This window comes from Lachnoanaerobaculum sp. (assembly GCF_057250505.1).
The window spans coordinates 1-57,671 of sequence record NZ_DBHIEQ010000011.1 but is presented as its reverse complement, the minus strand read 5'-3'; the positions used below and the strand labels follow the sequence as shown (position 1 = coordinate 57,671).

Sequence of the window (57,671 nt, the reverse complement as noted above, 5' to 3'; positions counted from 1 at the left end):
TTGATCCGCCTTCGGAAGATGTTCCTGCGTACTGCGGTTCAGACAGCTTTGCCTGATCATCAGGATGATCTTTATTCCACTTTTCTACTCCGGTTTTGTAACCTTCCCATCTGCCGAGCCATGTCGCATCTCCTTGCTCCCATCCTATAAGTCCGATATCTCTATCTCCTTTATCGAGCAATATATTAACCAACTTCTCTCCGTTTTCAGGTTCATTTTCATGAACCGCTCCGATATAATAAGGTGAATCCGTTGCCAACTTATAAATATCGGCACTCTTATCCTTATCTATAATTCTAAAAAACTGTGAAAGGTACACTTTGTTATCATTTGCGGTCTTTATTGCCGATGTCATCTCCGTGTCGGAAGAATTGCATATTATGATTCCCTGACATCCCGCCGCAACAAGTTGTTCTACAGAAGATGTAACCTTTTCTGAAACATGTCCCTGATCTACATACTGTATCTGCACTCCTAAAGCATCTGCGGCCTCATCAAGTATCCTCTTACACTGAGATCCGAGTACATCAGTTGATGACCATATTGATACTCCGATTTTTATATCTTTGTTATCAACAGTCTTTCCGGCATTTGCAGCCTCACCTGCACTGCTGCTTGTATTTCCTCCGTCACCGTTTCCACATGCTGCCAGTGGGAATGCCATGGCCGCTACCATACCTAACGCAACAATCTTTTTAATCGCTTTTTTCATTTTTCCTCCTAAAATTGTACGAATTATTATGTTTTTATATTAGTACAAGCAATACCCGTTAGCAATATAATACATCTTTTTTATCTTTATAAGTTGTATTTAAAAAGTATTTTATTATACTGATATTTATATTTAAGATAAAATCTTAACAATTAATCCGTGATTTATATTCTACTATTTATCTTTATTTATATATCTATTATTAGTTTTGCACTTATATCATCCGTTATTTTTATATTTATACCTTTTATATAATACAACTTACATTTCTTTAAAAGATATATTATAATACTCCTTTATTTACTTTACCTCCATCTATCATAACTATAATTAACTCTTCAACAATCTTCCCTCCCTTTTATTTATTTTGCCCAATTTCCCGCTTTTTCTTTTGGTATTCTGCCAATTGTTATTGCTTAAGAAATATGTTAGAATTTCTGCATAAGATTTTATATTTAGGATTGTTACTGAGACGCAGGCAAGACCGAATGACCGTATTTATATGGTTTATTTGGTCTTTTTATTATTTTATGTTTATGGTGGTGCGATGATCATTGAAAAAATTATAAACAACAATATTGTCTTGACCCATGACCATAAGAACAGAGAAGTCATTGCCATGGGTAAGGGTATAGGTTTCGGCAGGCGAAAGGGCGATACGGTATCACAATCGGAGATTGAAAAGGTATTTCGCATAAAGGAAAATGAAACGCTTTTAAAGTTTCAGGATATGATTGCCGATATACCTATGGAAAGGTTGATACTGACTGATGATGTTATATCCTATGCTATAAATGTTGAAAATTTGAAGCTGAGCCAAAACATCTATCTTACATTAGTCGACCATATCAACTTTGCCATTGAGAGATTCAAAGAAGGTATGACTCCCGAAAACGCTCTGATGTGGGAGATTAAGAGATTTTATCCGCAGGAATATGCGCTGGGGCTCTATACTATAAGACTTATACATGACAGAATGGGACTTTTGATTCCCGACTCGGAGGCCGGATTTATTGCACTTCACTTTGTCAATGCACAGTACAGCACACATATGAAGGAGACCCTAAGCCTTCCGCATCTTATGCGAGATATAATGGACATTGTGATGAGTGAATTGAATGTAAACTTAAATGAAAATTCCATTCACTATGAAAGATTTGTAACCCATATAAAGTTTCTTATTCAAAGGCTGTATCACAATGAGATGCTTTTAGATGAGGACACAATATTTGAAGATATGATGAAAGAAAAGTACCCTCGAGAGTTTGAATGCGGAAAGAGAATTGCAAAATATATAGAACATGAGACCAAATCGGGAATAACCCGAATGGAAATGACCTATCTTGCAATTCATATTAAAAGGGTAACTATGTCGGAGGAATAAATATGTTCGGATTTTTTAAGAAGAAAAAAGACACACTTTTAAGCCCTATGGCCGGAAAAAGTATATCTATAAAAGAAGTCCCTGATGAGACGTTTTCATCGGAGATGCTTGGAAAGGGAGTTGCGATAATACCAAGTGACGGTCTTGTCACCTCTCCTTCAAACGGTACCGTAAGTATGATCTTTGATACCTTGCATGCCGTCAGCATAATAGCGGATACCGGAGAGGAAGTACTTATACATGTCGGACTTGATACCGTAAAGATGAGAGGTGAAGGATTTGAAGCCCTTGTAGCGGTAGGTGATATAGTGAAGGCAAAGGATCCTCTTTTAAAAGTCGATTTGAATAAAATAAAAGAAGCGGGATTTGACCCTGTCACAGTTATGATTATTTGCAACAGTGACAACTACAAATCCGTTGAGAGTGTCACCGATATAACTGTGACAAATGACAGTGAAATCTTGGTAGTAATACCATAATAAACTTTTCTCTTTGAACGGCCGACAAAGAGAACACAAAATAAGGAGAAATTTATGAAGTATTTACAACGACTTGGGAAGTCTTTGATGCTTCCTGTAGCCTGCCTTCCTGTGGCGGCGATTTTGATGGGTATCGGTTATTGGATTGACCCTACAGGCTGGGGAAGCAATAATATAGCTGCGGCTTTCCTGTTAAAAGCAGGCAGCTCCATCATTGACAACATGGCAATCCTCTTTGCTATAGGCGTTGCAGTAGGTATGAGTGATGACGGTGACGGTGCCGCCGCTCTTGCAGGACTTGTTTCATGGCTGGTTGTTACAACTCTTTTATCAAAGGATTCCGTAGCAATGTTTACGGGTGTTGATGCCGATGCCGTGCCTGCAGCTTTTAGTAAAACTCAGACTCAGTTTATCGGAATTATCTGCGGTCTTATAGGTGCTCTTTGCTACAATAAGTTTAAAACTACAAAGCTTCCCGACGCTCTGTCATTCTTTAGCGGTAAAAGATGTGTAGCTATTGTTACGGCAGGATTTTCACTTATTGCATCTCTTATACTTTTCTTTGTTTGGCCTGTTGTTTACGGTGCTTTGGTAAGCTTCGGTGAAGCTATTATGAGCACAGGTGCTCTAGGTGCCGGAATCTACGGATTCTTTAACAGACTTTTGATTCCTTTCGGTCTTCACCACGCACTCAACTCCGTATTCTGGTTTGATGTGGCAGGTATCAATGATATAGGCAAATTCTGGGGAAGTGCTGAAGGCGGTGTACTCGGACAGACAGGTATGTATATGTCGGGATTTTTCCCTGTAATGATGTTCGGACTTCCGGGTGCCGCACTTGCTATGTATCATACAGCTAAGGATTCCAAGAAAAAGGCTGCTTACGGTCTTTTACTTGCTGCCGCTCTGTCTTCATTCTTTACAGGTGTTACAGAGCCGCTTGAGTTTGCATTTATGTTCCTTGCGCCGGTACTCTATGTTATTCATGCACTGCTCACAGGTATTTCACTTGCGATTGTAGCATTACTTCCTATCAGAGCTGGATTTAACTTCAGTGCAGGTCTTGTAGACTGGGTACTCAGCTTTAAAGCTCCGTTTGCACAAAATCCGATACTCTTAATACCTATAGGCATTGTTTACGGCGTAATATACTACTCGATATTCCGTTTTGTTATCACCAAGTTTAACTTAAAGACTCCAGGTAGAGAAGAGGACGAGGAAGAGGAAAAGAAAGCGGTGCTTTCAAATGATGACTATACCACTGTTGCAGGTATCATACTTGAAGGTGTAGGCGGTCCCGAGAATCTGACATCTATTGACAACTGTATCACAAGACTTCGCCTTGAAATCAAGGACTACACAAAGGTGGATGAAAAGAAGATAAAATCCGCAGGTGTTGCAGGTGTTATCAGACCTTCAAAGACTTCAGTACAGGTTATTATCGGTACAAAGGTTCAATTCGTAGCCGACGAGTTTAAAAAGCTTGCAAAAAATAAATAATACATAACAAACGGCTGTCGCTTTAATATAGAATCATAGCGACAGCCGTTTTAATTTATATTTATTTTATTTTGCAGATAATGCAGCCATTGTGATGTAGTTGTACGGCTGATTGAAATGTGGAAGGAAGAAAATATCAAGCAGCTTAAGCTTGTCTATAGTCACCTTCTCCTGTATTGCAAGTGAGAACATATGTATACCCATTGACATATCATATGTTGATGCCATCTGCGCACCTACTATCACTCTTGTCTTTGCATCATATACTATCTTAAGCTTTACCTTCGGATTGGTTGTTTCAATGAATGTTGCCTTTTGCAAATCTTCATATGAAGTTGAAAGCACATCCATACCGATCTGCTTTGCCTTCTGCTCGCTAAGACCTGTGGATACAAGCTTCAAGTCATAGATTGAGATGGCGTTTGACCCCTGAACACCTATTGTCTCAAGCTTTTTGCCGCAGGCATTGTATGCCGCTATAAGGCCTGAACGTACGGCGTTGGTTGCAAGTGCGATATATGACTTCTCTCCTGTAGCATTGAACTGTACGGTTGCACAGTCACCTATTGCGTATACATCCTTTATACTTGTCTGCTGAGTAGCGTCAACTATATATGCACCGTTTGGCATTGTTTCAAGGCGACCCTTTCCAAGTTCGGTATTCGGTCTGAATCCGATAGCAAGTATTACCATATCACACTGATATTCATTCTTATCTGTGACAATTGCTTCTACTTTGCCGTTACCCTTGATTTCCTTTACGGTCTCACCGAAAGCAAGCTCTATGCCGTGCTCACTAAGGTTCTTATCCATCATTGCACTGAACTCGGTATCATAGTAGCTTGAAAGTGAAGTCTTTGCTATATCCACTAAAATTACTTTCTTATGATGTCTTTCAAACGCCTCTGCAAGCTCCACTCCGATATAACCGGCACCTACAACGGCTATTGTCTTTATATCAGGGTTTTCAAGCTTCTTTATTACCTCTTCAGCATTTTGGAAAAGCTTCACAAGCTGAACATTCTCCAAATCCCTGCCGGGTATTGGAGGTACTATAGGAAGTGAACCTGTAGCAAGTATCAACTTGTCATAGCTTTCTTCCACCTCTTTACCGTCTTCCAATGTCGCAATAACAACCTTTTTATCAAAGTCGATATTTTCAACCTTGCTGTTCATATTTACCTTTGCGCCCTGTGACTCAAGCTTTTCTTTGTTTGAATAGAAAAGTCCGTCAGGTTTTGATATCTGTCCGCCTATCCAAAGTGCCATACCGCAGCCCAAGAAGCTGATATTTGAGTTCTGATCAAATACTACTACCTCATCTCCCTCGTTAAAACCTGTAATCGTATTGATTGCACAAGTACCGGCGTGGTTTGCTCCAACTACTACTATTTTGCTCATATTTCCTCCAAAATATATTTAATAATTATTTTTGACTCAGTTATACAGCTTTTTTAAAATCTGATTGTGTTCTATTGGATTGTACTATGTTTTATCTTTTAAAACAAGTCTTTTGGAGTGTATACATTTAAATTTTTTAAAATGCAATAAAAAAAGCCGTCACAAAAGAATTTAATCTTTGTAACAGCTTCTCATTCTATAAGCTACCGAATAGTACAGGAAGTCCCAAGCTTATCATCGGTATAAATGTTATAAGTAAAAGTGTGATTATCATGCAAAGATAGAAAGGTAATGTCGCCTTTACCACCTTTTCCATCGGAAGTTTTGCTACTGCAGAACCTATAAAGAGTACTCCGCCTACAGGAGGTGTAAGAAGTCCGATACCGCAGTTTAAAACTACCATTATACCGAACTGTATCGGTCCTATTCCTATAGAATTTGCTATCGGAAGAAGTATAGGTGTGGCAATAAGTATAATCGGTGCCATATCCATTATACATCCAAGTATAAGTAAAATAAGGTTAAGTAAAAGTGCCAAAATTATAGGATTACTTGTAAATCCTGTGATTGCGCTTGCAGCCATATCAGGCACATGAAGTGTTGTAAGGCAATATCCGAATATACTTGATGTCGATATAAGTATAAGCACTATTGACAATGTATTTATGCACTCTTCAAGTGTCTTCCATACGCCCTTCCAGTCAAGTCCCTTGTATATGAATACACTGACAATAAGGCTGTAGATAACCGCAATGGCTGCCGACTCCGTAGCTGTGAACACACCGCCTACTACACCTACTACTACTATAAGCACTGCCGCCAATGCCCAGAATGATACGCTAAGCTGCTTTAGAAGCACCTTCATCGAGAACTTGTCACCCTTAGGGTAATTCCTTCTGACAGATATAATATATGATCCGATCATAAGTGATACCGCAAGCAATGCACCCGGTATATATCCTGCAAGGAATAAGCTTCCTACAGATACTCCACCTGCTGTAGTCGCATAGATTACCATGTTATGTGACGGCGGTACCAAAAGTCCCTCACATGATGATGTGATTGTTACAGCTGTTGAAAAATCCGCATCATATCCCTGGTCCACCATCATAGGTATAAGTATTGAACCCAGAGAAGCCGTATCGGCCGAAGCCGAACCTGAAATACCTCCGAAAAAATATGAAGCTACGATATTTACCATTGCCATACCGCCACGCATCCAGCCTACACAGGCATTTGCCAGTGCAATAAGTTTTTCCGAAATTCCGCCGCTGCCCATCAAGCAACCCATTGTGATAAAGAAAGGTACCGCCATAAGTGAAAATGATGATATACCCTTAACCATCTGCTGACATATGGTAGATAAAGGCTGGCCTTGGGACAAAAGGCAAAGCAGTGATGAAAGTGCCACCGCGTAAGCAATCGGGAAGCGTAAAAATATCATTACAAAAAAGCTGATAAGCAATATGGCTATTGCAACTCCTGTACTCATGCCTTCACCTCCTGTGCATCTTCGTTCAAACAAAGAGCCTTGAAATGATTATAAAGTGCCTCAAGCTCAAATATAACCATAGCAACTCCCGCTAAAGGTATCGGAAAATACTGCCAAAACTTTGAAAGTCCCGGCATACTTACATATGTACCCTTTGCACCTATCTTTGTTGCGTAGCTCCATCCTACAACTATCATAACTATTGCAAGTATAAGTACCGCCACATCTGATAATATATCCAAGAATCTTACGACCTTCTTCGGCAAGTATGTGTCAAATGCGGTCATTCTGATATGTGCGCCTCTTCTTATAGCAAGTGCTGCAGAAAGCACCGCCATATATGCCATGAATGTAAGCACTATCTCCTCACTCCAGGCAGGATCCGGTATAAATGAGATATACCTTCCCGCAACCGACATGGTCGTGATAGCTATATCTCCGATCAATAAAATTTTACATAGGAACAGAACAAACTTATATACCGCATCATATGCAGGTTTCATTCTGTCCACAGCCTTAAAAAAATCCGACATTTCTACCTCTATTCTGTCAACAAGCCTCAAGGGAAAGTCCCAAGAGGCGGTTTATTATTTATCCAAATCAAGTATCTTCTGATAAAGTTCTTTTTGATCTGCGGTATATTTTTCTACAACTCCCTTTGTTGCCTCTCTCCAAGGTGTTTTGTCGTCTACCTCTACAACATTTACCTTATTTGCCTTAAGGTCTTCCAATACCTTGTCCTCAGCCTTTTGTGCGATATCTCTGTTTACCTCTCCTACATACTTTCCGGCTTCAACCAAGATATCCTGCTGCTCCTTTGTAAGCTTATCCCAAGCCTTATCTGTGATAACTACCTGGAACGCTCCGAGAGTATGTCCGTCAAGTATGATATTAGGTGCAACCTCAGGGAAGGCGTTTGACTTATAGTTTGTTATAGGCTGCTCCGCACCGTCTACAACACCTGTCTGAAGTGCAGAGTAAAGCTCGTTGAATGCAACTACTGTAGGTGATGCTCCGAGGCCCTCAACCATACCGTTCATAATAGGATCGTTTGACACTCTAAGTTTCATTCCCTTAAGATCTTCCACCTTTGTCACAGGATTCTTTGTGAAGAAATGTCTGAATCCCTCTTCTCCGTAGTACAGACTCCTAATACCGAGGTTAAGATCCGATGTTTCCTGTAAAAACTCCTTTGAAAGGTCACTGTCTACAAACTTCCAAAAATGCTCTCTTGAGTTGAAAGTATAAGGCATTGAAAGAAGTGAAGCCTTCTTTGCGCCGTAACTTGTAAGAGCAAATGCTGATATTCTTGACATATCTACAGTACCTGTTCCTCCAAGCATTCCGTCAAGTACATCGTTTTCCGAACCGAGCACACCGCTTGCCTGTATATCGATGTGAATCTTTCCTCCTGAAAGCTCTTCAACCTTTTCTTTGAATGCGGTTCCGCTCTGTCCTACGATTGTATCAAGCGGGTTTACCTCCGCATACACCAAAGTTACCTCAGCTCCGTCAGACTTACTGTCTGCCTTGCCGTCAGCCTTTGCATCTGTGCTCTCACCTGCAGCCGCAGCCGTTGTGGAAGTCATCTCAGGACTCTTCATAGAACATCCTGCAAGTGCCGATACCGTTAATGTAGCCAATGCCATTGCTAAAAATTTCTTTTTCATATTTCCTCCGAAAATAAATACTAAGGCCAACTCTCATAGCCTCAAAACCTTATGTGTCCATTCTATATTTAAGGAAATATTCTTTAAATAGTAATATTTTAATAAAACAAGTAAATTTTTAACCTAACCGTTATGCTTGCTTCTGTATTCCGACGGACTCATACCTATAGACCTTTTAAACACCTTTGTGAAATAATTTGAATCAGCATAACCTACACTTTTTCCGACCTCTTTTATGTTAAAACTTACATCCTTTAGCAGTAACTTTGCTCTGTCCATCCTAATCTTAGTCAGGTAATTGATAAAGTTGTCATCAAATAGTTGCTTAAATACCTTGGAAAAATATACATCCGAATAACCCAGTATACCTGCAACATCTTTTGCACTTATATCCTTTTTATAGTTCCTGTCAATATAATCTTTTATTACATCCTTTTGTGAATGTACAATACTGTCCGTTTTTTGCATACTTCTTACATTTTCTATTGCAGTATTTATAAGTTCACAGAGTTTTTCCTCCTTCCATGGCTTTAAGAGGTAGTCAAACGCCTTGATATGCATTGCTTCAATTGCGTAGTCAAACCTGTCATATGCCGTTATAAATATGATAATACACTCCTTATTTTTTTCTTTTATATATTTTGCAAGTTCAATACCGTTCATTCCCGGCATTTCAATATCTAAAAGCGCTATATCAGGTTTCACTTCGTCACATATCTGTGATGCCTTCCTGCCGTTACCGGCAGTAAAAATCTCAAGTTCATCTACAAAATGTTTTTTTACAGTCTTTTCAAGGACTTTAAGTTCCAAATTTTCATCATCCGCTATCAATAAATTCATATCCCCTCCACGATCAAATATTTACACCTGAGGTATCAAAAAATAAACTACAGTCATCTTGCCTTCTTTAGAATAAATCCTCAAATCTCCGGTCTTGTAAATATTTTTGATACGCTTGTATATGTTTCCAAATCCTATACCTATCTTGGCAGTGGATCTTTTTTTCATAAAATCTCGAAGTTCAGACAGCCTCTCGCCGCTCATACCTACTCCCGTATCTGCAACTATTATATGCAGCATTTCATCCTTTTCCCACACTCTTATTACAACCTTGCCGCCTTCTTCCTTCTTTGAAATACCGTGTACTATAGCATTCTCAACTATAGGTTGCAAAGAAAACGAAGGAATATAAACCTTATCATCCTCCACCCTTGAAACTATCTCATATGATACTCTGTCACCGAAACGCATCTTTTGTATATACATATAGTCCTTTACTATACTGAGTTCCCTCTCAAGACTCACCTGTTTTTCATCGGTCTTTAAGCTGTAACGAAATATATTTCCTAAGGCTCTTATCATATCCTCGGTATCCTTGGCATCTTCAAGGTTTGCCGACGCCGCTATTATATTCAGTGTATTGAATAAAAAATGCGGATTTATCTGACTTTTTAATAAATCAAACCTTGCTTCATTCAATCTCTTTTCCATCTTCATCTTTTCCATGGCTTCCTTATGGAGAAGCTCTGAAAGCTCGTATCTTTCCTCAAGACTTGTGATATATCCTGCCGTGGCATGCTTCATCTTATTGAAAGCATTGACCAAATCTCCCATTTCATCCTTATTTTTAACATCAATATCCTTGTCACAAAACCTGTTCTTTGCTATATTCTTCGATACTTCCACCATTTTGTTTATAGGCGAGAGTATCAACGCCTGCAATCTGATTGCCATATATATTATCCACACTATGATGGGAAGCAGGACAATACCTATTATAAACGGCAGTCTTTTAAAGAATTTTTCCTGCTTTTGATAGATTTCATTGTTCTCACTCAATGTAATATCCATCAACCTTTCGCCGTATCCTATCAGATAGTCCTGCATCTCATATATATCATAGACCTTTTCTATAAAATCATTTGCATCATAGTCGGAGTCTATAATCTCCTGCCTTTTATCGGCATACACCGGGTAGCTGTTTTTTATACTCCAAACTCTTGCATATCTCTCGGTATCCATATATCTTAGGTCAAGCGGAAGCTTATCCACTATCTCATCCGTTCTCTCAAAGCTCTTTAAAAGCTCTTCTTTTTTGTCTCTGTTCTTTACATAGTAAGCAAACTGCGCTTTTTCGTTGGTCAAAGCATCCTGAAGCTCATAGCAAACAGAGATCTCTCTAAGTATCTCTCCGAAACCTGAAGATGTATATTCAACCACAAAAAAGTCAAAGCATATATCCACAATAAGTGCCGATATTACAGCAACTATGAAAATACCTATTTTATATTTTATAGATTGATTAAAAAATTTACTTTTCATATCCTACCGTCCTAAAGGTTGTATAAGAAAAGGATACTACAGAAAAATAAATTCTTCTACAGTATCCTAAAATATGGCTATATCTCCAATATATTTGAAAGCAAAAATCCGAACAGAGTACTTCTTTGGTATCTGCAAAAATCTCTGTAAGAAACCTTATATCTTCTTCCCCACGATGAAATATAGAAAAATACATCTCCTACATCATCTTTGCAGTCATATATAGTCACATAGTGTGAGTACAACTTTACGGTATTGCCGGTATCTATATCAACGGCATCAACTCCGTCGGATTTCTTTAACAGACTTGGACCTATTCCAAGTATTACAGGTCTGTTGTTTTGCAGACTGAGCTTTACCTTGTGCAGTATATTAAGGCTGTGTCCCCATCTTGCTTTCATCTTTATATGGTTGTCTACAAAATACCTGTTTATACCTTTCGCCAGTGCAAAGCCCGTCAGACCTTTTATAAAGATATTATTCAGTATACAAAAATATTTCCTATACATACTCAGTACAAATGAGATAAATGTATCCTTGCTTATCTCAGATTCGCTTTTATATTCCGTTCTGAAAAAGCAAAGCAAAAAATTGCATACTGCCACTATACCGCAGCCGTACTCCGATATATCCTTATACCTGAGAGGCAAAAACCATGCTTGATTTCCACCTGTATAAGAGGTGTTTTTATCTTTTATAATAAGGTCTTCTTCCATATGCTTACATACTGTGGGAGGCAAATGAGGCGTCTCCCTCCCAAAGTACCACTTTGTTGTCTTTCATGCTCTGTTTCACATCTATAAGTCTTTGATTGGAGCTTCCTCTGAATCTGAGCGTGATATCATGAAGTTCCTCCACAAACTTTCCGTCAACTATCACATCGGTAGCGTTTAAAATCTCGGGAGTTGCCTCACAATATGCTCTACCTCCCGGTATCAAATCCACATCGAATGTATAACCCGAGTATATCCAAAGGCTCTTATTCGGAAATCTCTTTTTAAACTCTCTTATCAACGGCAAAATACCTCTTTGATTGACCTTTTCCATAGGTTCGCCGCCCAATATGGTCATTCCCGATATATAATCAGGCTCTATTGAAGCCATTATCTGCTCGATAGTTTCATCACTGAATTCTTCACCGTATTTAAAATCCCATGCCACCTCGTTAAAGCAACCTTTGCAGGCATGTGTACAGCCTGATACAAAGAGCGATGTTCTCACTCCCGGACCGTTGGCTATATCATCGTATTTTATATTTGCGTAATTCATTATAAAATCTCTGCCATATCCAGAAGAAGCTTCTTTGAGTCCTCAAAGCTAAGGCAAGGGTCTGTGATGGACTTTCCGTATATATGCTCTTCTATCTTTTGATTTCCTTCTTCAATATAGCTTTCAATCATTACACCCTTTACAAAGTTTCCGATCTCATCCGAATATCTCATTGAGTGTAACACTTCTTTTACAATACGAACCTGCTCTTTGTACTTCTTATTTGAGTTTGAGTGATTTGCATCCACTATAACCGCCGGATTTACAATATCTCTCTCCAAGTACAAATCATGTAACAGTTTCAAATCCTCATAGTGATAGTTCGGAAGGCACTGTCCGTGCTTGTTTACTGCACCTCTAAGTATCGCGTGAGCAAGCGGATTGCCGTCAGTCTTTATCTCATAGTTTCTGTAGATAAACTCATGTGACTGCTGTGCCGCATATATTGCATTGAGCATTACCGACATATCACCGCTTGTAGGATTCTTCATACCTACAGGAACCTCCGCACCTGAAGATGTAAGTCTGTGCTGCTGATTCTCCACAGATCTTGCACCTACGGCAATGTAGCTTAATACATCGTCAAGGTATCCGAGGTTATCGGGATAAAGCATCTCATCCGCTGTAAACATTCCTGTCTCTTCCACTACTCTAAGGTGCATCTTTCTTATAGCCACAAGTCCCTCGTGTACATTAGGCTTTTTCTCAGGATCCGGCTGGTGCAAAAGTCCCTTATATCCGTCACCGTTTGTTCTCGGCTTATTTGTATACACTCTCGGTATAACTATTATCTTATCCTTTATCTCATCCGCTACCTTTGCCAGTCTTGTAACATAGTCAAGTACCGAATCTTCATTATCTGCAGAGCAAGGTCCTATAACCGCCAGGAACTTGTCACTCTTTCCTGTGAAAACATCTGCAATAGCCTTGTCAAAATCTTTCTTTTTTTCCTTCAAATCCTCTCTTAAAGGATATTTTGCTATTATTTCCTCAGGACTTGGCAGATTGCTGATATATTTTATTCCCATAACTTCCTCTTTCTATTAAATAGGTATTTTTAACCGATGCTTGATACACTCTACCAAGCACGGTAGAATATCTGTAAGTTTAAGCCATACCAAAGTTAGTGACATGGCTGCAACATCTAAACAGTATATAGTAATAAGAAGAAATTATCAAGTCTTTATTACTTTAAAGCGTTGAACTTTAAACTTGCAAAGTATAAGCTTGACCCTTTCTCATTACTTTGTTATACTTTTATGCAATTTATTAGATTAAAATATATACCAAGGATGGATAATATGAATTGTTATGAAGAACTTAAGGCCAGAGGGCTTATCGCTCAGGTCACAAATGAAGAAGAAATAAGCAAAATGATAAATAACGGTGAGGCTACTTTCTATATAGGATTTGACCCTACAGCAGACAGCCTTCATGTAGGCCACTTTATGGCGCTTTGCCTGATGAAGAGACTTCAGATGGCAGGTAACAAGCCTATAGCTTTGGTCGGCGGCGGTACAGGTATGATCGGTGACCCTTCAGGAAGAACCGACCTTAGAAAGGTACTTACTATAGAAGATATAGACCACAACTGTGAATGCTTCAAAAGGCAGATGAGCAGATTTATAGAATTCGGCGAAAACAAAGCCAGAATGGTAAATAATGCCGATTGGCTCAGAGATCTCAACTACATGGACTTTATCCGTGATATCGGACCTCATTTTTCGGTCAATAATATGCTTAGAGCAAAGTGCTATGAAAATCGTATGGCAAACGGTCTTTCATTCCTTGAGTTTAACTATATGATACTTCAAAGCTATGACTTCTACAGACTTTTCCTTGACTATGGCTGCAATATGCAGTTCGGCGGTGACGACCAGTGGTCAAATATGCTCGGCGGTACCGAGCTTATCAGAAGAAAACTTGGTAAAGATGCTCATGCCATGACTATCACACTTTTACTGAACTCAGAGGGTAAGAAAATGGGTAAGACTGTAGGCGGTGCCGTTTGGCTTGACCCGAATAAGACATCTCCGTTTGACTTTTACCAGTACTGGAGAAATCTTCCTGATGCAGATGTACTTACCTGCCTTAGAATGCTTACATTCCTTCCGCTTGAGCAGATAGAGGAAATGTCAAGCTGGGAAGGCGCAAAGCTTAATGAGGCTAAGGAAATTCTTGCAATGCATCTTACAGAGCTTGTACACGGCAAGGAAGAGGCCGAAAAAGCAAATGCCGCAAGCAAGTCTCTTTTTGTAGGCGGCGGAGATATGAGCAACGTTCCTACTTATGTTTTGCAGGATGAGGATTACAGAGACGGCACTATCGACCTTTCAGGTGTACTTGTAGTAAGCGGACTTTCAAAGACCAGATCCGAAGCCAGAAGAAATATCGAACAGGGCGGCGTATCTGTAGAAGGCGAAGTGATAAAAGACGTAAAGAAGACATTTACAAAAGATGATTTTGCATGTGAGGGACTTCTTGTTAAGAGAGGCAAGAAAAACTTCTGCAAGGTAAAATCTGAATAAATTGTATTCATAAAGGGCCGAAAAAATAAAAACTTGGCCCCTACAAAATAAAAGGCTGCCGCACCTTAAGTGCAACAGCTTTTTTGATTTTATTACAGATGCAGTACTCTGTCCGCTATCTCCTGAGTTCTACCCTGATTCCAGAACTGTGTTCCTATATATCCGCAGGTTCTTCTTGCTACATTGAGCTTACTTTGATCGGTATTTCCGCATTTCGGGCATTTCCATACAAGCTTACCCGCATCTTTAACGATCTTAATCTCACCGTCATATCCGCATTCCTGACAGTAATCGGACTTTGTATTAAGCTCCGCGTACATGATATTGTCATAGATAAATCCAAGCAGACTCATTACAGCCTCAAGGTTGTCCTGCATATTCGGTACCTCAACATAACTGATAGCTCCGCCAGGTGAAAGCTTCTGGAATTCACTTTCAAACTTAAGCTTTGTAAACGCATCTATATCCTCAGCCACATGAACATGGTAGCTGTTTGTAATATAGTTCTTATCTGTGATACCTTCTATTATACCGAATCTCTTTTGAAGCGCCTTGGCAAACTTATAAGTTGTAGACTCAAGCGGTGTACCGTATGGAGAATAGTCGATATTCTCAGCCTTCTTCCACTCGTTACACTTGTCGTTCATCCTTTGCATAACGCTGAGTGCAAAAGGCTTTGCCGCATCATCAGTATGGCTCTTTCCTGTCATATACTTTACACACTCATAAAGTCCGGCATATCCGAGACTTATTGTAGAGTATCCGCCGTATAAGAGCTTGTCTATAGTCTCACCCTTTTTTAATCTTCCAAGTGCTCCGTACTGCCAAAGTATCGGTGCCACATCTGAAGGTGTACCCTTTAATCTCTCATGTCTTGCTCTGAGCGCTCTGTGGCAAAGCTCAAGTCTCTCGTCAAAGATATTCCAGAACTTGGTAGTATCTCCGCCTGATGAAAGTGCCACATCTACAAGGTTGATTGTAACAACACCCTGATTGAATCTTCCGTAGTATTTCGGCTTGCCGTTCTCATCTACATATGGTGTCAAAAAGCTTCTGCATCCCATAGGTGTATAGCAGTTTCCGTTGCCGTTTTTATCAACCTTGTACTCAAACATCTTCTTCTCTGAAACATAGTCAGGTACAAGTCTCTTTGCGGTACATTTTGCGGCAAGTTTTGTAAGATGATAATATCTGCTTCCCGGACGAACATTGTCCTCCTCAAGTACATATATAAGCTTAGGGAACGCAGGTGTTACCCATACACCGCTCTCATTTTTTACACCCTGATATCTCTGTCTTATCATCTCTTCTATAACAAGTGCAAGGTCTTCTTTTTCCTGCTCATTCTTAGCCTCATTCAAGTACATAAATACTGTAATGAAAGGAGCCTGACCGTTGGTAGTCATAAGTGTAACCACCTGATACTGTATAGTCTGTACACCCTTTGTGATTTCCTTGCGAAGTCTGTTCTCTACAATCTCTTCTTTTCTCTCATTTGATACATTAAGTCCGTACATCTCGGCTTCAACTTCATCACGGATTTTCTTTCTGCTCACATCTACAAAAGGTGCAAGGTGAGTAAGTGAAATACTCTGTCCGCCGTACTGGCTTGATGCCACCTGTGCAATAATCTGTGTAGCTATATTGCAGGCTGTCGAGAAGCTGTGCGGTTTCTCAATAAATGTACCTGATATAACAGTACCGTTTTGAAGCATATCTTCAAGATTTACAAGGTCACAGTTGTGCATATGCTGTGCAAAGTAATCTGCATCGTGGAAGTGAAGTATTCCGGCCTTATGAGCTTCAACCACTTCACTGTCAAGCAATAATCTCTCTGTAAGGTCCTTTGAAACCTCTCCTGCCATATAATCTCTTTGCACTGATGCAACTGTAGGATTTTTGTTGGAATTCTCCTGCTTTACTTCCTCATTGTCACATTCAATAAGTGATAAAATCTTATCGTCTGTTGTATTGTTCTTTCTCTTAATGCTCTGAACATATCTATATGTAATATACCTTCTGGCAACCTCATAAGCATTCTCTCTCATGATGCCGTCCTCTACCATATCCTGTATCTCTTCCACGCTCATAGCACGGTTCATGCTCATGCACTGGTTCTCCACAGTATTGGCAATACGGTCTACCTGTGATTTCTTCAACTTGTCATCTTCGCCCACTACAGCATTTGCTTTGTAAATAGCCGCTATAATTTTTGAAATATCAAAATCTACTTCAGCACCGCTTCTTTTTATGATTCTCATATCTGAATCCTTCCTAAAAAATAGTATATTTATATATGTTATCTGCGACAGTCTCGCAGTTGATTTAAATATCAAGCTTTTATTTCTTGCCTTACGTTTTCCTAGTATACACAATATGTAGTGGTTGGTCAATGAGCAATTTACAATATACTGTGGTAAAACTTTCTATGTCAATACAACAAAAATTTATTAAATATTTTCAAGGCAGGATAGAAAAGCAATTTCCTTATAATTTTTGACCATAAAAACCTTAACAAAGTATCTTTCAATATTGTTTTTACCTTATTTGAAACCATTATACCTTGTACACAAAATACAGATAAATACAATATAAAAGCTCTATCTTAAACAAATCCATTCTGATTGATATCAGCTTCATATATACAGAATTTATACTTGTAATATGATTTACAAAGTGTTATAAGATACTAAGTTTCACTTTTCAAAAATACTTATCAAATGACAGACAGTATTTAGAAATTATAAACTTATTGAGGTGATTTATGAATATATATTTGTTGGTCGGAATCAAGTTTTTCCTTGGCATCCTTGTAATGATATTGCAGATACATATACTCGGTAAATATGAATTCTCTATAAATACCCCTTTGAACCAGATACAAAACTATGTTCTCGGCGGTATTATCGGTGGTGTTATTTATAATACTTCCATATCTATTTTAACTTTTCTGATATTTATACTTGTTTGGTCGCTTGTAGTCATCATCGTAAAACTGATGGTCAACCTGAAATTTATAAAATCTTTGGTCGTAGGAAATCCTGTTGTACTTATTAGAAACGGAGTCGTGAATGTTGCCAACTGTGCCAAAGTCGGACTCTCCGCCGAACAGCTTATGCTGCACATAAGAATGGAAGGACTTACCTCCACCAAGGAAGTAAAGTCAGCCATTATGGAAACCAACGGTAAACTGACCATTATAGATATGCAGTCCGCCACACCTAAGTTCCCTATTATTTCAAACGGTAAGTTAAATCAGGATATCTTGGAACTTATAGGGCATAACGAAGAGTGGCTGCTTGCCTATATAAAGGAACAGGGCGTAGAGAGCATACAGGATGTCTTTCTCGGTGAATATGTAAACGGTGAGCTATATATCACGGCATATCCGAAAATCAAGTAACTTTGCTTTGAGGTTAAGGCCTTAAAGTTTTATATTCAGAAAGGAAATATTATTATGAATTTTTACACACTGGACTACATAACCAGAACCCAGTCAACAGGCCTTATTGTACGTTCCGCAATTATTATCGTACTTTTGGCTATAGTTATAATTACAAGCTTTAAGTTTATGAAAGACAGAATGAAAACAAGACTTAGAGATATCTCAATAGGTATCGTGGTTTTGACCTTTATACTTTTAGGCATTCAGGTGGAACATTACACACAGAACAACCGCGATTTTTCACAGTCTCATGTACTTCTAAAATTTATTGAAAGTGTAGCCACAGACTACAATGTTTCACCTTACAATGTTTTGGTAAACTCCACTACATTAAAGGACGGAATAATAGTAAGATACAATGACGAAGACTATACGGTTCATTTGAATGCCGACAACAACTCATACACATTGGAGCGTACACATATAATCAACCACAATGTATATGTAGACGGGGAGAAATAGTATGAATATATATTTATTGGTCGGAATTAAATTCATCTTAGGTACTTTAATAATGATTTTACAGATACATATTCTCTGAAAATATGAGTTTTCTGTAAATACTCCTTTAAACCAGATCCAAAACTATGTACTCGGCGGTATCATAGGAGGTGTTATATATAACACTTCCATATCCATCTTGACTTTTTTGATATTCATACTTGTATGGTCACTGGTTGTTATCATAGTTAAGCTTATGGTAAATATCGACTTTGTAAAGTCGCTTGTCGTAGGCACTCCCACCACATTGGTTAAAAACGGCAAGGTAAATGTTGCCAACTGTGCAAAGGTCGGAATATCGGCCGAACAGCTTATGTTGACTATCAGAACGGAGGGGCTTGATTCAACCGAGGATGTAAAATCCGCCATTATGGAGACCAACGGCAAACTTACCATCATAGATATGAAATCCGCCGCTCCGAAGTTTCCTCTTATATCAAACGGCAGACTCAATGAAGATGTTCTTGAAATTATAGGACATGACAAAGATTGGGTTAAATCAAAGCTGAAAGAGCGCGACATAGAGAGTATAAATGATGTGTTCTTGGGAGAATATGTAAACGGCAAATTGATTGTGACCGCTTATCCTAAGATGTAACCGGATTGTTATATAAAAAATGCATAACAATAAGTAATAAAATGTATTTCCTAATATTTTTTCACAGTGCTATATTTAAGACAACAAATTAGTCTCAGTTCGTTTCAGACTAAAATAAATTTATTAGGAGATAAAAAATGGCCGGTTTTAAGATTACAAAAAAAGATGGTTACTATGCATATGAGGCTCCGGGACATAAGGAGTGCAAGCTTACAAGACTTCACGACCCTGCCGATATAGACGGCGGAAAGCTTGTATGCGGACTTTCACATTTCCTTCCTGCAGGCGGCGGCACAGAGTACGGCGCAAATCCTCTCGAATCTATCTACTACATCATCAAAGGCAAGATGCTCTTTAAAGGTGATGACGGCAGTGAGACCGTACTTGAAGAAGGTGACAGTGTACATATCGCACCGGGAAGCAAAAAGAGCGTGACCAATATCGGAACGGAGACTGCACAGATGCTTGTAGTGCTGCTCCCTCCGGCACAAAACTGAGCATAAAAAGAACCCCTTGGGGTTCTTTTTATATTAAGAATAACTCTTTCAGGTATCTGATACCCGTCTCTGTCTTAAATACATTCTTCATCATCTCTTCTATTGCGTTCTTTTTTATACCCATCTCCTGTGCATTCACCAAAAAATCCGCTTCAAGCAGTATCTGCAAATCAATACCGTCCACATCGGTGTAGGTATGGTGATGTGCTATCATATAATCTATTCTGTCTGCTACACTTTTCTCTACATCCGTGTCTGCAAAAAACTCCTTTATCATAGGAGATGACACTTCCTCCTGCTTTTTGCCGTCTGCATTTCCATACTTTGCTCTAAGTGACGGACATGAGATATCATGAACTATAGCGGCCATCTCCAATGTCCTTTGAGTCTCATCATCCAACTTCTCACCCATACCTATATTCCTTGCGTAAGCCCAGACCTTCAAAAAGTGGTTTATATCATGAAAACTGCCGTTACTTGCTACAATCATCTTTTCCATTACTTCATTAACTGTCATATGCCACCGCCGAAATTTTATTTAGTTTGTCTTTCCACCCTCTATTACAAGAGTATCCGCATACTGCGCACCATATGTATCTGTAAGTGTTGCTTCATAGTCTTCGTGGAAGAAGTTTTCTTTTCCGAGAGTCTCAATCTCAGTGTTTACCCAGTCAAGCAATGTTGTATTGCCCTTTGTTACTGCAGGTGCAATGGTGTCCTTTACTCCAAGGTCATCAATACCTACAACATATCCCGGATTGCTCTTTGCAAATGCAAGTACCTCGGTATTGTCGTTTACCCATGCCTTACCGCTTCCGTTTAAAAGTGCATTCTTGGCATTTGCATATGTATCATACTTTTGAAGCTTGATATTAGGGTAATTCTTGATCATGTAAGGCTCCGCCGTTGTTCCTGATATAATAATCATCTCGTCATTAGGATTCCAGTTGTCAAGGCTGTCTATCTTATTGTTCTCAGGTGAGATAACTCCAAGACCTACATTCATATATGGAAGTGCAAAATCCACAGCCTCCGCTCTCTCAGGTGTAACTGTAAAGTTTGCAAGTATAAGGTCAACTTTTCCTGTCTCAAGGTATTCAACTCTGTTTGCAGCCTCTGTGCTGACATAGTTTATCTTTACGCCGAGGTCCTTACCGAGTCTGTTTCCGAAGTAAATATCATATCCCTGATACTCACCGTTCTCATCTACATATCCGAACGGATTCTTGTCTGAGAACACACCTATATTTATAGTACCCGACTTCTTTATCTCATCAAGTGTTCTGAAGTTGTTTTTGCTGCCTTTTCCGCCGGCATCTGCAGTCTTTGCTGATGAACCGCATGCGCTGAGTGCCAACACACCTGCAGCCAAAACACCTAATAAACCTATCAACTTAATTTTCTTCATATTTAATCCTCCGATAAATCTTTCTTATATATATGTTATGGGTAATACCCGAATTTTTATTATATGTTATATTCTTCCTTTTCGTCCTTTACAGACTCAAATTCAAATATATTCAAAAACTGTCTTGCTCTCTCCGTCTTAGGAGCACTAAAAAAGCTCTTCGGCCTTCCAGTCTCCACTATATTTCCCTTATCGAGGAAATATACTCTGTCCGCAACCGCCTCGGCAAATTGCATCTCATGAGTAACGATAATCATAGTGGAACCCTGCTTTGCAAGGTCAAGCATCACATCAAGTACTTCTCTGACCATCTCAGGGTCAAGGGCCGCCGTAACTTCGTCAAACAGCAAAATCTCAGGGTGCATTGCAAGCGCTCTTACTATTGCCACTCTTTGCTTTTGACCGCCTGAAAGTTCTCTCGGATAAGTCTTTGCCTTATGTGCAAGTCCTACCTTATTTAAAAGCTCCATAGCTTCTTTCTTTGCACTCTCCTTATTCACTCCGGCAACCTTTGTAGGAGCCAAAATGATATTGTCAAGTATTGTCATATGTGGAAAAAGCTCATAGCTTTGGAAAACCATACCTATCTTTTGTCTAAGTCCTGTCAAATCCTTTTTATTGTAGTCTATAGCCTTGCCTTCAAGACAAATCTCTCCGCCCTGTATAGCCTCAAGACCGTTGATACATCTAAGCAATGTGGACTTGCCGCAACCGCTCGGTCCAATCAAAACTATTACTTCGCCTCTATTCAGTTCAAGGCTTACACCGTCCAGTACAGGTGTCTTGCCGTCATAGTTTTTTACAACATTTTTTATTTCCAATAATGCCGGCATAATCTCTCCTTCCATCACTTTATCTTCGTTTTTCCAAATATCTTGCAAGCATACTTATAGGAGTACATGCGATAAAGTACATCAAAAATACCGCCAGATACACTCCGAAAGCCGCATTCGGACTTGCTGTTCTGTTTGCCTCTATTATCTGCTGTGCCACCTTTATTACCTCTACCACACCGATCATAAGTACAAGTGATGTGGTCTTTATCATTCTGGTAATCAAGTTTATTGAAAGCGGAACAAGTCTCTTTATTGTCTGAGGTATTATAATGTATACAAATATCTGTCTCTTACTAAGTCCCAACGCCTCACCGCTTTCGTACTGATGCTTAGGAATACTGATAATCGCTCCTCTGACCAAGTCTCCCATCTCCGCAATTCCCCAGAGACTGAATACTATAACAGCTGCCAAATCTCCCGATATATCCACTCCGATCACTCTTGTACTTCCGAAAAATACTATAAACAAAAGTACAAGTTGCGGCATTATTCTTATAAACTCAAGATATACTCTAAGCACCGCCTTCAGTATAGGATTTTTAAATGTCATAAGTATTCCTAACAGTATGCCTAAAGGGATGCTGATAATCACCGCTATCAAGCTTATCCTTAGGGCTACTCCCATTCCTCCCAAAAGTCTTATGGCGTTTTTGCCTTTGAATATGACATTAAGACCCAAATCCGGCATAACGCACCTTCCTTTCTACATAGGATCCCAGTATGGAAACCGGCAGTAATATAATCAGATAGAAAAATACCAAAAGTGCCAGGCTCTCTACTGTCTTGTAATAAATTCCAATCAAATCCTTTGCCGTGAACATCAAGTCCATCAAGCTTATAGCCGAGAATACTGATGTCTCTTTCAATAAGAATATGATGTTTGCTACAAATGCGGGTGTACTTATTGAAATTGCCTGTGGAAGAAGTATATAGAAAAGCACCTGATTGTGACTGAGTCCGAGACTAAGTGCACTCTCCTCCTGTATCTTATCTATAGTTTCTATTCCGCTTCTGAAAGCCTCGCACATATAGCTTCCTCCAAGGAAAGCCAGTCCGATTACTCCACAGATAAAGGCATCTATCTTTATACCCAGCTTCGGTAAACCGTAATATATAAAAAACAGCTGTATAAGTAAGGGGGTATTTCTGCTAAGTTCTATATATATGCTTACCAATTGCCTAAGCACCGGTATTTTCTTATGTAAAATCAGTGTGCATAAAAGCCCCACCGCTATTGCAAGTATTATTCCGAGTATACCGATCTTAAGTGTCAGTATGGCTGCATGTACATACAAAGGCAATACCTGCTTTATAAATCCAAAATCCATAATCATTCTCCAAGATACTGTCCGTATCCGTTTTTGTTTTACGCAATACATAATAGCACTATAAACCCTTTTTGTCTATAGGTTTATAGTAATTTATTTTTAAAATTTTGATTAAAAAAGTAAAGTATATAAAAATTAAAAACCTATACCCGGGCATAGGGTATAGGTAAGGAATCACTGTTTACATTCTGGTACCGAAGTCCGCTACCCAGTATATAGTACCGTCTTTTATGTAGCATCCGACACCGAATGAATCATAATCTTTGCCAAGTATTTGAGCTCTGTTCACTTCCGAATCCATCCAGTATTTCACCGCCTCTTCAGGTGTGCTCTGACCCACCGCTATAACTTCACCATAATATCCAAGTCCCGGCGGCAGTGCATACAGGTAACTGTCTCCGTCAGGTCTTGTATGTGAATAACTCTGCGCCAGCTCCTTAGCTCTTACATGCACGCTGTCTGCAAACATACTGTCATCAAATAAGGACGGAACACCATACTTTGCTCTCTCATTGTTTATAAGCTCGATAGCCTTTTTCTCAAAAGCCTGTGTAGATATCTTTCTTGCGTCCACCTTTGCACCGGACTTTCCTTCAGGATTATATACGCCGTTTGAGTCCACATAATAGTCTTTATGCTCTTCATTCATTAAATCAACATATCTGTTTACAGCCATTCTGCCGCCATATATAGGGTCAAAATAATACCATTTATCATTGATCTTTGACCAACCTTCCTGCATCTGACCGTTATCGGTATCCAGATAGTACCAATCATCACCGTCCTTTAGCCAGCCTTTTTGCATATATCCCTGACTGTCAATATGATACCACTTATTATCAAGACTTAACCATGACGAATGTGCAAAAGTACCGTCGGAAAACTGATACTTATATCCCTTACTATCCTCTTTCCAACTGCCGTTTGCCGCAAATGTAGGTATTGTCATTGCCAATGTACCTATCGTCAACGCTGCTCCAAGAAATAAACCTTTTTTCATACGGTCTCCTTTCTTATGAAAATCAGTTATGCTTAAGTTTCAAAGTATGCCATATACTTTATTTTCAAAAACTTAGCTGTTAATTACATTTTACATTATTTTCATGAAAAAAGTAATCTTTTTTTATGGTAAATTTAGATGGTACATACATATATATTTTGTGATATAATAACGTACCCCCTAAATAAAACAAATTCCTGATTACAAGCCTCAATATATATTTCAACCTCTCCACAACAAAAGCCACAAGGTTTCCCTCATGGCTCTTCATATATCTTAACTTATGCATTTGTACAAAAAATCTTTTAAGTCTTCATAGCGAAGAAATTTATTATATTTTGCCGTTTCCTTTATATCCTCTATACTTGCAAGTCTGTAGTCGGACACTTCTCCTTCCTGTCCTTTTATATTTTCTATATCATCTTGTGAAATCTCAAAGCAGTAGATATCTGCAAAATATTTATTGCCCTCAACGGTTCTTCTCTTTTGAGTTTGAAGGATTTTATAGTCTCTGCCAAAAAGATTTATATTGGTCTCTTCCAAGATTTCTCTGTATATAGCTTCTAAGGAAGACTCTCCTGATTTTACTCCGCCGCCCGGTATCTCCCAAATACCCGGCGACCACAGCTTTTGCATAGCACGCTTTGTTATAAGTATCTTTTTATCTGCACTTACCAAAACCGCAGACACTATCAAAAAGTACTCGTCATCATTAAGAGCTATGGCGGCTCTGTCTACAGTTTTTCCTGTAGGTTTTTTATTCACATCATATATATCACAAAATTCTCTTTCCGCACTCATTGTAATCGCTCCATAGTTTCGAGAGTTTTGTTGAATTTATTCCACATCTCCCATATCGCTTAAAATCTTATTGAGCATTGTTCGAAGCTGTACCATCTCTTCATCACTTAATTTAAGGCAGCCTCTCATTCCGACCGGAATATCAACAGCCATTTCTCTAAGCTCTTTTCCGCTCTCTGTCAAAGTTACTATCAGAGTTCTCTCATCTATCTTTGAACGCTCTCTTGTTACATAGCCTTTGGCTTCAAGCTTTTTTAATACCGGAGTCAAAGTACCTGAATCAAGGAAAAGCTTGTCACCGAGTTCCTTAACATTGAGTTCTTTTTCTTCCCACATGACCATCATTACAATGTACTGTGTATATGTCAAATCCAATTTATCTAAGTATGTTTTATATCTCCTTACGATTTCCTTTGAGCAAGCATATAGCGGAAAACAAAGTTGATTTTCAAGTTTTAATGAGTCATACTTACCTGCCATTTTTTACATTCCCTCTTTCCTTTTAAAAGACTTTAAGGAGCCTTTATTTTCATAAACGCTCCTTATGTCTTCGTCATTAAAATTAAACTAACTCTTTAACAGCCTCTTCAACTACCGCAACGCCTTCAGTAGGCTCAAATCTTCTTATAACATTTCCGTTCTTATCTATAAGGAATTTTGTAAAGTTCCACTTGATGTCAGGCTTGCTTGCGTAATCAGGATCAGCCTCACTAAGCATCTTTGTAAGAAGCTTTGACATATCGTTGTCGGCTCCCCAACCTGCAAATCCCTTTTCGCTCTTAAGGTACTTAAATACCTCGCTTGCACCGTCACCGTTTACCTCAATCTTTGAGAAAAGCGGGAAAGTTACACCGAATCTTGAGCTGCAGAACTTTGCAATCTCTTCATCACTTCCCGGTGCCTGATGTCCGAACTGGTTACATGGGAAATCAAGTATAACAAAATCCTTGTCCTTATAATCCTCATATAACTTCTGTAACTGCTCATACTGTGGTGTAAATCCGCACTCTGTTGCTGAATTTATTATCAAAACAACCTTATTCTTGTAATCGCTAAGGCTTACTTCCTTACCTTCATTGTTCTTTACTTTAAAATCATATATGCTCATTTTATTTCCTCTTTCCTCTATATTTATAATTAAAATGCCTCACAGTACTTTGCCGCCGCAATTCCCGCTACAGCACCGTCTCCTGCCGCCGTTACCAGCTGACGCACTTCCTTGGTTCTGCCGTCTCCTGCCGCAAATATACCTTCAGTCATTGTCTTACAATCTTCTCCGGCTACTATATAGCCTGCCTTATCAAGCTCTACAACCTGTGCAAAAGCGGTATTGTCAGGTACCTGACCTATTGCTACAAACAGACCGTCTATAGCAATCTCCCTTTTTTCATGTGTATTCTTATCTTCCACTACCACACCGCTTACCGCAAAAGACTCTTCCTTGATCTCTATAATATTTGAATTGAGAACAAACTCTACATTATCCTTTTTCTTTAATGCCGCTACTACGGCTTCCTCGGCTCGAAACTCGTCTCTGCGGTGTATTACATATACTTTGCTTGCCACATTTGCAAGGAATGTCGCGTCTTCTATTGCGGTATTACCGCCTCCGTTTACAGCTACCACCTTGCCTCTGTAAAACATTCCGTCACAGGTGGCACAGTAAGAAACACCTGAACCTACAAGCTTTTTCTCATTAGGAAGTCCCAGCGGTCTGTTCTTTGCCCCTGTTGCAAGTATTACCGCCTTGGCATCATACTCTCCCTTATCGGTTTTTACCTTTTTTATATTTCCTTCAAGGCTTATTCCTGTTACCTTTTCATATTTTACTTCGGCGCCCAAATCCTTTGCCTGATTGAAAAGATCTGTGGCAAACTCAAATCCCGAAGTCTTCTTGATAGCAGGATAATTTTCTATCTCGGGAGTATTGATTATCTGTCCTCCGTAAGAAGCACCTTCAAGTACAAGTACCGACTTGCCCGCTCTCACTCCGTATATTGCAGCGGAGAGTCCTGCCGTACCGGCACCTACCACTACTATATCATACATAATATCACTTCTTTCTATATATCGAATCTCTTTAATCATCGACCCGACAATCTTTAATTATCCTAATAAAGCTTTTACTTCATCCTTTGATATAAGACCTACTGACTTGTTTACCAACTCACCGTTCTTAAATACAAGAAGTGTAGGTATTGACATAATGTGGAATCTGTTTACAAGCTCCTGGTTCTCATCTGCATTTACCTTTCCTACAGAGAAGCCTACCGCTTCCTCAGCCACCTCGTCAACTATAGGTGAAAGCATCTTACAAGGTCCGCACCAGGGTGCCCAAACATCCACCAATACCGGTTCCTTTGCATTCAAAACTTCAGCTTCAAAATTTGCACTTGTTATTGTCTTTACTGCCATAACTTTTTCTCCTCCGAATCTTTCTTAAATAGTTTATGATTATATTTTACACAATTTTATTTTATTGTCAAGCACTTTTTACTTTTCTTTACCTTCTCCCTCAAAGTACTCATTCTTTAACTTTATCACCACATTTGCAAGTAAGAACAGTGCTATAAGGTTCGGGATTGCCATAAGTCCGTTGAAAGTATCCGATATATCCCAAAGCAATCCGAGGTCCATAGTCGCTCCCACTATCGCCATCAGTGAATATACCACCATAAAAGGCTTTATTACCTTTTCACTGAATAAAAATTCTATACATCTGGCGCCGTAAAGTCCCCATCCTATGATGGTCGAGAAGGCAAACGAGCACATGGCCACAGCCGTAAATACCGATACGCCATGTCCGTAGGCCTTTATAAAACCGCTTATAGTAAGTTCGGCACCTGCCGGAGAACCGAAAGGAATATTCACACCTGAACAAAGTATTACAAGCGCTGTAAGTGTACATATAACTATGGTATCGGCAAATACTTCAAATACTCCGAAAAATCCCTGCTTTACAGGCTTACCTGTATCTGCCGAAGCGTGTGCTATAGGACCGGTACCAAGTCCGGCCTCGTTTGAGAATATACCTCTTGATACTCCCTTTTTCATACTTAAAAAGAAGCTTCCTATTACTCCGCCTGTCACGGCTCTCGGATTGAACGCTCCGTATATAATGCTTCCAAATACCTCAGGCACTCTGTTTATATTTAAAAATACCACTCCGAGTGCAAGCACCACATATAAAAGTGCCATAAAAGGAACCAGCTTTTCTGTAACCGTACCTATTCTTTTGATACCTCCAAGTAATACCAGTCCCACCAGTATTGTTACAATTATTCCGATAATTAAGTTTATTGTCTGACTTCCACCTGATCTTACTATTCCGTATCCTTCAAGTGCCACATTGATAGCTGCGGTTATGGTATTTACCTGTGTAGCATTTCCGGTTCCGAACACTGTAAGTACACCGAAGGTGGCAAAGGCATATGCTAAAAATATCCACCTTTTCGGCAGTCCGTTACTTATGTAATACATAGGTCCGCCTACCAATTCTCCGTTCTTGTTTTTCTTTCTGAAGTATACTGCAAGTGTAACCTCTGTGAACTTGGTACACATACCTAAGATTGCCGAAATCCACATCCAAAATACACTTCCCGGTCCGCCTATGGATATTGCGCCTGCAACACCTGCTATATTTCCTGTACCTACTGTCGCCGCAAGTGCGGTGGTTGCCGCCTGAAAAGGTGAAAGTGCCCCGTCGGCCACATTTCTTTTTTTGAAAATTCTGCCGACCGTAGTCTTCATTATATATGCAAATTTTGTTACCTGCATAAATTTCAATCTGATGCTCAAATATATACCTACACCCATCAGTGCAATCATTGCGGGTACACCCCAAATAAACCCGTTTACGGCTGAGTTTATCCTTGAAATTGTTTCAATCATACTTACCTCACAATATCCTTAGTCAAATCTTTTATCACTTCACCTGCTATTATAAGCCCTACCACAGACGGTACAAAGGCAACCGATCCCGGAATAGCCCTTCTGTCAGTACACTTTCTCTCAGCACCCGGAGGGCATACACAGTGTGACCTGCAACTGATACTCTCATCCTCCATCGGAACTAAAGGCTGCTCCTTTGAATAAACCACCTTAAGCTTTTTTATATTTCTTTTTTTAAGTTCTCTTCTCATTACCTTTGCAAGCGGACAGACACTTGTCTTATATATGTCGCTCACCATAAAAGCTGTAGGATCCAGCTTATTTCCTGCGCCCATACTGCTGATAACAGGCACATTACATTCGTTTGCCTGCATCACCAGATTTATCTTTGCCGTAACCGTATCTACGGCATCTATTACATAGTCATATTCACTAAAATCAAAATCTCCTGCATTCTCAGGCAGATAAAAGCACTGATGAGTAGTCACCTTACACCTCGGATTGATGCTAAGTATCCTGTCTTTTGCCACATCCACCTTATACTTTCCTATAGTCTTTACATCAGCTATTATCTGACGATTTATATTGGTCAGACACACTTTATCATCATCTATCAGGTCTATGGCTCCCACTCCGGATCTTGCCAAAGCTTCCACGCTGTAGCCGCCTACTCCACCTACTCCAAATACCGCCACTCTTGACTTTTTCAATCTTTCCATGGCATCCACACCCAACAAAAGCTGAGTTCTTGCAAATTGATCCATATATAATCCTCTCATTATTTTACACTATCAAGCAAGTTTATATTTTTACACTTAAGTTGTCAACAATATAAAAAGCCGACATCGCTGCCGGCTTGATTTTGGGAGGAGAGCCGATATGTATCGGCTCGAGTATTATGAAAAAAATCTTTTATTTATAGACTAGCTATCTCTTGTCTATGTAAGAGATTATAGGAAATAAAAGTGGCTAAAGTTTGTTTTTTATGTAAAAGGTTTTTGAATTAGTTATGAACAATATATGAACCTCAGCGGGCGTTTATCCACAACTATCCCTTTCTTAGGCACAAAAAAGGCTGTCACATAATCTGAATTTTACTTTTAAATATGTGACAGCCTCTAATTATCTATATTTATTTAAAAATTATTTCCAAGCAGGTATATAAGCACCCTTGTATGTATCCTCTATAACTTTCTTTACATCATCACTTTGGAATGCCTTTACAATCTTTTTGTAAGTCTCGTTGTCCTTATCCTCGCTTCTTGCAACAATAACATTTACATACGGGTTGTCTACTCCGTCCTCTACCTTCTCAAGATAGATGGAATCTGTCTTAGGATTAAGACCGTTGTCTACAGCGTGACCGCCGTTGATTACGGCAGCAGCCACATCCGGTAAAAGACTTGGTGTATTGGCAGCCTCAACCTCTGTGAACTTGATATTCTTAGGATTTTCTGTAATATCGCTGAGTGTAGGTGTATATCCTGCGTCAGGATTTACTTTGATAACTCCTGCACTCTCAAGTACCTTCAATGCTCTTCCGCCGTTTGTAGCGTCGTTCTGGATTGCTATTGTATCGCCGTCCTTAAGTTCTGAAAGATCTTTAATCTTCTTTGAATATACTCCTAAAGGTGCAATGATTGTATCGCCTATAGCCTCAATCTTATAGCCGTTGTCCTTGACATCATTTGCAAGGTATGCCTTGTGCTGGAATGCGTTTAAGTCAATTTCCTTGTCATTTAACGCTCTGTTAGGCAATGAATAGTCTGCAAACTTTACAAGCTCAACTGTAATACCCTCTTTTGCCATAGCCTCTATTACAGGGTTCCACTGCTCATTGTTCTCACCTACGACACCGATTTTTACCGTTGTATTACCTTCGGTCTTTGCAGCGTCGGCCTTTGACTCCGCGCTTGTGCTCTCACCTGCAGCACTGCTTGTATCCGCCTTCTGACTTGAACCGCATGCTGTAAGTCCCAAAGCCAATATTGCGCCGATTGCTAAAAATTTACTTAATTTTCTCATAATATAATAACCTCCATGAATTTTTCTATATAACAAGGGTGATTTTCACCCTGTGATCTTAATGTGTTGTTTTCTTTATTGCCTTGTTTCCAAGACCCTGTATCAAGCTTACCATTATAAGTATAATAATTACTGTAGCATATGTTACATCTGTTTGATTTCTCTGGTGTCCGTATCTTATCGCAAAGTCTCCGAGACCTCCGCCGCCTATAGCACCCGCCATAGCGGTAAGTCCTAAAAGTGAGATAAATGTAATCTGTACACCTCTTATAATACCCGGCAGACTCTCTCTTAAATATACTCTGAATATAATCTCTATAGGTGATGAACCCATGCTCTGTGCCGCCTCAATAAGTCCATTATCCACCTCGTATAAAGCACTTTCTATCTGTCTTGTAAAGAAAGGCACAGTACCGAATACAAGCGGAAGTATGGCACCCTTTGTTCCTATTGCGGTTCCCACCACCATTCTTGTAAAAGGTATCAGTGCCGCAAGCAATATTACAAAAGGAATTGACCTGAACACATTTATCAGCTTATCCATAATATTGTAGATAAAGGCGTTTTTTAATATACCTCTCGGAGAGGTGACCACCACTATAACACCGAAGATAAGACCGAAGATAAGTGAAATAGCACCTGAAAGTACCATCATATTTATGGTCTGAACGGTTGCATCTATTATCTCATTGGGTTTAGCCGATACATTTGGTAAGAGAATGTACAATATTTCTTTCATCCTTTATCACCTCCACTCCTACTTCCTTATCCTGCAGATATTTGATTGCGTCATCTATATCCGACTTTTCGCCGCTTACTATCGCCACCGTACCGCCTATAGGTGCATCTTTTACTATCTCAACATCCGCATAGATAATATTCAAATCTATATTAAACTTTCTGGACACTTCGGAAATCAGTGCCTCCGAAGTATTGGCTTTCTTATAGCTAAGCCTTAGTATGACCTCGCCTGCCTTTAACTTGGCCACATCCGAACCTGAAGCTATCAGTCCTTCTATCTTTTGAAGGTTTGAAGTGGTCTTTATAAAGTCCTTTGTAATCTGATGCTTTGGATTTGCAAAGATTGAGAATACATCTCCCTCTTCCACCACATTTCCGTCTTCCATTACAGCCACTCTGTCACAGATCTGCTTTACAACGGCCATCTCATGTGTGATGACTACCACTGTAAGTCCAAGCTTTTTGTTGAGACTTTGCAAAAGATCCAAAATAGACGCGGTAGTCTGCGGATCAAGTGCCGATGTCGCCTCATCACATAAAAGTACTTTCGGGTCGTTTGCAAGTGCTCTTGCTATAGCAACTCTTTGCTTTTGACCGCCTGACAACTGACTCGGGTATGCGTTTTCCTTATCGGCTATATCTACCAAAGACAGAAGTTCTCTAACCTTTTTTCTCTTCGCTTCCTTTGAAAGCCCGCTTCCGAAAAGTGAATACTCCACATTGCCTGCCACCGTTCTGGACGGCATCAGATTGAAGTGCTGAAAGATCATTCCGATTTTTTTCCTTGCACTTCTTAAATCTCTAGCTTTAAGGGATGTCAAATCCTTTCCGTCAACAAATACTTTACCTGCATCAGGCCTTTCCAAAAGATTTATACATCTGACAAGTGTGGATTTTCCCGCTCCGGAAAATCCTATAATGCCGAATATCTCCCCTTTATCAATCACTAAAGATACATCTTTGACTGCATGTACAGATATATTGCCTTCACTGAAAGTCTTTGTAATATTTTTCAGCTCAATCATTGTATCTTTATTTCCTCTTTCCTATTATGTTAGTAGGTATTATAAAGCACCTGCAAAAAAATTGCAAGTGCTTTATTTTTACATTATTTACTTTTTCCTATTTTCCATATGCCCGGACAAAATAAAAGGAGCATAGGATATAACTCAAGTCTTCCTGCAAGCATATCAAAGGTCAAAACCAGCTTTGAAAAATATGAGTATATATTGAAGTTTGCCATAGGACCTACCTTGGCAAGTCCGGGACCGATATTGTTAAAAGTTGCGGCTATAGCTGTAAAATTGGTCTCAAAATCAAAATTATTAAGTGATAATAAGAACATTGAAATAGCATAAATCATTATATATGTGAGTATAAACACTCTGATGCTGTTAAGTACAGGTTTTTCAAGCACCTTGCCGTCCATCTTGATAGTCTTTACACCTCTTGGATGAATGTAATATCCTATCTCCTGAAATACCGATTTTACCATAACTACAATTCTTGAAACTTTGATACCGCCACCTGTACTTCCTGCACAGGCACCGCACATCATCAGGAATATAATTATATTTCTTGAAAGCTGCGGCCACCTGTCAAAGTCTGTGGTGGAATATCCTGTAGTGGTAATAATGGAGCCGACCTGGAATGCCGCATGATTAAGTGCTATAAAGATATTATCAAAATATCCTCTGATATTCACTGTAATAATCACAATTGCAGCAAGTATAATTCCGAAGTACCACCTTACCTCTTCTATCTTAAAGGCTTCTTTCTTGTGCTTGCCCAAAAGTACAAAATAAGCATTGAAGTTTACACCGAAGAGTATCATAAATATAGTAACTACCACCTGTATTGCATATGAATAGCTTGCCATACTGTCGGCCTTTACTCCGAATCCTCCTGTACCTGCAGTACCGAATGTGATACAGAGTGCATCGAATACAGGCATCTTTATAATTACCAATATAACAAACTCTATAACGGTCATTACAAGATAAATAAGATACAGAATCTTTGCAGTATCTCTTAGTCTGGGTACAAGCTTTCCTACTACAGGACCCGGGCTCTCCGCCTTCATAAGGTGCATATTGTAGCCGCCGGCCATCGGAAGTATGGCAAGCAATAATACAATAACACCCATACCGCCTACCCAGTGTGTAAAGCTTCTCCAGATAAGTGAAGTATGGCTTAAGCTCTCCACATTCTCGAGTATACTTGCTCCTGTTGTTGTAAATCCCGACACAGTTTCAAAAAGTGCATCAATCATGTTGGGAATCTCACCGGTGACTACAAATGGAATCGCTCCCACCACACTTAGTACTATCCAAGACAGCGCAACCATTACAAAGCCTTCTCTTGCATAGAATGTGTGCTCAAACTTTTTCTTACTGGAAATCAAGTATCCTATGATAGCAGCTATAATTCCTACCATCAAGTAGGCAAAACCTTCATGCTCACGATATATAAGTGATGTCACCGCCGGTATCAAAAAACAGGTAGCTTCCAACATCATTACTTTTCCTACTATATAAAATATGATTGAATAATTCATTACTTTAATATATCCTCTAAATTCTGCATGCCGGTAATCTTTGTTATTACGATAACTGAATCGTTCTTTTGTAATGTAGACTTACCGTTCGGTATCATTACCTTGCCCTCTCTTATAATACCTGCAACAAGTACACCATCTCTTATAGGCATTGCCTCAAGGGTCTTATCTGTCATACCGGAGTCTTCCTTGATATAAAACTCAAGAGCCTCTGCCTCACCATGTATTATCTTATAAAGTGCTTCTACATTATTACTTCCAACACTGTTTTGCAAACCTCTAACATATCTTACGATGTACTCCGCAGTGATATGCTTAGGATAAATCATACTTCCAAGGTCGAACTTCTCTATAATATCATCAAATGAGATACGATTTATCTTGGTAACTATCTTTGCATTCGAAACGCTCTTTGCGTACAGTGAAAGGAAAGCATTTTCCTCATCTATACCTGTGAGTGAAACAAATGAAGAGCAATTCTCAATACCTTCTTCAAGAAGTACATCCTTATCTGTAGCATCTCCGTGTATAATTACCGCATTCGGCAACATTGCGGAAAGTTCTTCACATCTCTCATGTGATTTTTCTATTATCTTTACCTTTATGCCTAGAGGTATAAGCTGATTAGCCAGATAATAAGCAATGGTTCCGCCGCCTACTATCAATGTATCCTTTACCTCATTACTGCTACAACCTACTTTTTTGAAGAAGTCTCTGGCATTCTCTGTAGATGCAACAATACTTATAATATCACCGCTTTGAAGTACAAAGCTTCCGTTCGGTATGATAACATCTTCTCTTCTTTCAACCGCACATATCAGTATATCGGATTTTATATTCTTACCTACATCAATAAGACTTTTTCCTGCCAATATATTGTCTTCTTCTATCTTATACTCCAAAAGCTCCACTCTGCCTCTTCCGAATGTATCTATCTCTATTGCAGACGGAAATCTTAAAAGTCTTGCCATCTCTGTAGATGCGGCATACTCAGGATTTATAGTCATTGCAAGCCCAAGCTCTTTTTTCATAAATCCGATATCCTGACTGTATTCAGGATTTCTGACCCTTGCTATCGTATGGTCCGCACCTGCCTTCTTTCCTACCATACAGCAGAGAAGATTCAGCTCATCCGACTCTGTAACCGCAATCAAAAGATCCGCCTCTTCCACACCTGCTTCCATCAAAATAGAATGTGTTGCACCGTTTCCTGTTACACCCATTATGTCAAGTCTGGTTGCCAGAGCTTGTACTACAGATTCATCTGTATCAACTATTGTTATATCATGTCCTTCTACACTGAGTTGTTCGGCAATAGTCGAACCGACCTTACCGCAACCTACAATTATTATCTGCATTTCTATCTCCATTACTGAAATACTTAATTATACCTATAAACGGCATTTGCTTATTGTAGCATACCGAAATTATATTTTCCACATTTACATTGTCTTCTTTACTCCGGATACCTATTTTGCTATACTGTAAAAGATATTACTATTTACTTGGAGGTATGTATGAAGATACAGAATATCAAAGATGTTGAGGCATTTTTTAAGGTTGTAGATGAGTGCAAAGGCACTGTTGAGCTTGTTTCACCTGAAGGCGACAGAATCAACTTAAAGAGTAAGCTTACACAGTATCTTTCAATGGCAAATATCTTTTCAAACGGCTATATAAAGGAACTTGACCTTGTGGCACATGATAAAGAGGATGTTGAAAGACTTATAAAGTTTATGTATCAGGGAGAATAAAAAAGAGGGGCCTAGGCCCCTTTTTATAATGCATTTTCATTCTTATAATTTTCCACTATTCTGTACTTTCTGCTTGGGCTTGTTGTGTCATACCGCTTTTGGTATACTCCGTCATCGTCCACCCAATAGTAAGTTCCGTTCACGGCAGACTTTATATAGCAGTTTACAAACAGATATGAATCTTTGCCGAAGCAATAGTCTTTACCGGCTATATTCTTCCACTGTGACTTGGCATATTTATAATCTTTTTCCACATACCACCATCTTTTATTGTCATTGTAATCTTTTACCCATCCGCTTACAAAGTTTCCGCTTATATACCCTCCGTCTATATGAAACCAAGGGTTGTGCCTGCTTGCGATTCTACCTGTCGCCTTCACTACACTTCCATCATCAAGATTTTTTACAACGGCTGCCGATGTATTCGGGGACATTCTTACTCTTATGCCGCTGCCTGCTATGGTAAGCTTTGCACTTATCGGTATCTCATTGTAACCGGTGCTGCTTTTACCTTCATAACTCGGTCTTGCAAATCCCACTATCTTATAGCCTCTGCCTGATAAGCTTCTGGTTCTGCTCATCACCATGCCGCCGTTTGCAATATTTCCGCTGCCTGTATTCCCCTCTATTGTTTCATAAGTTCCGTCACCGTTTACGGCTGTTACCAATCCGGCATGATTTACATTTCTGCCCCTTCCTGCCGCATCGGTTATAATAAGTACGATGTCACCTCTTTTTCCTGTAGAAAACAACATCCCCTTATTTTTATAGTGGGTGAGTACGGCTTCGGTTGATGCGGTCTTCATACCGTCACAAAATATACTCCCGGCGCCGCTCATTCTGAAAATATCCCACAAAAACACCATACACCACGGATAAGTAATACCGCCGTTATCAAAAACCTCTCTGCCGTAATAGTCCGTATTGAACACTACATTATTGCTCTCAGGCGGATTCTCACTCACACCGATATATTCTCTTGCCTTGCTTATAACATTGTCAACTGCAGCCATATATCTCCTTTCAAAAAAGACCGCAGAAAACTGCAGTCTATACTTTTATCACTTTATTTTGATATCTCCGTCAACTATCTCTATCTTACCCTCTTTTAAAAGATGACCGACAGCCCTCTTAAATGCATTCTTACTAAGTTCAAGCTCAGCCTTTATTCTGTCGGGAGAAACGCTCTCGTCAAACCCTAAGCTTCCGCCCCTTCTTTCCATTATACCGTATAAAACATCCGCATCCTTTACAAGTTGCACATATGCTTTTTTTCTTGGGCTTAGATCAAGCTTGCCGTCCTCTCTCACTCTGATTACTCTAAGGTCAAGTCTGTCTCCCGGCTTCACATTTTCAAAGTTCTCGTTTGGAGGAATCATGCCGTTATACTTATCGTCTACAGCGACAAAGATACCCATCTTTTTGATTTCAAATACTGTACCGACCACTTCATCGTCTTTTTTGTACGGGCTGTTTGTCGACAGGCGAGAATAAACCTTTGCACTGGCTGCAAGTCTGTGACTCTTGTCCTCATACAGATATACAAGTACCTCGTCTCCCTCCTTTACCTTACCTAATGTCTCCTTAAAAGGCAAAAGCACATCTCTTTCAAGTCCGATGTCCAAAAATGCACCGATTCCTGTAGTCGACTTTACAAAAAGTCTGCCAACCTCGCCTACCAAAAGCTTAGGCTTCCTTGTGGTTGCAATAAGTCTGTCTTTGCTGTCACGGTATATAAATACCTCAATCTCACTTCCGACTTCACAGTCTTTAGGAACCTCCTTCATAGGAAGCAGCACATCTTCACCGTTTCCGTCTGTAAGATACACACCGAAATCCTTTTTTCTGTCCACCTTAAGACTCTGTATCTTTCCTAATTCCATAACTCCCCCTTAATAATCAAACTTAACAACAGCATATGTATCACCGTCTTTATCCGCCAAATTTATAATATAAGAATTTTCGTTCTTTGTAATTCTCGGCAATATTATATCATGTAATACGGCTGCTTTCTTATATTGTACACCTATTTTTTTTACTTTAAAATCCTCGTCGATAAGGTTTCTTGCCTTACTGACATATATTGCATTGTTCATATGATGATTTGTATCCAGGTCGTTCTTAGTGACAATGATCTTATCACCAAGCTCATAATCACTTGGAATATCAAATTTTCTGACAATTTTTGTCATTTCCATGTGTTTATCATTCCCTGCCAGATACTTACCAAGCGCCTCATCTGTAGGTTTTGTAGGCCTTTTATTGTCCAAATCGTAATGAAACCATATGGAATCCGCCTTAACCAAAAACTTACCGTTTTCATCCTTTAGAAAGAAATTTCTAAAACCGTAGAAGCTCTTAAAAGCATATGCAAATGTGCCCACTTCCACTCTTTGTCCTAGAACCGGCAATCTGCTTATATCTATCTGCCATGAATTTACCCACCAGGCTTCTCTCTTACCCTGCAGATACTCTATTCCAAGTCCCAAATCTTCAGATTGAAATGTTGAACAGTCTTGGAATAAATTCAAAAGCCCATGTAATGACAGCTCTCCGTCTTCCCCCAACTCACTGTATCTGATTCTTTCATTAAATGAATACATTATCTACCTAACCTAACCTTTTAAGAGAGATTTGAAATATTCAAATATGCCCTCACCTACAACCGTATCATCTCTTCTTTGCTCATATGACATTCTTTCAGGATGAAACTGTGTCGCCACTATTGGCAAATCCTTATGAAGCAGCGCTTCACAAACTCCGTCATTTGCTTCCAAAACGGATATCAGACCTTCACCGATTTTTTTTACTCCCTGATGATGTGCCGAATTCACAAAAAACTCCTTGCCGTACAGGTTTTCAAACAGATTGTCCCCTACAATACTTTTCACACTGTGTACGCTGTCAACTCCGTTTTTTCTTGAATGTGCATCTTTTGTCTTCAAGTCCTGATATAGACTCCCTCCAAAGTACACATTGATAAGCTGCATACCTCTGCAAATGCCGAGTACAGGCTTTTTTTCCTTTACAAAAGCATCCAAAACATCACACTGTGCCTTATCAAGCTCTCTGTCAGGCTCATCGGAGCCGTTCATCTCTTCGCCATAATATTTCGGATCCATATCTCCGCCGCCCGGCAAAAGTAATCCGTCACATTTTAGCGCCTCAGCTATATCAAGTGTATTTATAACTTCAATATTGTTTGCTTTCAATGCCGCAATATAATTTGTTAAGTTTTCCGTCCCTGCCAGTGCCACCTTCATAAAAATTCCTCATCCATATATACTAAAAAACTCCCACAAACTTCTGTTTGAATGGGAGTTTTAAGAGCTGGGCTACTAGGATTCGAACCTAGAAATGCTGGAGTCAGAGTCCAGTGCCTTACCATTTGGCGATAACCCAAAACTGACTTTAATAGGATACTGCACTTATATACATTTGTCAATAGCAAAATGAACTTTTTTTAAAAAATTTCAAATAAATAGAGCCTATTAAAAAGGCCCTATCTTATAAAAAATTTTATTCCCATCTTTCAAATAAATCTTCAAACTTCAGTGTGTCATCTTTTTTAATAACTTTACTTCTTCCATCCCCGTAGTCATAGCTAAAGGTTGTCCACAAGTTTCTCTTTCCGAATCCTATTTTTACAAGTTTATCCAGAATGATACTGCCCTGTGGAAGCTCTTTTTTCAAAAAGTCGCAAAGTTCATCAAGAGTTTTTATATCGACAAAATCATTTATACCCTGCTTAAAGGTTATAGACTTATACTCATTGTCGTCTTTATCATAAATCCTTATATGCTTCATATTTTGATTGAAGTTATTTATTCTCTCGGCTGTTTCATTGCCCTCTATAAGAGAAAAACCTCCCTGCATATAGGCCTTTTCTATCTTATAATCCTTTAATGTATCATCTTTCTCGGTTTCTCTTTCGATGTTCACATTTTTACCGTCATACTTTACATCATAAATATCGCCTTTAAAATCCATATATTTTAAGCGTGAACAGGTAGCATTTGCAACCATGCATTTTACACTTGCCTCTTCCTGAAATCCTTTTTTAAGGCTTGGCTTTGAAAACTCTTTTTTATCCCCTTTAGACTTTGAGTATTCAGCCATATCATCGTCAGAACTTTTAGGCTTTGATATATTCATCATTAGAGAAACCGCTATTATCGCTACCGCAACTGCCGCTATAATAATTACATTCATACCTTCTTTCTTACATCCGCCTTTTTATCTTCTTTAGCAATAAGTACCATACAGCTTCTGCCTTCAACAGATATTGTTCTCTGATTTTTGGCCTTAACAACTTCTTTCTTAAAAGGTAAATTTATATCGGCTGTATTTACAAGCACATTCCAAGCGCTTCCCCTCTTTATAGTAGGGAGTGAAAACTCGTGGCTGTCCCAATGCATATTTAAAATAATATATACATCCTGTTTTCCTTCTATAAGTACTCCCATCTGCCTGTTGTAATACTCAAAGTCAGGTTTCCAAACCTGCATTCCGTGTATGGAAATCTTATGCTTATCATCATTTGTCAGAATATACTTTCTTCTAAAGTCAAGCATTTCTCTAAAAAAGTGTAGAAAATCCTTGTTCTTGTTTACAAGCTTCCAGTTAAAATGGTTTGTATCATTGTCCTGACAGTAGGTATTGTTATTGCCGCCCTTTGACTGTAAAACTTCATCGCCGCTGCACACCCCTATGGCACCTCTTGAAATCATCAAAAGAAAGATTGCATTCAGATACATTCTCTTTCTAAGATTCATTACCTGCAGTTTCTTTGTATCTCCCTCAAAACCGCAGTTCCATGAGAAGTTCATATTTGAGCCGTCCGCATTGTCCTCACCGTTGTCTTCATTGTGCTTATAGTCATACCTGTATATATCCGCCAGTGAAAATCCGTTGACATCCGCAATAAAATTCATATAACCGTTCTTTCCGCTAAGAACATTTGAGACGAAAGGAACCATGCCCTCATCACCCTTTAGGTACTTTCTCATATTGTTCATATAGTCATAGTCCATGGAGATAATATTGGCGGATCTGATATCATATATCTTATTTGAAAAAATAAACTTAGAATCGAGAAGATACGGATCTTTTACAATCTCGTCACAGTAGTTGACTCCTGCAAGATGAAAACCGTCTATATGATATTCAAGCTTCCAAAATCTGAGTACATCTATAATATAGCTGATACTTTTTCTGTCAAAGAAAAATTCCTGTATAACTCCTATTCCTGCTTCATGCATGGACTTTACCATAGCCTTATACTCATTTACAGGATTTCTGTATCTTCTTGTGGCATAGCTTGCCTTAGGCGCAAAATTAAGGCTGTTTGTATATCCCCAATAATTGAGAGTTATCTTCTCTTTTTTCTCTTTCTTTTCCTTGTCAAACAGTGAGAAAAAGCTTCCGGCGCTTCTTATAAACTCGTCAAACTCTGTGGCCGGCATTATATCTATAAAATCCGCTCCGATTTCTTTCAGATAATCAACCTTTTCAAGAATTCCTTTAAATGTACCCTTGTCCACTATCCTTGAAGTATTTGACTTTGTAAATCCCCTTGCGTGAAGTCTGTATATAAATGAGGAATCTAAAGACTTATCCTCTATATCCTTCACATTTTCAAGGTCATTTCCCCATTCAAAAGCGGCTATATATACAGGGCTTCTTCTCGGATTGTCTATCAGACTTACTTTTCCGAAGCTGTCTCTTCCTGAAAAGCTTTTGCCGTACTCATCCGCAAACAGCCCTTTCTCGTCTTCAAGCGCATACTCGATGTTCTTTTTCAGGCGCATATCCACCTGCATAAACCAAACATCACCTATTCGTGATTCAGGCGGAAACTCTATTTTTTCCACCGCCTCTTCCATATTTCTCTCATAAAGGTTTATATAAAGTCTCTTACACTTTCTTATAACCTTTATGCAAAAAAAAGAGGGCGTGACGGTAATTCCTGTCGGATAATAAAAACTCTTATCTCTGTCAACTCTTACTGCCATAACGACCTCCTTTAAGTATACATATTATATTTCTATATCCAGTTCTACCGGACAATGGTCTGAGCCGAAGATTTCGCTGTGAATCTTGGCTTCTTTTATTCTATCTTTTAATTTAGCAGATACTATAAAATAGTCAATACGCCAACCGACATTTTTTGCTCTGGCGCCTCCCATATAGGACCACCATGAGTAAGCATCCGTCTTGTCAGGGTATAAAACTCTGAAACTGTCTACAAAACCTGAGGACAAAATAATATCCATCTTTGCCCTCTCCTCGTCTGTAAACCCGGCATTTTTTCTGTTTGTCTTCGGATTTTTAAGATCTATTTCCGTATGTGCCACATTCAAATCACCACAGAATATTACAGGCTTATTCTTTTCAAGTTCCAAAATGTACTTAAGGAAAGCGTCCTCCCAAGTCATTCTGTACTCAAGCCTTGTAAGTCCTCTTTGAGAGTTCGGAGTATAACAGGTAACCATATAAAAGTCTTCATACTCCGCCGTAATCACTCTGCCCTCATTGTCATGTTCCTCTATTCCGATACCGTAAGTCACATTGAGAGGCTTATCCTTGGTAAATATTGCCACACCTGAGTAACCTTTTTTTTGCGCATAGTTCCAGTAGTCATAGTATCCCGGAAGATCAAGCTCTATCTGACCTTCCGAGAGCTTTGACTCCTGTATACAGAATATATCCGCATCAATATCTCTGAAAAAATCCAAAAATCCCTTTGTCACAGCCGCTCTGAGACCGTTGACATTCCATGAAATCATCTTTTTCATATCAGTCGTCACTCTCTTCATCTGCAGAAACTGTGTATGTGAATCTCTTTCTTGCCATCTCGTCGGAGTCAAGGTACTCATCATATGTGGTAATCTTATCTATAAGACTTCCGTTTATAATCTCCATGATTCTGTTGGCTGTAGTCTGTACTACCTGATGGTCCCTTGATGAGAATATCAGCACACCCTTGAACTTCTCAAGTCCTGTGTTGAGTGCCGTAATAGACTCCATATCAAGGTGGTCGGTAGGCTCGTCAAGGATAAGCACATTTGCTCCGCTTATCATAAGTTTTGAGAGCATACAGCGCACCTTCTCACCACCTGAAAGCACATTTACCTTCTTTACACCGTCTTCACCTGCAAAGAGCATTCTGCCGAGGAAGCCTCTTACATATGTAGCATCCTTGATTTCAGAATATTTTGTAAGCCAGTCAACTATTGTCTCATCACCTGAGAAATCCTTTGTATTATCCTTAGGGAAATAGCTCTGTGTAGTGGTAAGCCCCCATTTATAGCTTCCGCTGTCAGGCTCCATCTCTCCTGCAAGTATCTTAAACAGCACCGTCTTTGCCTTCTCATTAGGTCCTACAAGTGCCACCTTGTCCTCTCTGTTTAACACAAAGCTTATATTGTCAAGGATTTTCTCACCGTCAATAGTCTTTGAAAGATTCTCAACGGTAAGCACCTCATTTCCTATCTCTCTGTTCGGTCTGAAGTCTATATAAGGATACTTTCTTGATGAAGGCTTGATATCGTCAAGCTCAATCTTTTCCAAAGCTCTCTTTCTTGAAGTAGCCTGCTTTGACTTTGAAGCATTTGCGGAGAATCTTTGAATAAATTCCTGCAACTCCTTAATCTTTTCTTCTTTCTTTCTGTTGGCTTCCTTCATCTGGCGAACCATAAGCTGGCTTGACTCGTACCAGAAATCATAGTTTCCGGCATAGAGCTGTATCTTACCGTAGTCGATATCCGCAATCATTGTACAGACTTTATTGAGGAAATATCTGTCATGAGATACGACTATGATAGTGTTCTCAAAGTTGATAAGGAACTCTTCAAGCCATGCAATAGCGTCCAAGTCAAGGTGGTTTGTAGGCTCGTCAAGCAAAAGTATGTCCGGATTACCGAAGAGTGCCTTTGCAAGAAGTACCTTTACCTTAAGGTTTGAAGGCATATCGCTCATCAATGTATAGTGATGCTCGGTATCCACGCCAAGTCCGTTTAAAAGTGCGGCAGCATCAGACTCCGCCTCCCAGCCGTTCATATTGGCAAACTCACCCTCAAGGTCAGCCGCCTTTATACCGTCTTCTTCGGTAAAATCAGGTTTTGCATATATTGCATCCTTTTCCTTCATTATCTCATACAGTCTTGCATTTCCCATGATTACAGTATCTAAAACCGTATATGCATCATATTTGAAATGATCCTGCTCTAAGAATGAAAGTCTCTCTCCCGGTGTTATAACCACATCACCGTTGGTAGGCTCTATCTGTCCTGAAAGTATCTTTAAGAATGTAGACTTTCCGGCACCGTTGGCACCTATAAGTCCGTAACAGTTGCCCGGTGTAAACTTTATATTAACATCTTCAAAAAGGGCTTTCTTTCCTAATCTAAGGGTTATTCCATTTGCACTTATCATTATTATTCTCCTAAGAGTTTATCAACCGCCGCCATCTTTGTACAAAGGCAAAGAAGCTTTGCGGCTATCTCCAAATCACCTACAGGTGGGAATGACGGAGCGATACGAATATTCTTGTCATGAGGATCGTTCCCGCCCGGGAATGTAGCTCCCGCTCCTGTAAGTACAACTCCTGCTTTCTTACATTTTGACACTACTTCCTTTGCACATCCGTCCATAGTATCAAATGATATGAAGTATCCGCCCTTCGGCTTTGTCCAACTTGCTATTCCAAGTCCGCCAAGCTCGCTCTCAAGTGTATCAAGCACCATCTCAAACTTAGGTCTGAGTGAGTTTGCATGCTTTTTCATATGCTCAACCATACCGTGGATATCCTTAAAATATCTTACATGTCTAAGCTGATTTACCTTGTCATGTCCGATTGTCTGCATCTTCAACTGCTTCTTTATATCCTCAAGGTTGTTATGTGATGTGGCAAGTGCCGCAATACCCGAGCCCGGGAATGTAACCTTTGATGTTGAAGCGAACTTATATACAAGGTCCGGATTTCCGGCTCTCTTACACTCGGCTAAAATCTCTATAAGATGATCCTGGTCAAGGTCATAGAGATGGTGAATTGTATAAGCATTATCCCAGTAAATTCTGAAATCCTTAGCTGCAGGTTTTAATCTTGCAAATCTTCTTACAACTTCGTCCGAGTATGAGTTTCCTGTAGGATTTGAATACTTAGGCACGCACCAGATTCCCTTTATTGAATCGTCGTTTTGTACAAGTTCTTCTATCATGTCCATATCAGGACCGCTCTCAAGCATCGGTATACATACATTCTCAAAACCGAAGTACTCGGTTATTGCAAAATGTCTGTCATATCCCGGTACAATACAAAGGAATTTTACTTTGTCAAGCTTACACCAAGGTGTTGAACCCATTACTCCATGTGTATATGATCTTGAAATACAGTCATACATTACATTAAGACTTGAGTTTCCGTAGATGATAAGGTTGTCTGCCGGAACTTCCATCATATCTCCCATAAGTTCCTTCGCCTCAAGGATACCGTCAAGTACACCGTAGTTTCTGCAGTCCGAGCCGTTCTCACTCATAAGGTCCGCATCCGATGAAAGCACATCCATAAGTCCCATTGAGATATCAAGCTGCTCCTGTGAAGGCTTTCCTCTGCTCATGTCAAGTTTCAAGTCTTTAGCCTGCATAGCCTTATATTCAGCCTTCAGGCTTTTCTTTAATTCCATCAATTCTTCTTTTGTCAAATCTGCGTATGGCATCTTTATAATCTCCTAACTACTTATTTTTGCTTATTTCCTCAAGCTTTTCCTTCAACTCTTCAAGCTTTTCCTGACTCTTTAAGATCTTTGATCTTTGGTCAAATACAAGCTCGTCTTCTCTCAAAAGGTCATTGGCGGCTACATACTCACCGATAACCATTTTGTATGACTTTATAATATCTTCTTCTATCTTTATGTCTCTTTTCAGCTTTGTTATATCGGCCAATTCTTTACCCTTGTTCAAAGCCGACTGTGCTATCTTCTGTCCTTCTTCTTTTGCAATACTTCCATATATGCTTAATTTCTTGAAAAAATCTTCCATATAGCCTCCTTTATTCAAATATACATAGTATAAATACTTAAATGAGTTTTAGCAAGTAAAAGCTGATATATCGGGCTTTTTTTTGACCGTATCCGATGGAAAATCATCTCAGCGCCATAAATGCAGCCATATTACCTCTCTTCTCGCCCATCACTCTGTGTGAATACAAAAGTTCTTTATTGCAGGCGGTGCATATATTGGAAGTAAATATATTCTCCTCAGGTATTCCGGCATCTTTTAATACTTTTTCATTGGCTTTCCAAAGTGACAGCCTGAAGTGGTCCTCACCGTCTTCTCTGAATATATTATCCATATCCGCTTTATCAAAGTTTTTTGAAAACTCCTCATACACATCCGTGCTTACCTGATAGCAGTCCGCACATATGCCCGGACCTATGCAGGCAATTATATCCTCCGCCATACTGCCAAAATGCCTGTTCATCTCTTCTACCATAACCGCACCCATTCTTTTACAGGTGCCTCTCCAGCCTGAATGTGCCAGCCCGATTACATTATTTACCCTGTCATAAAAATAAAGGGGAATACAGTCTGCAAAAAAAGCTCCTAATGTAATGCCCCTTTCATTTGTTATAAGTCCGTCAATATTTCTGTAGTCTCTCTCAAACAGCACTCCCTTGCCCTTATCGGCCGCACTCACCACTCTTACATTGGTGGAATGTTCCTGATAAGATAAAGTAAAGCTTTCAAGCTTCACACCCAGAGCTTTTGCCATTCTTTTGTAGTTTTCAAGTACGCCTTCCCTATTGTCCGGCTCTCTGCTGAAACTTAGGTTCATGGTCGCATACACACCTGTACTTACTCCGCCTATCTTTGTGGAAAAGCCCTGCACTATATTATCATATTTTTCCAATGCGTCAAATGACAGATACTCCACACCGTTTTTTGCTCTTTTGAGTGTCAAAATATTCTTATCATTCTTTTTTACTATCTTCAATAAAACGCTCCTTTTACCCAGTCTATATTTGACCCCATTATACCTATGCAGTCAAATCTTATGTTCATATTAAAGTAATGATTTTCATTTAAGAAAAACCTTGCCATATTTTTTATCTTTTGCCGTTTTTTAAAATCTACAGCCTCAAGCGGATAACCGAAGCTCTGATTCTTTCTGTATTTTACTTCTATAAAAAGCAGTGTATTATCTTCCCTTGCTATGATGTCTATTTCACCGAATCTGTTTTGATAATTTCTCTCCAAAATTTTTACTCCGCGGCTTTTTAAAAACTCCACAGCCATATCCTCTCCGAGGCTTCCTATCTTACGCTTATTCACAGACAAAGTTTCCTATAAAAGATCTTCTGTGTATATCACAGGCACCGTACGCTTTCAGAGCTTCTATATGCTTGGCTGTACCGTATCCCTTATTGGAAGCAAATCCATACTCAGGGTAGATTTTGTCATATTCAAGCATCAGTCTGTCTCTTGTCACCTTTGCAAGTATGCTTGCAGCCGCGATATTGACACTCTTTGCATCTCCCTTTACTATGCCCACCTGCTTTATATTTATATCAGGTATATGCACCGCGTCCACAAGCAAAATATCAGGTGTCTTACTAAGCTTTGATATCGCCTCTCTCATAGCTTCATATGTGGCCTGCAATATGTTTATCTCATCTATAAGTGCGTTTGAGGCAATACCTATTCCGTAAGCAATCGCCTCCTGTTTTATCTGATCAAACAGCACATCTCTTCTTTTTTCGGTTACCTTCTTTGAGTCGTTCAAAAACGGCAAGAATATATCCTTCGGCAATATAACCGCAGCCGCAACCACAGGTCCTGCAAGCGGTCCTCTGCCTGCCTCGTCTATACCTGCAACCGCTCCCAAATCACTGTATTTATTTTCAAATTCTCTCATGCCCTCAAGTCTTTGTCTCTCAAGAGCAAGCTTTTCTTCACTTATTTTTCTCATATACACCTACGGCATCTGTAATGTGATTCTGCCAAGCTTACCCGACCTGAACTCGTTTACTAAAACGGAAGCCGCCTTGTCATAGTCAAGTTCTCCTCCCTTTTTGGTACATCCTCTTACGGTAGCTATCTTTATAAGGACGGCATTCTCATCTTTGCCTTCTTTAATATCAAATCTTTCTTCCAAAACTTCAGGCCTGTTTTTTAAAAGCCATTTGATAAGTTCAAGTCCAAGTTCTCTGATATCTATAATCATATCGTTTATAGAGCCGATAAATGCAATTATCTCTCCGACTCTCTCATCTTCAAACTTCGGCCACAGTATACCCGGAGTGTCCAAAAGTTCCACCTGACCTTTAAGCTTTATCCACTGATTGCCCTTGGTCACACCCGGCTTATTGCCTGTCTTTGCCATAGCTCTTCCTGAAACGGTATTGATAAGAGTCGACTTTCCGACATTCGGAATACCTGCAACCATCGCCCTTACCGGTCTGTTCTTTATACCTCTTTTGGCATCTCGCTCTCTCTTATCCTTAGACACATTCTCTATCGCTTTTATAAGTGAGTTTACACCGTTTTTTTGCCTGGAGTCCATGAACATACACTCATAGCCCTTCTCCTTATAATAACTTGCCCATCTTATATTGGCATTTTCATCCGCCAAATCCGCCTTATTCAGTATGATAATTCTTGACTTGCCTGTGCCAAGCCCCGTTATCTCGGGGTTTCTTGTAGCTTCGGGAGCTCTGGCATCTGTCATCTCTATAATAATATCCACAAGTTTTATGGCATCTGACATGGCACGCTTTGCCTTGGTCATATGCCCCGGATACCACTGTATTTTCATAAAAAATCCTTTCGTATATTTATCTGATAAAACCTATTCTTTTTATAGGCAACAATCTTAACCATGCATTACCTATTATCATATCCTTTGTTATATTGCCTATAGTGGAAGTTCTGGAATCTTCACTTCCCACTCTGTTATCGCCAAGTACAAAATACTCCTTTGACATAAGCTGTATCTCTTCTGAGGCCAAACCTCCTGTACTCGCTTCACTAAACTTCTCAAGCGCCTTTCCGTTTATATAGACATAGCCGTCCTTTATATTTACCGTCTCACCCGGAAGACCTATAACTCTTCTGATACATACTCTGCCGTCTCTGTTTTTAAATGCTATTACATCAAATCTTTTCGGTTTAAAGAATGTGTATGCCGCCTTGTTTATAAGCGCCGCTTCACCCTGCTCTATCTGCGGCGACATTGACTGCCCCACCATATATGTTCTGTCTCCGAATATGAACACTACAAACCAGGCAAGTGAAAGTATCACCGCCAGTTGCATAAGAGTATCAAGTACAATTAAAAATTTCGATTCCTGTTTCTTTATTTTCATCTCTTGCCCTATTTTTTTATTCTGTTTTTTGTTAAACTACTGTATAGTACTGTATTAAAGTTCTCTTTAGGAACTTCGTTTTATTATAGCATATAGGAGAAAACTATGGAATATCGTATCGAGCATGACTCTATGGGAAATATAGAGGTGGAAGCGGACAAATATTTCGGCGCGCAGACAGCCAGAAGTCTGTCAAACTTTAAAATAGGCACCGAGAAGATATCGCTTGAAGTTATAAGAGCATTTGCATATCTGAAAGCGGCCTGTGCCGCAACAAATAATGAGCTTGGTAAGCTTTCAAAAGAAAAGGCGGATATAATAAACGCCGTTTGTAAAGAAATACTTGATGGAAAACTTGATGAGCATTTTCCGCTTTCGGTATGGCAGACCGGCAGCGGCACTCAGAGCAATATGAATGTCAACGAAGTCATTACAAACAGAGGCAATGAACTCGCAGGTAAGAGATTACTTCACCCCAACGACGATGTGAATATGTCACAAAGCTCAAATGATACATTTCCTGCCGCAATGCATATAGCGGCATTGATTGAAATCAGCGATAAATTACTGCCGTCACTTAATGAACTTATACTTGCTTTTAAAAAGCTTGAAGAGGAGAATGCAGGCATCGTAAAATCAGGCAGGACACATTTGCAGGATGCCACTCCGATAGCTTTCTCACAGGAAATCAGCGGCTGGAGAGCTTCACTTGAAAATGACTGTAATCAGATAAATGCCTCTCTTGAGTTTATAAAAAAGCTTGCACTCGGAGCCACAGCCGTGGGTACCGGACTTAACTGTCCTAAGGGCTTTGACATATCTGTAGCAAAAAATATTTCAAAGCTTACAGGTAAGGAATTTATCACGGATAGTAACAAGTTTCACGCTCTTACCTCAAAGTCGGAGCTTTCATTTGTACACGGCGGCTTATCTTCACTGGCAACGGACCTTATGAAAATAGCCAATGATATCAGATGGCTCTCAAGCGGTCCAAGATGCGGACTCGGTGAAATATTTATACCTGAAAACGAACCCGGAAGTTCTATAATGCCCGGCAAAGTAAATCCTACACAGTGTGAATCCATTACTATGGTATGTGTACAGGTCATGGCAAATAATGTCGCAGTAAATATGGCTTCAAGTCAGGGTAATTTTGAGCTGAATGTTTTCATGCCTGTACTTATTCACAACTTCCTACAGTCCGTAAGACTTCTGTCTGACGGTATGGAATCTTTCAGAGTACACTGTGTATGCGGAATAAAGGCAAACAGACAAAAAATGCATGAAAATCTTCACAATTCACTGATGCTTGTAACCGCCATCAGCCCGTATATCGGCTATGAGTCGGCAGCAAAGGTTGCAAAGCTTGCACATAAAGAAAATATATCACTGAAAGAAGCTACTTTAAAACTTGACTTAATGACTGAAGAAGAGTTTGATAAGGTTTTTAAACCTGAAGAAATGGTATAGAAAGGATTTAGAAAGGATTTATATGGCAAAAACAAAAAGTCCTGACATGACAAAGGGCAATATAACCGCACAGCTTTTATTATTCTTCTTTCCGATACTGCTGGGAACATTCTTTCAGCAGCTCTACAACACCGCCGATGCGGTCATAGTGGGACAGAATGTAGGAAAGCTGGGGCTTGCGGCGGTAGGAGGTACTACAAGTACACTGATAAACCTCTTTATCGGAATATTCGTCGGTCTCTCGTCAGGATTCAGTGTAATTATTTCGCAGCACTTCGGTGCCAAGAACCACAGACTTGTAAGTGAATGTGTACACACGGCAATTATGTTCTCGCTTATAGTAGGTATAGTGGTAAGTATATTGGGTACCATATTTTCAAAGACTATGCTCTCATATATGAATGTGCCTGAAAATATAATGCCTATGGCAATCCCGTATCTTCAAATCTACTTCCTCGGACTTGCACCGAACCTTATCTACAACATGGGTGCAGGACTTTTAAGAGCTGTAGGTGATTCAAAGACTCCGCTGATTTTTCTTATTATCAGCTGCTTTATCAATATAATACTTGATATACTTTTGATAAAATATCTGAGTATGGGCGTGGTCGGAGCGGCCATTGCCACAGTCACCTCGCAGGTAGTCAGTGCAATACTTGTTATAGTAGTGCTTTCACGCAGAAAGGACGCGCTGAGACTTTTTATAAGAAAGCTTCATATCAACTTCTCAGAGTTAAGAAAGATGGTCAGCATAGGCACTGCCGCAGGAATGCAATCCGCAATGTATACTATTGCAAATATACTTATACAGGCCTCTATCAACACTCTGGGAACCGATACCATTGCCGCATTCACAGCCTACGGCAAAATAGATACACTGTTTTGGATGACAATACAGTCACTCGGCATCTCAGTAACCACATTTACAGGACAAAACTTCGGCTACGGCAATAAAGAAAGAGTTAAAAAAGGTATCATACACGGAATGATTCTTTCTGTTGTGATTACCGGAATAGTTATGCTCTTACTGAAGCTTTTCGGCAGAAGTATCTATACACTGTTTACAGCTGATAAAAGCGTACTTGATATAGGTACAGATATGCTCAACTTTATGGTGGTCGCCTTCCCGACCTATATCACCATCGAGATATTCTCAGGCTCGCTTCGCGGTATCGGAGACAGCTGGATACCTATGATAATGACTGCAAGCGGCGTATGTGTACTCAGAATAGCATGGATAATAATAATGGTACCTAAGTACCCGAATATATTCACCATACTTTGGGCTTATCCGCTCTCATGGGTAACCACAAGTATATTGTTTATCATATATATGTTTTTATTCAGCAAGATGAGGCGTTGGTTAAAAAATAATATATACTAAAAAAAGGGCTGGTGCGACTCATTTTCAAGTTACACCAACTCTTTATTACCGTCTTTTTATCGGGGTTTTCTTATCTCTATGCCCCTTGACTCTATATTCTTTCTTATATTAAGCATCTGTACATCCGTGCCTGCTATTACATCTGCACATTCTTTCAGCTGTCTTTCCACATCCTCCGAGTCAATAAACTCTTTCTTATACTTCAACTGATGGTCAAGGCTTGCCCAAAAATCCATAGCAATTGTCCTTATCTGTACTTCCACTCTCATAGGCTGCTTTTTATCCGAGAAAAATACAGGTATTTCAATTATAAGATGATAGGAACGGTATCCGTTCTCTTTAGGTTTCTTTATATAGTCCTTGACTGCAATAAGCTTTACATCATCCTGCCTTGTAAGCATATCGGCAACTTCATAAATATCGTCAAGAAATGAACATATGACTCTGATACCTGCCACATCGTCCAGATTTTTTACTATGGATTCAAGTGTCAGAGGCAGTCCTCGCCTTTTCAACTTTTCCACTATGCTCTTAGGCTTTTTTACTCTGGATTTTATCACCTCAATAGGATTTCTCCTGTTCTTTACTGAAAGCTCATCATTTAAAACTTCAAGCTTTGTTTTCACCTCTCTGATAGCACAGGTGTACATCATCATTGCTTCCTGAAATTTCTGTGCCATTTCATGTATTTCATCCGGTATCTGTACCAAATCAGGAACCTGTACAATGGACTGTTCCAACTCGTTATTCGGATTGTTTGATATATACATAAGATCTCCCGCCTGTATGTGGGCAAAATAAACCTGTCCACATCAAAATTTTATTTTAAAATAGAATCAGCCGCTTCATCAAGCCAAGGTGCCTTCACATATTCTACAAGACCGGCATCAACCTGCTTTGCAACCTCAGGGTCAATCGGGATCTTTGCCAGAACTTTAAGTCCCTCTTTTTTTGCAATTTCATCAATGTGGCTCTTACCGAATATCTCATGTCTGTGTCCGCAGTCAGGGCACTCAAAATAGCTCATATTCTCAACCAGACCGAGTATAGGTACATTCATCTTCTTAGCCATATTTACAGCCTTGGTAACAATCATTGAAACCAACTCCTGCGGACTTGTAACTATTATTATGCCGTCTACAGGTATTGACTGGAATACTGTAAGCGGAACATCTCCCGTACCCGGAGGCATATCCACAAACATGTAGTCGATATTATTCCATACGGTATCCTTCCAAAACTGCTTTACAACACCTGCTATTACAGGACCTCTCCATATAACAGGGTCCGTCTCATTCTCCAAAATAAGGTTTGTACTTACCACATTGATTCCTGTATTTGTAACTGCAGGAACCATAAGCTGATCGTATGTCACGCCAAGCTTTCCGCTAAGTCCGAATGCCTTAGGTATTGAAGGTCCTGTAATATCCGCATCAATAATACCCACTCTGAATCCCTTTGTCATAGCCTTTACAGCCATAAGAGAGGTTACAAGGCTCTTACCTACTCCTCCCTTTCCTGAGACAATTCCTATAACTTTGTTTACACTGCTTTGAGGGTCGAGCTCTTCCCTGAATTCATTATTTGCCATATTAAAACCACATAGACCTAAGTCTATGATTTCCTTTCTTACCAAAATCTTGTACCGAAATTCGGTACCATATTATTATACTAAAAGACTCAACATTTTTCCATGTATTTAATCTGCCTGTATTATATTTTCTCAACCACCTTTACATTTTCACTGCCGAGTCTCTGCGCTAAAATCTCACAAGCTTTGTCTGCAGGCACGCACCATTCACCTCCAAGGTCCTTTTTTGCTCTCTCTTTTTTCAAATATATGATGACGCTGTCATTGCCGTTTAATGTACCTATATCCGAAAGCAGGTTGCCAAGGTCCTCTTCATAGCTTACTTTGTCAGGATACTGTATCCAAAGTTCTTTCTTTATTCTTCCGAACTCTCTCACAGTATCTACAATAAGCTTTCCTTCTTCCTCTCCCGAGGTGTCCACTCTTCCTTTGACAAAGACCTTTCCGCCTTCAATCAGCTCGCTGCCGTAGCCCTCAAAAGCCTTCGGAAATACTACAAGTTCTATTCTTCCGTACATATCTTCCAGAGTACATATGGCCATCATATCGCCTTTTTTGGTAAACCTTTTATTCACCTCGGTAAGCAGACCTCCGACTACCACCTTCCTGCCCGACTCAAGTAAAATATTGCCATCCTCATCCGGATAAAAATCTATACTTCTGGCATCGGCATACTTTTCAAGCATCGTGATATACTCTTCCAAAGGATGACCGCTTACATACATTCCCAGCACTTCCATCTCATACTTCAAAAGTTCTTCTTTTTTGTACTCTTCTATATGTATCATCTCGGACACAAAACTGTCCTTATCGTCATCAGCCACCACATCAAAAAACGACATCTGTCCCGGAATTGTCGCCTTGCTCTCCTTGGACTTTTTATCACTCAAAAGCTCCGCATTCAAAATCTTTTCATGTCTGTTTCCGTCCAGACAGTCAAGCGCACCGGCCTTTATAAAACTTTCAATACTTCTCTTATTCAAATCCTTCTGCGGCAATCTGTTGATGAAATTTTCAAGTGTCAGATATTTTCCGTTAAATATCCTCTCTCTGACCAACGCATCCGCCACAGCCTTACCTACTCCCTTTATAGTGGCAAGTCCGAATCTGATACCGTCTTTATCCACACTGAAAGCCCCCTCACCAAGGTTTACATCAGGCGGCAAAATCTTAATACCCATGTCTGCAAGACTGCCCATATACTCAGACAGTTTGGCAGGATTGTCACTGACTGAAGTAAGTGATGCCGCCATAAATTCTTTCGGATAATAGTACTTAAGATAGGCTGTCTGATATGAAATCACCGCATAGCAGGCGGCATGTGACTTGTTGAAGGCATAGCTTGCAAAGTCAATCATTTCGTCAAAGATTCGATTTGCTATTTTTTCATCTATGCCGTTTTTTATACAGCCTGAAATGTTCTTTTCTTCATTTCCGTAGATGAAATTTTTTCTTTCCATCTCCATGACATGAGCTTTTTTCTTACTCATCGCACGACGAACCTCATCACTTCCGCCCATAGTATACCCTGCAAGGTCTCTGACTATCTGCATTACCTGCTCCTGATATACAATACAGCCGTAAGTAGGCTCAAGTATTGAAATCAGCTGTGGGGTATCATAGCTTACCTTGCCCTTTGAATTCTTTCCTTCGATGTACTTCGGTATAAAGTCCATAGGACCCGGACGGTAAAGTGAGATACCTGCAATAATATCTTCCAAATTTTCAGGCTTTAACCTCTTCATAAAGCTTTGCATTCCGCCGCTTTCAAGCTGGAACACCGCGTCGGTCTTTCCGGTAGAGATGAACTCATACACCTTCTTATCCGCATAATCTATCTTTTTCAGGTCAATATCCACACCGTGATTTTTCTTTATCATCTCCAAGGCATTTTGAAGTACCGTAAGTGTACGAAGTCCCAAAAAGTCCATCTTCAAAAGCCCCAGCTCTTCCAAGGTGGTCATGGTAAACTGTGTTGTCACCGCATCATCAATTCCAAGTGCAAGCGGTACATACTCCTCAACAGCTTTTTTTGAAATTACAACACCTGCCGCATGCATACTGGCATGTCTTGGCAAACCCTCAAGCTTTAAGCTATAATCAATAAGCTCATGTACCACCTCGTCACCGTCATAGAGTTCTTTAAGTTCTTTATTTCTTTCAAGTGCCAAACTAAGTGTGATATCCTTATCTCTCGGTATCATCTTTGCAATTCTGTCACATCTGGCATACGGAATCTCCATAGCCCTGCCCACATCTCTGATAACACCTCTTGCCTGCAATGTACCGAATGTTATTATCTGACACACCCTCTCACTGCCGTATTTGTTTACCACATATTCAATGACCTCGCCTCTTCTCTCATCGGCAAAGTCCACATCTATATCGGGCATGGATACTCTCTCGGGATTCAAAAACCTCTCAAAGATAAGATTGTACTTGATAGGGTCAATATCCGTAATACCCAGACAATACGATACCACACTTCCTGCCGCCGAGCCTCTTCCCGGTCCTACAGATATTCCCACACTTCTTGCATAATTTATATAGTCCCAAACTATCAAAAAGTAATCTATATAGCCCATTGTCTCTATGACTCCAAGCTCATAGTACATTCTCTTTTCTATCTCTTCGCGGTTTTCATAATCTTTTGGGTAGTTTCTTTCAAAACCTCTCTTACATAGACTCTCAAGGTACTCCTTGGCAGACATATCCTCAGGCACCTGATACTCAGGCAACTTGGTCTCACCGAACTTTATATCCACATTGCACATATCTGCAATCTTACCTGTATTTTCAATAGCTTCAGGCGCATAAGGAAACAATGCTTTCATCTCATCTTCAGACTTTAAAAAGAATTGTCCGCCCTCATATCTCATCCTGTCAGGGTCGGATACCGTCTTACCGGTCTGTATGCATAAGAGTATATCATGTGCCGTGGCGTCTTCTGCATTGATATAGTGGATATCATTGGTTGCCACAAGCGGTATGTCAAGTTCCTTGCCTATCCTTACAAGTGACTGATTTACAAATTTTTGCTCAGGTATACCGTGATTTTGCAGTTCAAGATAGAAATTACCTTCGCCAAAAAGATCTTTATACTTTTTTGCCACCTTTTTGGCATCATCTTCTCTGCCTCTTGATATAAGCTTCGGTATCTCTCCCGCCAAACAGGCTGAAAGAGCTATTATCCCCTCATGGTATTCTTTCAGCAGCTCAAAATCTATTCTCGGCTTGTAATAAAACCCTTCAGTAAAGCCTTTTGACACTATCTTTATAAGATTCTCATATCCTTTATTATTTTTTGCCAATAAAATAAGATGATAGTACCTATCACCCTGCTTTGCCTGTTTTTCAAATCTTGATGAAGGGCTTACATACACCTCACATCCAAGTATCGGCTTTATACCGTTTGCCTTAGCTTCTTTATAAAAATCAATGACTCCGTACATCACACCGTGGTCCGTGATAGCCAGTGAAGTCATGTTCAGTTCCTTTGCACGGCTTATTATCTCTTTTATCTTACAGGACCCGTCAAGCAGTGAATACCCTGTATGTACATGTAAATGTGTAAAAGACATAGTCCTCCTTTTTTCATTAAGTATTTATCATATATTATATCATATTTTAGGAAATTGGAGAGTATCTGTGAAAATCAATGGGGCTGTCGGGAAATAAGCATTTCTACTCCCCGCAGAACTAAATAAAAATATCCTGACA

58 protein-coding genes, 1 tRNA gene and 1 pseudogene (1 of these 60 running past the window's edge) are annotated in these 57,671 nt (G+C 39.6%); 12 read left to right on the top strand and 48 right to left on the bottom strand.

The window, feature by feature from the left end; genetic code table 11:
* Nucleotides 1-712, bottom strand: the 5' portion of a protein-coding gene (locus tag ACO6FI_RS06485) for a sugar ABC transporter substrate-binding protein (RefSeq protein ID WP_485456637.1). It extends 473 nt beyond the left edge of the window; only the first 712 of its 1,185 coding nucleotides appear in the window; its start codon is at nucleotides 710-712; its stop codon lies beyond the left edge, outside the window.
* Nucleotides 713-1,259: 547 nt separating this feature from the next.
* Here ACO6FI_RS06485 and licT point away from each other — a divergent pair.
* The 3 genes from licT to nagE are packed head-to-tail and all read left to right on the top strand — an operon-like array spanning nucleotide 1,260 to nucleotide 4,075.
* A complete protein-coding gene (gene licT, locus ACO6FI_RS06480) occupies nucleotides 1,260-2,096 on the top strand; it encodes a BglG family transcription antiterminator LicT (RefSeq protein ID WP_485456636.1) in 837 nt (278 codons plus the stop codon).
* 2 nt (nucleotides 2,097-2,098) lie between these two features.
* Nucleotides 2,099-2,575: a PTS sugar transporter subunit IIA gene (locus ACO6FI_RS06475; protein WP_485456635.1), complete on the top strand. Its 477-nt coding sequence runs from the start codon at nucleotides 2,099-2,101 to the stop codon at nucleotides 2,573-2,575.
* Nucleotides 2,576-2,629: 54 nt separating this feature from the next.
* On the top strand, nucleotides 2,630-4,075 hold the full coding sequence (gene nagE, locus ACO6FI_RS06470) for an N-acetylglucosamine-specific PTS transporter subunit IIBC (RefSeq protein WP_485456634.1): 1,446 nt from the start codon (nucleotides 2,630-2,632) through the stop codon (nucleotides 4,073-4,075).
* Nucleotides 4,076-4,141: 66 nt separating this feature from the next.
* On the opposite strand, the gene nox is transcribed toward nagE, so the two are convergent.
* The 9 genes from nox to ACO6FI_RS06425 form a co-directional block, all read right to left on the bottom strand.
* Complete coding sequence (gene nox / locus ACO6FI_RS06465) at nucleotides 4,142-5,476, bottom strand: H2O-forming NADH oxidase (RefSeq protein WP_485456633.1); 1,335 nt, start codon at nucleotides 5,474-5,476, stop codon at nucleotides 4,142-4,144.
* Between the two features lie 196 nt (nucleotides 5,477-5,672).
* Nucleotides 5,673-6,968 (bottom strand): TRAP transporter large permease, encoded by a 1,296-nt coding sequence (locus ACO6FI_RS06460; protein WP_485456632.1) that lies wholly within the window; start codon nucleotides 6,966-6,968, stop codon nucleotides 5,673-5,675.
* Nucleotides 6,965-7,501 (bottom strand): TRAP transporter small permease, encoded by a 537-nt coding sequence (locus ACO6FI_RS06455; protein ID WP_448946446.1) that lies wholly within the window; start codon nucleotides 7,499-7,501, stop codon nucleotides 6,965-6,967. The genes ACO6FI_RS06460 and ACO6FI_RS06455 overlap by 4 nt, the downstream gene beginning before the upstream one ends.
* A gap of 54 nt (nucleotides 7,502-7,555) precedes the next feature.
* Nucleotides 7,556-8,638 carry a TRAP transporter substrate-binding protein gene (locus ACO6FI_RS06450; RefSeq protein WP_485456631.1) on the bottom strand — a complete coding sequence of 361 codons (1,083 nt, stop codon included), beginning with the start codon at nucleotides 8,636-8,638 and terminating at the stop codon, nucleotides 7,556-7,558.
* Nucleotides 8,639-8,761: 123 nt separating this feature from the next.
* Entirely contained in the window at nucleotides 8,762-9,478 is a 717-nt protein-coding gene (locus tag ACO6FI_RS06445) for a response regulator transcription factor (protein ID WP_485456630.1), read from the bottom strand.
* A gap of 21 nt (nucleotides 9,479-9,499) precedes the next feature.
* Complete coding sequence (locus ACO6FI_RS06440; RefSeq protein ID WP_485456629.1) at nucleotides 9,500-10,960, bottom strand: sensor histidine kinase; 1,461 nt, start codon at nucleotides 10,958-10,960, stop codon at nucleotides 9,500-9,502.
* A gap of 77 nt (nucleotides 10,961-11,037) precedes the next feature.
* Nucleotides 11,038-11,700 (bottom strand): hypothetical protein, encoded by a 663-nt coding sequence (locus tag ACO6FI_RS06435; protein ID WP_485456628.1) that lies wholly within the window; start codon nucleotides 11,698-11,700, stop codon nucleotides 11,038-11,040.
* On the bottom strand, nucleotides 11,681-12,229 hold the full coding sequence (nrdG, locus tag ACO6FI_RS06430) for an anaerobic ribonucleoside-triphosphate reductase activating protein (RefSeq protein WP_485456627.1): 549 nt from the start codon (nucleotides 12,227-12,229) through the stop codon (nucleotides 11,681-11,683). The genes ACO6FI_RS06435 and nrdG overlap by 20 nt, the downstream gene beginning before the upstream one ends.
* Complete coding sequence (locus ACO6FI_RS06425) at nucleotides 12,229-13,257, bottom strand: 3-deoxy-7-phosphoheptulonate synthase (protein WP_485456626.1); 1,029 nt, start codon at nucleotides 13,255-13,257, stop codon at nucleotides 12,229-12,231. Before ACO6FI_RS06425 ends, nrdG begins: the two co-directional genes overlap by 1 nt.
* A gap of 273 nt (nucleotides 13,258-13,530) precedes the next feature.
* Between ACO6FI_RS06425 and tyrS the strand changes: the two genes are divergently transcribed.
* Nucleotides 13,531-14,757 (top strand): tyrosine--tRNA ligase, encoded by a 1,227-nt coding sequence (gene tyrS, locus ACO6FI_RS06420; protein WP_485456625.1) that lies wholly within the window; start codon nucleotides 13,531-13,533, stop codon nucleotides 14,755-14,757.
* Between the two features lie 92 nt (nucleotides 14,758-14,849).
* Here the strand turns inward: tyrS and nrdD are convergent, their stop codons facing one another.
* Nucleotides 14,850-17,018, bottom strand: a complete 2,169-nt coding sequence (gene nrdD, locus ACO6FI_RS06415) for an anaerobic ribonucleoside-triphosphate reductase (RefSeq protein ID WP_485456624.1) — start codon at nucleotides 17,016-17,018, stop codon at nucleotides 14,850-14,852.
* Nucleotides 17,019-17,521: 503 nt separating this feature from the next.
* On the opposite strand from nrdD, the gene ACO6FI_RS06410 reads away from it, so the two are divergent.
* From ACO6FI_RS06410 to ACO6FI_RS06390, 5 genes and pseudogenes are all read left to right on the top strand, one after another.
* On the top strand, nucleotides 17,522-18,160 hold the full coding sequence (locus tag ACO6FI_RS06410; RefSeq protein ID WP_485456623.1) for a DUF421 domain-containing protein: 639 nt from the start codon (nucleotides 17,522-17,524) through the stop codon (nucleotides 18,158-18,160).
* Nucleotides 18,161-18,214: 54 nt separating this feature from the next.
* Nucleotides 18,215-18,664, top strand: coding sequence for a DUF3290 domain-containing protein (locus tag ACO6FI_RS06405; protein ID WP_485456622.1), 450 nt, complete (start codon nucleotides 18,215-18,217; stop codon nucleotides 18,662-18,664).
* Nucleotides 18,665-18,779: 115 nt separating this feature from the next.
* Nucleotides 18,780-18,839, top strand: a pseudogene (locus ACO6FI_RS06400) (DUF421 domain-containing protein); the annotation flags it as partial.
* Nucleotides 18,840-18,851: 12 nt separating this feature from the next.
* Nucleotides 18,852-19,301, top strand: a complete 450-nt coding sequence (locus ACO6FI_RS06395) for a DUF421 domain-containing protein (RefSeq protein WP_485456621.1) — start codon at nucleotides 18,852-18,854, stop codon at nucleotides 19,299-19,301.
* A 137-nt stretch (nucleotides 19,302-19,438) separates the two neighbouring features.
* Nucleotides 19,439-19,798 carry a cupin domain-containing protein gene (locus ACO6FI_RS06390; RefSeq protein ID WP_485456620.1) on the top strand — a complete coding sequence of 120 codons (360 nt, stop codon included), beginning with the start codon at nucleotides 19,439-19,441 and terminating at the stop codon, nucleotides 19,796-19,798.
* Nucleotides 19,799-19,826: 28 nt separating this feature from the next.
* Here ACO6FI_RS06390 and ACO6FI_RS06385 read toward each other — a convergent pair whose 3' ends face one another.
* The 18 genes from ACO6FI_RS06385 to trkA form a co-directional block, all read right to left on the bottom strand.
* On the bottom strand, nucleotides 19,827-20,315 hold the full coding sequence (locus tag ACO6FI_RS06385; protein ID WP_485456619.1) for an HD domain-containing protein: 489 nt from the start codon (nucleotides 20,313-20,315) through the stop codon (nucleotides 19,827-19,829).
* 21 nt (nucleotides 20,316-20,336) lie between these two features.
* A complete protein-coding gene (locus tag ACO6FI_RS06380; RefSeq protein ID WP_485456618.1) occupies nucleotides 20,337-21,206 on the bottom strand; it encodes a transporter substrate-binding domain-containing protein in 870 nt (289 codons plus the stop codon).
* 59 nt (nucleotides 21,207-21,265) lie between these two features.
* On the bottom strand, nucleotides 21,266-22,039 hold the full coding sequence (locus ACO6FI_RS06375) for an amino acid ABC transporter ATP-binding protein (RefSeq protein ID WP_485456617.1): 774 nt from the start codon (nucleotides 22,037-22,039) through the stop codon (nucleotides 21,266-21,268).
* Nucleotides 22,040-22,058: 19 nt separating this feature from the next.
* Nucleotides 22,059-22,730 (bottom strand): amino acid ABC transporter permease, encoded by a 672-nt coding sequence (locus ACO6FI_RS06370; protein ID WP_485456616.1) that lies wholly within the window; start codon nucleotides 22,728-22,730, stop codon nucleotides 22,059-22,061.
* Nucleotides 22,711-23,370 carry an amino acid ABC transporter permease gene (locus ACO6FI_RS06365; RefSeq protein ID WP_485456615.1) on the bottom strand — a complete coding sequence of 220 codons (660 nt, stop codon included), beginning with the start codon at nucleotides 23,368-23,370 and terminating at the stop codon, nucleotides 22,711-22,713. Before ACO6FI_RS06365 ends, ACO6FI_RS06370 begins: the two co-directional genes overlap by 20 nt.
* 181 nt (nucleotides 23,371-23,551) lie before the next feature.
* Complete coding sequence (locus ACO6FI_RS06360) at nucleotides 23,552-24,370, bottom strand: CAP domain-containing protein (protein ID WP_485456614.1); 819 nt, start codon at nucleotides 24,368-24,370, stop codon at nucleotides 23,552-23,554.
* Between the two features lie 276 nt (nucleotides 24,371-24,646).
* On the bottom strand, nucleotides 24,647-25,171 hold the full coding sequence (locus ACO6FI_RS06355) for an NUDIX hydrolase (protein WP_485456613.1): 525 nt from the start codon (nucleotides 25,169-25,171) through the stop codon (nucleotides 24,647-24,649).
* A gap of 36 nt (nucleotides 25,172-25,207) precedes the next feature.
* The gene (locus ACO6FI_RS06350) at nucleotides 25,208-25,651 is read right to left on the bottom strand and encodes a MarR family winged helix-turn-helix transcriptional regulator (protein ID WP_485456612.1); all 444 of its coding nucleotides are present in this window, start codon (nucleotides 25,649-25,651) and stop codon (nucleotides 25,208-25,210) included.
* 82 nt (nucleotides 25,652-25,733) lie between these two features.
* The gene (locus tag ACO6FI_RS06345) at nucleotides 25,734-26,279 is read right to left on the bottom strand and encodes a glutathione peroxidase (protein ID WP_485456611.1); all 546 of its coding nucleotides are present in this window, start codon (nucleotides 26,277-26,279) and stop codon (nucleotides 25,734-25,736) included.
* Nucleotides 26,280-26,308: 29 nt separating this feature from the next.
* The gene (locus ACO6FI_RS06340; protein ID WP_485456610.1) at nucleotides 26,309-27,220 is read right to left on the bottom strand and encodes an NAD(P)/FAD-dependent oxidoreductase; all 912 of its coding nucleotides are present in this window, start codon (nucleotides 27,218-27,220) and stop codon (nucleotides 26,309-26,311) included.
* A 57-nt stretch (nucleotides 27,221-27,277) separates the two neighbouring features.
* Nucleotides 27,278-27,586, bottom strand: a complete 309-nt coding sequence (gene trxA / locus ACO6FI_RS06335; RefSeq protein WP_008752536.1) for a thioredoxin — start codon at nucleotides 27,584-27,586, stop codon at nucleotides 27,278-27,280.
* 78 nt (nucleotides 27,587-27,664) lie between these two features.
* The gene (locus ACO6FI_RS06330; RefSeq protein WP_485456609.1) at nucleotides 27,665-29,062 is read right to left on the bottom strand and encodes an alanine/glycine:cation symporter family protein; all 1,398 of its coding nucleotides are present in this window, start codon (nucleotides 29,060-29,062) and stop codon (nucleotides 27,665-27,667) included.
* Nucleotides 29,063-29,064: 2 nt separating this feature from the next.
* Complete coding sequence (locus ACO6FI_RS06325) at nucleotides 29,065-29,826, bottom strand: tRNA threonylcarbamoyladenosine dehydratase (protein ID WP_485456608.1); 762 nt, start codon at nucleotides 29,824-29,826, stop codon at nucleotides 29,065-29,067.
* A gap of 379 nt (nucleotides 29,827-30,205) precedes the next feature.
* Entirely contained in the window at nucleotides 30,206-31,087 is an 882-nt protein-coding gene (locus ACO6FI_RS06320; protein WP_485456607.1) for a MetQ/NlpA family ABC transporter substrate-binding protein, read from the bottom strand.
* Between the two features lie 58 nt (nucleotides 31,088-31,145).
* The gene (locus ACO6FI_RS06315; RefSeq protein WP_485456606.1) at nucleotides 31,146-31,826 is read right to left on the bottom strand and encodes a methionine ABC transporter permease; all 681 of its coding nucleotides are present in this window, start codon (nucleotides 31,824-31,826) and stop codon (nucleotides 31,146-31,148) included.
* On the bottom strand, nucleotides 31,783-32,853 hold the full coding sequence (locus ACO6FI_RS06310) for a methionine ABC transporter ATP-binding protein (protein ID WP_485456605.1): 1,071 nt from the start codon (nucleotides 32,851-32,853) through the stop codon (nucleotides 31,783-31,785). The genes ACO6FI_RS06315 and ACO6FI_RS06310 overlap by 44 nt, the downstream gene beginning before the upstream one ends.
* A gap of 83 nt (nucleotides 32,854-32,936) precedes the next feature.
* On the bottom strand, nucleotides 32,937-34,385 hold the full coding sequence (locus ACO6FI_RS06305; protein ID WP_485456604.1) for a TrkH family potassium uptake protein: 1,449 nt from the start codon (nucleotides 34,383-34,385) through the stop codon (nucleotides 32,937-32,939).
* Complete coding sequence (gene trkA / locus ACO6FI_RS06300) at nucleotides 34,385-35,743, bottom strand: Trk system potassium transporter TrkA (protein WP_485456603.1); 1,359 nt, start codon at nucleotides 35,741-35,743, stop codon at nucleotides 34,385-34,387. Before trkA ends, ACO6FI_RS06305 begins: the two co-directional genes overlap by 1 nt.
* 159 nt (nucleotides 35,744-35,902) lie before the next feature.
* On the opposite strand from trkA, the gene ACO6FI_RS06295 reads away from it, so the two are divergent.
* The gene (locus ACO6FI_RS06295; RefSeq protein ID WP_009446958.1) at nucleotides 35,903-36,139 is read left to right on the top strand and encodes a hypothetical protein; all 237 of its coding nucleotides are present in this window, start codon (nucleotides 35,903-35,905) and stop codon (nucleotides 36,137-36,139) included.
* Between the two features lie 23 nt (nucleotides 36,140-36,162).
* On the opposite strand, the gene ACO6FI_RS06290 is transcribed toward ACO6FI_RS06295, so the two are convergent.
* From ACO6FI_RS06290 to lepB, 16 genes are all read right to left on the bottom strand, one after another.
* Nucleotides 36,163-37,152 carry an SH3 domain-containing protein gene (locus ACO6FI_RS06290; RefSeq protein WP_485456602.1) on the bottom strand — a complete coding sequence of 330 codons (990 nt, stop codon included), beginning with the start codon at nucleotides 37,150-37,152 and terminating at the stop codon, nucleotides 36,163-36,165.
* Between the two features lie 48 nt (nucleotides 37,153-37,200).
* Nucleotides 37,201-38,022: a CvfB family protein gene (locus tag ACO6FI_RS06285; protein ID WP_314609536.1), complete on the bottom strand. Its 822-nt coding sequence runs from the start codon at nucleotides 38,020-38,022 to the stop codon at nucleotides 37,201-37,203.
* A gap of 9 nt (nucleotides 38,023-38,031) precedes the next feature.
* A complete protein-coding gene (locus tag ACO6FI_RS06280; protein WP_485456601.1) occupies nucleotides 38,032-38,742 on the bottom strand; it encodes an acyl-[acyl-carrier-protein] thioesterase in 711 nt (236 codons plus the stop codon).
* A gap of 12 nt (nucleotides 38,743-38,754) precedes the next feature.
* Nucleotides 38,755-39,402 (bottom strand): gamma-glutamyl-gamma-aminobutyrate hydrolase family protein, encoded by a 648-nt coding sequence (locus tag ACO6FI_RS06275; protein WP_485456600.1) that lies wholly within the window; start codon nucleotides 39,400-39,402, stop codon nucleotides 38,755-38,757.
* A gap of 67 nt (nucleotides 39,403-39,469) precedes the next feature.
* Nucleotides 39,470-39,541 (bottom strand) — tRNA-Gln (locus ACO6FI_RS06270).
* Between the two features lie 117 nt (nucleotides 39,542-39,658).
* A complete protein-coding gene (locus ACO6FI_RS06265) occupies nucleotides 39,659-40,351 on the bottom strand; it encodes a hypothetical protein (protein WP_485456599.1) in 693 nt (230 codons plus the stop codon).
* Nucleotides 40,348-42,153 (bottom strand): glycosidase, encoded by a 1,806-nt coding sequence (locus ACO6FI_RS06260; RefSeq protein ID WP_485456598.1) that lies wholly within the window; start codon nucleotides 42,151-42,153, stop codon nucleotides 40,348-40,350. Before ACO6FI_RS06260 ends, ACO6FI_RS06265 begins: the two co-directional genes overlap by 4 nt.
* A gap of 24 nt (nucleotides 42,154-42,177) precedes the next feature.
* On the bottom strand, nucleotides 42,178-42,936 hold the full coding sequence (locus ACO6FI_RS06255) for an exodeoxyribonuclease III (protein ID WP_485456597.1): 759 nt from the start codon (nucleotides 42,934-42,936) through the stop codon (nucleotides 42,178-42,180).
* 1 nt (nucleotide 42,937) lies between these two features.
* Nucleotides 42,938-44,575 (bottom strand): ABC-F family ATP-binding cassette domain-containing protein, encoded by a 1,638-nt coding sequence (locus ACO6FI_RS06250; protein WP_485456596.1) that lies wholly within the window; start codon nucleotides 44,573-44,575, stop codon nucleotides 42,938-42,940.
* 2 nt (nucleotides 44,576-44,577) lie between these two features.
* Complete coding sequence (locus tag ACO6FI_RS06245) at nucleotides 44,578-45,858, bottom strand: aspartate aminotransferase type Ic (RefSeq protein ID WP_485456595.1); 1,281 nt, start codon at nucleotides 45,856-45,858, stop codon at nucleotides 44,578-44,580.
* A 16-nt stretch (nucleotides 45,859-45,874) separates the two neighbouring features.
* Nucleotides 45,875-46,180 (bottom strand): hypothetical protein, encoded by a 306-nt coding sequence (locus ACO6FI_RS06240; RefSeq protein WP_009755598.1) that lies wholly within the window; start codon nucleotides 46,178-46,180, stop codon nucleotides 45,875-45,877.
* A 103-nt stretch (nucleotides 46,181-46,283) separates the two neighbouring features.
* Nucleotides 46,284-47,135: a peptidoglycan editing factor PgeF gene (gene pgeF / locus ACO6FI_RS06235; protein ID WP_485456594.1), complete on the bottom strand. Its 852-nt coding sequence runs from the start codon at nucleotides 47,133-47,135 to the stop codon at nucleotides 46,284-46,286.
* A complete protein-coding gene (locus ACO6FI_RS06230; protein WP_314445381.1) occupies nucleotides 47,132-47,473 on the bottom strand; it encodes a YraN family protein in 342 nt (113 codons plus the stop codon). The genes pgeF and ACO6FI_RS06230 overlap by 4 nt, the downstream gene beginning before the upstream one ends.
* Nucleotides 47,466-48,110 carry a ribonuclease HII gene (locus ACO6FI_RS06225; protein ID WP_485456593.1) on the bottom strand — a complete coding sequence of 215 codons (645 nt, stop codon included), beginning with the start codon at nucleotides 48,108-48,110 and terminating at the stop codon, nucleotides 47,466-47,468. Before ACO6FI_RS06225 ends, ACO6FI_RS06230 begins: the two co-directional genes overlap by 8 nt.
* A 6-nt stretch (nucleotides 48,111-48,116) precedes the next feature.
* Nucleotides 48,117-48,956 (bottom strand): ribosome biogenesis GTPase YlqF, encoded by an 840-nt coding sequence (ylqF, locus tag ACO6FI_RS06220; RefSeq protein ID WP_485456592.1) that lies wholly within the window; start codon nucleotides 48,954-48,956, stop codon nucleotides 48,117-48,119.
* A gap of 19 nt (nucleotides 48,957-48,975) precedes the next feature.
* Nucleotides 48,976-49,506 carry a signal peptidase I gene (gene lepB, locus ACO6FI_RS06215; protein WP_485456591.1) on the bottom strand — a complete coding sequence of 177 codons (531 nt, stop codon included), beginning with the start codon at nucleotides 49,504-49,506 and terminating at the stop codon, nucleotides 48,976-48,978.
* A 105-nt stretch (nucleotides 49,507-49,611) separates the two neighbouring features.
* Between lepB and fumC the strand changes: the two genes are divergently transcribed.
* Nucleotides 49,612-50,976, top strand: coding sequence for a class II fumarate hydratase (gene fumC / locus ACO6FI_RS06210; RefSeq protein ID WP_485456590.1), 1,365 nt, complete (start codon nucleotides 49,612-49,614; stop codon nucleotides 50,974-50,976).
* Between the two features lie 22 nt (nucleotides 50,977-50,998).
* Nucleotides 50,999-52,360, top strand: a complete 1,362-nt coding sequence (locus ACO6FI_RS06205; protein ID WP_485456589.1) for an MATE family efflux transporter — start codon at nucleotides 50,999-51,001, stop codon at nucleotides 52,358-52,360.
* A 56-nt stretch (nucleotides 52,361-52,416) separates the two neighbouring features.
* Here ACO6FI_RS06205 and ACO6FI_RS06200 read toward each other — a convergent pair whose 3' ends face one another.
* The 3 genes from ACO6FI_RS06200 to ACO6FI_RS06190 all read right to left on the bottom strand — a co-directional run bounded on the left by ACO6FI_RS06200 (nucleotide 52,417) and on the right by ACO6FI_RS06190 (nucleotide 57,532).
* On the bottom strand, nucleotides 52,417-53,130 hold the full coding sequence (locus ACO6FI_RS06200; RefSeq protein WP_060932027.1) for a GTP pyrophosphokinase: 714 nt from the start codon (nucleotides 53,128-53,130) through the stop codon (nucleotides 52,417-52,419).
* A gap of 50 nt (nucleotides 53,131-53,180) precedes the next feature.
* A complete protein-coding gene (locus ACO6FI_RS06195; protein WP_485456588.1) occupies nucleotides 53,181-53,951 on the bottom strand; it encodes a P-loop NTPase in 771 nt (256 codons plus the stop codon).
* Nucleotides 53,952-54,073: 122 nt separating this feature from the next.
* The gene (locus ACO6FI_RS06190; protein ID WP_485456587.1) at nucleotides 54,074-57,532 is read right to left on the bottom strand and encodes a DNA polymerase III subunit alpha; all 3,459 of its coding nucleotides are present in this window, start codon (nucleotides 57,530-57,532) and stop codon (nucleotides 54,074-54,076) included.
* Between the last annotated feature and the right edge of the window lie 139 nt (nucleotides 57,533-57,671).

Bases quoted from the DNA above. Each gene is read 5' to 3' on its own strand.
- ACO6FI_RS06250 (WP_485456596.1), bottom strand. From the start codon at position 44,575: ATGATAAGTGCAAATGGAATAACCCTTAGATTAGGAAAGAAAGCCCTT.
- ACO6FI_RS06440 (WP_485456629.1), bottom strand. From the start codon at position 10,960: ATGAAAAGTAAATTTTTTAATCAATCTATAAAATATAAAATAGGTATT.
- ACO6FI_RS06350 (WP_485456612.1), bottom strand. From the start codon at position 25,651: ATGGCAGGTAAGTATGACTCATTAAAACTTGAAAATCAACTTTGTTTT.
- ACO6FI_RS06195 (WP_485456588.1), bottom strand. From the start codon at position 53,951: ATGGCAAATAATGAATTCAGGGAAGAGCTCGACCCTCAAAGCAGTGTA.
- ACO6FI_RS06365 (WP_485456615.1), bottom strand. From the start codon at position 23,370: ATGGATTTTGGATTTATAAAGCAGGTATTGCCTTTGTATGTACATGCA.
- ACO6FI_RS06325 (WP_485456608.1), bottom strand. From the start codon at position 29,826: ATGGATCAATTTGCAAGAACTCAGCTTTTGTTGGGTGTGGATGCCATG.
- ACO6FI_RS06410 (WP_485456623.1), top strand. From the start codon at position 17,522: ATGAATATATATTTGTTGGTCGGAATCAAGTTTTTCCTTGGCATCCTT.
- tyrS (WP_485456625.1), top strand. From the start codon at position 13,531: ATGAATTGTTATGAAGAACTTAAGGCCAGAGGGCTTATCGCTCAGGTC.
- ACO6FI_RS06200 (WP_060932027.1), bottom strand. From the start codon at position 53,130: ATGTATATATCAAACAATCCGAATAACGAGTTGGAACAGTCCATTGTA.
- ACO6FI_RS06240 (WP_009755598.1), bottom strand. From the start codon at position 46,180: ATGGAAGATTTTTTCAAGAAATTAAGCATATATGGAAGTATTGCAAAA.
- ACO6FI_RS06280 (WP_485456601.1), bottom strand. From the start codon at position 38,742: ATGTATTCATTTAATGAAAGAATCAGATACAGTGAGTTGGGGGAAGAC.
- ACO6FI_RS06290 (WP_485456602.1), bottom strand. From the start codon at position 37,152: ATGGCTGCAGTTGACAATGTTATAAGCAAGGCAAGAGAATATATCGGT.
- ACO6FI_RS06390 (WP_485456620.1), top strand. From the start codon at position 19,439: ATGGCCGGTTTTAAGATTACAAAAAAAGATGGTTACTATGCATATGAG.
- ACO6FI_RS06285 (WP_314609536.1), bottom strand. From the start codon at position 38,022: ATGGAATTAGGAAAGATACAGAGTCTTAAGGTGGACAGAAAAAAGGAT.
- ACO6FI_RS06190 (WP_485456587.1), bottom strand. From the start codon at position 57,532: ATGTCTTTTACACATTTACATGTACATACAGGGTATTCACTGCTTGAC.
- ACO6FI_RS06205 (WP_485456589.1), top strand. From the start codon at position 50,999: ATGGCAAAAACAAAAAGTCCTGACATGACAAAGGGCAATATAACCGCA.
- ACO6FI_RS06340 (WP_485456610.1), bottom strand. From the start codon at position 27,220: ATGTATGATATAGTAGTGGTAGGTGCCGGTACGGCAGGACTCTCCGCT.
- ACO6FI_RS06330 (WP_485456609.1), bottom strand. From the start codon at position 29,062: ATGATTGAAACAATTTCAAGGATAAACTCAGCCGTAAACGGGTTTATT.
- ACO6FI_RS06375 (WP_485456617.1), bottom strand. From the start codon at position 22,039: ATGCCGGCATTATTGGAAATAAAAAATGTTGTAAAAAACTATGACGGC.
- ACO6FI_RS06295 (WP_009446958.1), top strand. From the start codon at position 35,903: ATGAAGATACAGAATATCAAAGATGTTGAGGCATTTTTTAAGGTTGTA.
- ACO6FI_RS06225 (WP_485456593.1), bottom strand. From the start codon at position 48,110: ATGAGAAAAATAAGTGAAGAAAAGCTTGCTCTTGAGAGACAAAGACTT.
- ACO6FI_RS06475 (WP_485456635.1), top strand. From the start codon at position 2,099: ATGTTCGGATTTTTTAAGAAGAAAAAAGACACACTTTTAAGCCCTATG.
- ACO6FI_RS06450 (WP_485456631.1), bottom strand. From the start codon at position 8,638: ATGAAAAAGAAATTTTTAGCAATGGCATTGGCTACATTAACGGTATCG.
- nrdG (WP_485456627.1), bottom strand. From the start codon at position 12,229: ATGAATTACGCAAATATAAAATACGATGATATAGCCAACGGTCCGGGA.
- fumC (WP_485456590.1), top strand. From the start codon at position 49,612: ATGGAATATCGTATCGAGCATGACTCTATGGGAAATATAGAGGTGGAA.
- licT (WP_485456636.1), top strand. From the start codon at position 1,260: ATGATCATTGAAAAAATTATAAACAACAATATTGTCTTGACCCATGAC.
- ACO6FI_RS06355 (WP_485456613.1), bottom strand. From the start codon at position 25,171: ATGAGTGCGGAAAGAGAATTTTGTGATATATATGATGTGAATAAAAAA.
- ACO6FI_RS06455 (WP_448946446.1), bottom strand. From the start codon at position 7,501: ATGTCGGATTTTTTTAAGGCTGTGGACAGAATGAAACCTGCATATGAT.
- ACO6FI_RS06385 (WP_485456619.1), bottom strand. From the start codon at position 20,315: ATGACAGTTAATGAAGTAATGGAAAAGATGATTGTAGCAAGTAACGGC.
- lepB (WP_485456591.1), bottom strand. From the start codon at position 49,506: ATGAAAATAAAGAAACAGGAATCGAAATTTTTAATTGTACTTGATACT.
- ACO6FI_RS06425 (WP_485456626.1), bottom strand. From the start codon at position 13,257: ATGGGAATAAAATATATCAGCAATCTGCCAAGTCCTGAGGAAATAATA.
- ACO6FI_RS06345 (WP_485456611.1), bottom strand. From the start codon at position 26,279: ATGAGCATATATGATTTTAAAGTAAAGAACAATGAAGGTAAGGAAGTA.
- ACO6FI_RS06380 (WP_485456618.1), bottom strand. From the start codon at position 21,206: ATGAAGAAAATTAAGTTGATAGGTTTATTAGGTGTTTTGGCTGCAGGT.
- ACO6FI_RS06245 (WP_485456595.1), bottom strand. From the start codon at position 45,858: ATGCCATACGCAGATTTGACAAAAGAAGAATTGATGGAATTAAAGAAA.
- ACO6FI_RS06315 (WP_485456606.1), bottom strand. From the start codon at position 31,826: ATGAAAGAAATATTGTACATTCTCTTACCAAATGTATCGGCTAAACCC.
- nrdD (WP_485456624.1), bottom strand. From the start codon at position 17,018: ATGAGAATCATAAAAAGAAGCGGTGCTGAAGTAGATTTTGATATTTCA.
- ACO6FI_RS06305 (WP_485456604.1), bottom strand. From the start codon at position 34,385: ATGAATTATTCAATCATATTTTATATAGTAGGAAAAGTAATGATGTTG.
- ACO6FI_RS06360 (WP_485456614.1), bottom strand. From the start codon at position 24,370: ATGAAAAAAGGTTTATTTCTTGGAGCAGCGTTGACGATAGGTACATTG.
- ACO6FI_RS06320 (WP_485456607.1), bottom strand. From the start codon at position 31,087: ATGAGAAAATTAAGTAAATTTTTAGCAATCGGCGCAATATTGGCTTTG.
- trkA (WP_485456603.1), bottom strand. From the start codon at position 35,743: ATGCAGATAATAATTGTAGGTTGCGGTAAGGTCGGTTCGACTATTGCC.
- ACO6FI_RS06265 (WP_485456599.1), bottom strand. From the start codon at position 40,351: ATGAATGTAATTATTATAGCGGCAGTTGCGGTAGCGATAATAGCGGTT.
- ACO6FI_RS06255 (WP_485456597.1), bottom strand. From the start codon at position 42,936: ATGAAAAAGATGATTTCATGGAATGTCAACGGTCTCAGAGCGGCTGTG.
- ACO6FI_RS06260 (WP_485456598.1), bottom strand. From the start codon at position 42,153: ATGGCAGTAAGAGTTGACAGAGATAAGAGTTTTTATTATCCGACAGGA.
- ACO6FI_RS06310 (WP_485456605.1), bottom strand. From the start codon at position 32,853: ATGATTGAGCTGAAAAATATTACAAAGACTTTCAGTGAAGGCAATATA.
- nox (WP_485456633.1), bottom strand. From the start codon at position 5,476: ATGAGCAAAATAGTAGTAGTTGGAGCAAACCACGCCGGTACTTGTGCA.
- nagE (WP_485456634.1), top strand. From the start codon at position 2,630: ATGAAGTATTTACAACGACTTGGGAAGTCTTTGATGCTTCCTGTAGCC.
- ACO6FI_RS06445 (WP_485456630.1), bottom strand. From the start codon at position 9,478: ATGAATTTATTGATAGCGGATGATGAAAATTTGGAACTTAAAGTCCTT.
- ACO6FI_RS06460 (WP_485456632.1), bottom strand. From the start codon at position 6,968: ATGAGTACAGGAGTTGCAATAGCCATATTGCTTATCAGCTTTTTTGTA.
- ACO6FI_RS06405 (WP_485456622.1), top strand. From the start codon at position 18,215: ATGAATTTTTACACACTGGACTACATAACCAGAACCCAGTCAACAGGC.
- ylqF (WP_485456592.1), bottom strand. From the start codon at position 48,956: ATGAAAATACAGTGGTATCCGGGGCATATGACCAAGGCAAAGCGTGCC.
- trxA (WP_008752536.1), bottom strand. From the start codon at position 27,586: ATGGCAGTAAAGACAATAACAAGTGCAAATTTTGAAGCTGAAGTTTTG.
- ACO6FI_RS06275 (WP_485456600.1), bottom strand. From the start codon at position 39,402: ATGAAGGTGGCACTGGCAGGGACGGAAAACTTAACAAATTATATTGCG.
- ACO6FI_RS06370 (WP_485456616.1), bottom strand. From the start codon at position 22,730: ATGCCGGATTTGGGTCTTAATGTCATATTCAAAGGCAAAAACGCCATA.